Origin of the sequence: Streptomyces sp. NPDC007929 (genome assembly GCF_042959065.1) — a bacterium.
Classification (GTDB): Bacteria; Actinomycetota; Actinomycetes; order Streptomycetales; family Streptomycetaceae; genus Streptomyces.
In genome coordinates this window covers 1-56,104 of record NZ_JBIBKD010000003.1, presented here as the reverse complement: position 1 = coordinate 56,104, position 56,104 = coordinate 1, and the positions used below count along the sequence as shown (strand labels likewise).

At 71.4% G+C, this 56,104-nt stretch carries 55 protein-coding genes, 1 rRNA gene and 1 pseudogene (1 of these 57 cut by a window edge); 30 read left to right on the top strand and 27 right to left on the bottom strand.

The window, feature by feature from the left end; translation table 11 throughout:
* The 5 genes in view from ACFZDE_RS09790 to ACFZDE_RS09770 are tightly spaced (at most 57 nt apart) and all read left to right on the top strand, a layout consistent with a single transcriptional unit that may run on beyond the window.
* Positions 1–519: the 3' end of an ATP-grasp domain-containing protein gene (locus ACFZDE_RS09790; RefSeq protein WP_391199058.1), read on the top strand. The gene continues 765 nt to the left of window position 1, outside the view; the window shows 519 of its 1,284 coding nt (coding positions 766–1,284); its start codon lies beyond the left edge, outside the window; its stop codon occupies positions 517–519.
* A 1-nt stretch (position 520) separates the two neighbouring features.
* Positions 521–1,756 (top strand): MFS transporter, encoded by a 1,236-nt coding sequence (locus ACFZDE_RS09785; protein WP_391199054.1) that lies wholly within the window; start codon positions 521–523, stop codon positions 1,754–1,756.
* Between the two features lie 57 nt (positions 1,757–1,813).
* The gene (locus ACFZDE_RS09780; RefSeq protein WP_390992539.1) at positions 1,814–3,073 is read left to right on the top strand and encodes an ATP-grasp domain-containing protein; all 1,260 of its coding nucleotides are present in this window, start codon (positions 1,814–1,816) and stop codon (positions 3,071–3,073) included.
* Positions 3,074–3,075: 2 nt separating this feature from the next.
* Entirely contained in the window at positions 3,076–4,323 is a 1,248-nt protein-coding gene (locus ACFZDE_RS09775) for an acetyl-CoA carboxylase biotin carboxylase subunit family protein (RefSeq protein WP_391199052.1), read from the top strand.
* Positions 4,324–4,328: 5 nt separating this feature from the next.
* The gene (locus tag ACFZDE_RS09770; RefSeq protein ID WP_390993917.1) at positions 4,329–4,760 is read left to right on the top strand and encodes a TIGR03618 family F420-dependent PPOX class oxidoreductase; all 432 of its coding nucleotides are present in this window, start codon (positions 4,329–4,331) and stop codon (positions 4,758–4,760) included.
* Positions 4,761–4,797: 37 nt separating this feature from the next.
* Here the strand turns inward: ACFZDE_RS09770 and ACFZDE_RS09765 are convergent, their stop codons facing one another.
* From ACFZDE_RS09765 to ACFZDE_RS09750, 4 genes are all read right to left on the bottom strand, one after another.
* Positions 4,798–6,210 carry an ATP-binding protein gene (locus tag ACFZDE_RS09765; protein WP_391199049.1) on the bottom strand — a complete coding sequence of 471 codons (1,413 nt, stop codon included), beginning with the start codon at positions 6,208–6,210 and terminating at the stop codon, positions 4,798–4,800.
* Positions 6,211–6,930, bottom strand: a complete 720-nt coding sequence (locus ACFZDE_RS09760) for a response regulator (RefSeq protein WP_391199046.1) — start codon at positions 6,928–6,930, stop codon at positions 6,211–6,213.
* A 116-nt stretch (positions 6,931–7,046) separates the two neighbouring features.
* On the bottom strand, positions 7,047–8,123 hold the full coding sequence (locus ACFZDE_RS09755) for a CE1758 family FMN-dependent luciferase-like monooxygenase (protein ID WP_390992528.1): 1,077 nt from the start codon (positions 8,121–8,123) through the stop codon (positions 7,047–7,049).
* Between the two features lie 127 nt (positions 8,124–8,250).
* Positions 8,251–8,841 (bottom strand): TIGR03086 family metal-binding protein, encoded by a 591-nt coding sequence (locus tag ACFZDE_RS09750; protein ID WP_391199044.1) that lies wholly within the window; start codon positions 8,839–8,841, stop codon positions 8,251–8,253.
* Between the two features lie 62 nt (positions 8,842–8,903).
* Here ACFZDE_RS09750 and ACFZDE_RS09745 point away from each other — a divergent pair, with 62 nt between their 5' ends.
* Positions 8,904–9,737 carry a DUF6597 domain-containing transcriptional factor gene (locus ACFZDE_RS09745; RefSeq protein ID WP_391199043.1) on the top strand — a complete coding sequence of 278 codons (834 nt, stop codon included), beginning with the start codon at positions 8,904–8,906 and terminating at the stop codon, positions 9,735–9,737.
* Between the two features lie 12 nt (positions 9,738–9,749).
* Here ACFZDE_RS09745 and ACFZDE_RS09740 read toward each other — a convergent pair whose 3' ends face one another.
* Complete coding sequence (locus tag ACFZDE_RS09740) at positions 9,750–10,640, bottom strand: zinc-binding dehydrogenase (protein ID WP_391199041.1); 891 nt, start codon at positions 10,638–10,640, stop codon at positions 9,750–9,752.
* 124 nt (positions 10,641–10,764) lie between these two features.
* Here ACFZDE_RS09740 and ACFZDE_RS09735 point away from each other — a divergent pair, with 124 nt between their 5' ends.
* Together ACFZDE_RS09735 and ACFZDE_RS09730 are read left to right on the top strand one after the other, a co-directional pair.
* The gene (locus ACFZDE_RS09735; protein WP_390992516.1) at positions 10,765–11,172 is read left to right on the top strand and encodes a winged helix-turn-helix transcriptional regulator; all 408 of its coding nucleotides are present in this window, start codon (positions 10,765–10,767) and stop codon (positions 11,170–11,172) included.
* Positions 11,173–11,216: 44 nt separating this feature from the next.
* Positions 11,217–11,552: a YnfA family protein gene (locus tag ACFZDE_RS09730; RefSeq protein ID WP_030840287.1), complete on the top strand. Its 336-nt coding sequence runs from the start codon at positions 11,217–11,219 to the stop codon at positions 11,550–11,552.
* A 22-nt stretch (positions 11,553–11,574) separates the two neighbouring features.
* On the opposite strand, the gene ACFZDE_RS09725 is transcribed toward ACFZDE_RS09730, so the two are convergent.
* Positions 11,575–12,012 carry a nuclear transport factor 2 family protein gene (locus ACFZDE_RS09725; RefSeq protein ID WP_390992510.1) on the bottom strand — a complete coding sequence of 146 codons (438 nt, stop codon included), beginning with the start codon at positions 12,010–12,012 and terminating at the stop codon, positions 11,575–11,577.
* A 140-nt stretch (positions 12,013–12,152) separates the two neighbouring features.
* Between ACFZDE_RS09725 and ACFZDE_RS09720 the strand changes: the two genes are divergently transcribed.
* Positions 12,153–12,929, top strand: a complete 777-nt coding sequence (locus ACFZDE_RS09720; RefSeq protein ID WP_391199038.1) for an SDR family NAD(P)-dependent oxidoreductase — start codon at positions 12,153–12,155, stop codon at positions 12,927–12,929.
* Positions 12,930–12,935: 6 nt separating this feature from the next.
* Here ACFZDE_RS09720 and ACFZDE_RS09715 read toward each other — a convergent pair whose 3' ends face one another.
* Entirely contained in the window at positions 12,936–14,129 is a 1,194-nt protein-coding gene (locus ACFZDE_RS09715) for an RtcB family protein (protein WP_391199036.1), read from the bottom strand.
* 171 nt (positions 14,130–14,300) lie between these two features.
* Between ACFZDE_RS09715 and ACFZDE_RS09710 the strand changes: the two genes are divergently transcribed.
* The 7 genes from ACFZDE_RS09710 (at position 14,301) to ACFZDE_RS09680 (ending at position 22,711) form a co-directional block, all read left to right on the top strand.
* Complete coding sequence (locus ACFZDE_RS09710) at positions 14,301–15,119, top strand: DUF3558 domain-containing protein (protein WP_391199034.1); 819 nt, start codon at positions 14,301–14,303, stop codon at positions 15,117–15,119.
* Between the two features lie 134 nt (positions 15,120–15,253).
* A complete protein-coding gene (locus ACFZDE_RS09705; RefSeq protein ID WP_390992499.1) occupies positions 15,254–16,156 on the top strand; it encodes a DUF3558 family protein in 903 nt (300 codons plus the stop codon).
* Between the two features lie 115 nt (positions 16,157–16,271).
* Complete coding sequence (locus ACFZDE_RS09700) at positions 16,272–17,570, top strand: DUF2637 domain-containing protein (RefSeq protein ID WP_391199031.1); 1,299 nt, start codon at positions 16,272–16,274, stop codon at positions 17,568–17,570.
* Between the two features lie 326 nt (positions 17,571–17,896).
* Positions 17,897–19,159, top strand: coding sequence for an ATP-grasp domain-containing protein (locus ACFZDE_RS09695; protein WP_391199029.1), 1,263 nt, complete (start codon positions 17,897–17,899; stop codon positions 19,157–19,159).
* Entirely contained in the window at positions 19,156–20,307 is a 1,152-nt protein-coding gene (locus tag ACFZDE_RS09690) for an MFS transporter (RefSeq protein ID WP_390992492.1), read from the top strand. The genes ACFZDE_RS09695 and ACFZDE_RS09690 overlap by 4 nt, the downstream gene beginning before the upstream one ends.
* 53 nt (positions 20,308–20,360) lie before the next feature.
* Entirely contained in the window at positions 20,361–21,623 is a 1,263-nt protein-coding gene (locus ACFZDE_RS09685; RefSeq protein WP_391199027.1) for a hypothetical protein, read from the top strand.
* Complete coding sequence (locus tag ACFZDE_RS09680) at positions 21,620–22,711, top strand: methyltransferase domain-containing protein (protein ID WP_391199024.1); 1,092 nt, start codon at positions 21,620–21,622, stop codon at positions 22,709–22,711. The genes ACFZDE_RS09685 and ACFZDE_RS09680 overlap by 4 nt, the downstream gene beginning before the upstream one ends.
* A gap of 76 nt (positions 22,712–22,787) precedes the next feature.
* On the opposite strand, the gene lysS is transcribed toward ACFZDE_RS09680, so the two are convergent.
* Positions 22,788–24,554: a lysine--tRNA ligase gene (gene lysS, locus ACFZDE_RS09675; RefSeq protein ID WP_391199021.1), complete on the bottom strand. Its 1,767-nt coding sequence runs from the start codon at positions 24,552–24,554 to the stop codon at positions 22,788–22,790.
* Between the two features lie 148 nt (positions 24,555–24,702).
* On the opposite strand from lysS, the gene argS reads away from it, so the two are divergent.
* The gene (argS, locus tag ACFZDE_RS09670; protein WP_391199019.1) at positions 24,703–26,466 is read left to right on the top strand and encodes an arginine--tRNA ligase; all 1,764 of its coding nucleotides are present in this window, start codon (positions 24,703–24,705) and stop codon (positions 26,464–26,466) included.
* A 60-nt stretch (positions 26,467–26,526) separates the two neighbouring features.
* On the opposite strand, the gene ACFZDE_RS09665 is transcribed toward argS, so the two are convergent.
* Positions 26,527–27,027 (bottom strand): DUF664 domain-containing protein, encoded by a 501-nt coding sequence (locus tag ACFZDE_RS09665; RefSeq protein ID WP_391199016.1) that lies wholly within the window; start codon positions 27,025–27,027, stop codon positions 26,527–26,529.
* A 95-nt stretch (positions 27,028–27,122) separates the two neighbouring features.
* Between ACFZDE_RS09665 and ACFZDE_RS09660 the strand changes: the two genes are divergently transcribed.
* On the top strand, positions 27,123–27,908 hold the full coding sequence (locus tag ACFZDE_RS09660; protein ID WP_391199014.1) for a DUF4253 domain-containing protein: 786 nt from the start codon (positions 27,123–27,125) through the stop codon (positions 27,906–27,908).
* Here the strand turns inward: ACFZDE_RS09660 and ACFZDE_RS09655 are convergent.
* Together ACFZDE_RS09655 and ACFZDE_RS09650 are read right to left on the bottom strand one after the other, a co-directional pair.
* Positions 27,883–29,106, bottom strand: coding sequence for an aminotransferase class I/II-fold pyridoxal phosphate-dependent enzyme (locus ACFZDE_RS09655; protein WP_391199011.1), 1,224 nt, complete (start codon positions 29,104–29,106; stop codon positions 27,883–27,885). The two genes, ACFZDE_RS09660 and ACFZDE_RS09655, sit on opposite strands and share 26 nt — an antisense overlap.
* A 118-nt stretch (positions 29,107–29,224) precedes the next feature.
* A complete protein-coding gene (locus ACFZDE_RS09650; protein WP_390992470.1) occupies positions 29,225–30,127 on the bottom strand; it encodes an SAM-dependent methyltransferase in 903 nt (300 codons plus the stop codon).
* Between the two features lie 86 nt (positions 30,128–30,213).
* Here ACFZDE_RS09650 and ACFZDE_RS09645 point away from each other — a divergent pair, with 86 nt between their 5' ends.
* Positions 30,214–30,570 carry a hypothetical protein gene (locus tag ACFZDE_RS09645; RefSeq protein ID WP_390992467.1) on the top strand — a complete coding sequence of 119 codons (357 nt, stop codon included), beginning with the start codon at positions 30,214–30,216 and terminating at the stop codon, positions 30,568–30,570.
* A gap of 13 nt (positions 30,571–30,583) precedes the next feature.
* Here the strand turns inward: ACFZDE_RS09645 and ACFZDE_RS09640 are convergent, their stop codons facing one another.
* Positions 30,584–31,987 carry a helix-turn-helix domain-containing protein gene (locus ACFZDE_RS09640; protein ID WP_391199008.1) on the bottom strand — a complete coding sequence of 468 codons (1,404 nt, stop codon included), beginning with the start codon at positions 31,985–31,987 and terminating at the stop codon, positions 30,584–30,586.
* Between the two features lie 229 nt (positions 31,988–32,216).
* Here ACFZDE_RS09640 and ACFZDE_RS09635 point away from each other — a divergent pair, with 229 nt between their 5' ends.
* The gene (locus ACFZDE_RS09635; protein WP_391199005.1) at positions 32,217–32,900 is read left to right on the top strand and encodes a DUF4232 domain-containing protein; all 684 of its coding nucleotides are present in this window, start codon (positions 32,217–32,219) and stop codon (positions 32,898–32,900) included.
* A gap of 8 nt (positions 32,901–32,908) precedes the next feature.
* Here ACFZDE_RS09635 and hemB read toward each other — a convergent pair whose 3' ends face one another.
* Entirely contained in the window at positions 32,909–33,907 is a 999-nt protein-coding gene (hemB, locus tag ACFZDE_RS09630; protein WP_390992458.1) for a porphobilinogen synthase, read from the bottom strand.
* A gap of 410 nt (positions 33,908–34,317) precedes the next feature.
* Here hemB and ACFZDE_RS09625 point away from each other — a divergent pair, with 410 nt between their 5' ends.
* The 7 genes and pseudogenes from ACFZDE_RS09625 to ACFZDE_RS09595 all read left to right on the top strand — a co-directional run bounded on the left by ACFZDE_RS09625 (position 34,318) and on the right by ACFZDE_RS09595 (position 38,700).
* A complete protein-coding gene (locus ACFZDE_RS09625; RefSeq protein ID WP_391199002.1) occupies positions 34,318–35,697 on the top strand; it encodes an FAD-binding protein in 1,380 nt (459 codons plus the stop codon).
* Positions 35,698–36,127: 430 nt separating this feature from the next.
* On the top strand, positions 36,128–36,895 hold the full coding sequence (locus tag ACFZDE_RS09620; RefSeq protein WP_391199000.1) for a hypothetical protein: 768 nt from the start codon (positions 36,128–36,130) through the stop codon (positions 36,893–36,895).
* 10 nt (positions 36,896–36,905) lie between these two features.
* Positions 36,906–37,298, top strand: a complete 393-nt coding sequence (locus ACFZDE_RS09615; RefSeq protein ID WP_390992449.1) for a hypothetical protein — start codon at positions 36,906–36,908, stop codon at positions 37,296–37,298.
* 419 nt (positions 37,299–37,717) lie between these two features.
* A complete protein-coding gene (locus tag ACFZDE_RS09610) occupies positions 37,718–37,951 on the top strand; it encodes a hypothetical protein (RefSeq protein WP_390992447.1) in 234 nt (77 codons plus the stop codon).
* A gap of 225 nt (positions 37,952–38,176) precedes the next feature.
* Positions 38,177–38,344: a hypothetical protein gene (locus ACFZDE_RS09605; protein WP_391198997.1), complete on the top strand. Its 168-nt coding sequence runs from the start codon at positions 38,177–38,179 to the stop codon at positions 38,342–38,344.
* 21 nt (positions 38,345–38,365) lie between these two features.
* A pseudogene (locus tag ACFZDE_RS09600) lies at positions 38,366–38,479 on the top strand (Scr1 family TA system antitoxin-like transcriptional regulator); the annotation flags it as partial.
* 14 nt (positions 38,480–38,493) lie between these two features.
* Entirely contained in the window at positions 38,494–38,700 is a 207-nt protein-coding gene (locus ACFZDE_RS09595; RefSeq protein WP_391198995.1) for a DUF397 domain-containing protein, read from the top strand.
* A gap of 78 nt (positions 38,701–38,778) precedes the next feature.
* On the opposite strand, the gene ACFZDE_RS09590 is transcribed toward ACFZDE_RS09595, so the two are convergent.
* The 5 genes from ACFZDE_RS09590 to ACFZDE_RS09570 all read right to left on the bottom strand — a co-directional run bounded on the left by ACFZDE_RS09590 (position 38,779) and on the right by ACFZDE_RS09570 (position 44,628).
* Entirely contained in the window at positions 38,779–40,485 is a 1,707-nt protein-coding gene (locus tag ACFZDE_RS09590) for a uroporphyrinogen-III synthase (protein ID WP_391198993.1), read from the bottom strand.
* A complete protein-coding gene (gene hemC, locus ACFZDE_RS09585; protein WP_390992438.1) occupies positions 40,482–41,501 on the bottom strand; it encodes a hydroxymethylbilane synthase in 1,020 nt (339 codons plus the stop codon). Before hemC ends, ACFZDE_RS09590 begins: the two co-directional genes overlap by 4 nt.
* On the bottom strand, positions 41,498–43,264 hold the full coding sequence (locus ACFZDE_RS09580) for a glutamyl-tRNA reductase (protein ID WP_391198991.1): 1,767 nt from the start codon (positions 43,262–43,264) through the stop codon (positions 41,498–41,500). Before ACFZDE_RS09580 ends, hemC begins: the two co-directional genes overlap by 4 nt.
* Complete coding sequence (locus tag ACFZDE_RS09575) at positions 43,261–44,025, bottom strand: redox-sensing transcriptional repressor Rex (RefSeq protein WP_390992432.1); 765 nt, start codon at positions 44,023–44,025, stop codon at positions 43,261–43,263. The genes ACFZDE_RS09580 and ACFZDE_RS09575 overlap by 4 nt, the downstream gene beginning before the upstream one ends.
* Positions 44,026–44,349: 324 nt before the next feature.
* Positions 44,350–44,628, bottom strand: coding sequence for a glutaredoxin family protein (locus ACFZDE_RS09570; protein WP_391198989.1), 279 nt, complete (start codon positions 44,626–44,628; stop codon positions 44,350–44,352).
* A gap of 162 nt (positions 44,629–44,790) precedes the next feature.
* Between ACFZDE_RS09570 and ACFZDE_RS09565 the strand changes: the two genes are divergently transcribed.
* From ACFZDE_RS09565 to ACFZDE_RS09555, 3 genes are all read left to right on the top strand, one after another.
* Entirely contained in the window at positions 44,791–45,708 is a 918-nt protein-coding gene (locus ACFZDE_RS09565; RefSeq protein WP_390992426.1) for an HAD-IB family hydrolase, read from the top strand.
* Positions 45,709–46,057: 349 nt separating this feature from the next.
* Complete coding sequence (locus tag ACFZDE_RS09560) at positions 46,058–46,828, top strand: ECF subfamily RNA polymerase sigma factor, BldN family (RefSeq protein ID WP_390992423.1); 771 nt, start codon at positions 46,058–46,060, stop codon at positions 46,826–46,828.
* A 236-nt stretch (positions 46,829–47,064) separates the two neighbouring features.
* A complete protein-coding gene (locus ACFZDE_RS09555) occupies positions 47,065–48,315 on the top strand; it encodes a DUF5667 domain-containing protein (RefSeq protein ID WP_391198987.1) in 1,251 nt (416 codons plus the stop codon).
* Between the two features lie 115 nt (positions 48,316–48,430).
* Here ACFZDE_RS09555 and ACFZDE_RS09550 read toward each other — a convergent pair whose 3' ends face one another.
* The 9 genes from ACFZDE_RS09550 to rrf form a co-directional block, all read right to left on the bottom strand.
* On the bottom strand, positions 48,431–49,486 hold the full coding sequence (locus ACFZDE_RS09550; protein WP_390992417.1) for a 1-acyl-sn-glycerol-3-phosphate acyltransferase: 1,056 nt from the start codon (positions 49,484–49,486) through the stop codon (positions 48,431–48,433).
* Between the two features lie 14 nt (positions 49,487–49,500).
* Entirely contained in the window at positions 49,501–50,562 is a 1,062-nt protein-coding gene (locus tag ACFZDE_RS09545; protein WP_390992414.1) for an NAD-dependent epimerase/dehydratase family protein, read from the bottom strand.
* Positions 50,563–50,773: 211 nt separating this feature from the next.
* Positions 50,774–50,872, bottom strand: a complete 99-nt coding sequence (locus ACFZDE_RS09540; protein ID WP_003948845.1) for a 30S ribosomal protein bS22 — start codon at positions 50,870–50,872, stop codon at positions 50,774–50,776.
* 154 nt (positions 50,873–51,026) lie between these two features.
* Complete coding sequence (locus ACFZDE_RS09535) at positions 51,027–51,239, bottom strand: helix-turn-helix domain-containing protein (protein WP_004984898.1); 213 nt, start codon at positions 51,237–51,239, stop codon at positions 51,027–51,029.
* Positions 51,240–51,368: 129 nt separating this feature from the next.
* Positions 51,369–52,184 (bottom strand): phosphatase, encoded by an 816-nt coding sequence (locus ACFZDE_RS09530; RefSeq protein ID WP_391198985.1) that lies wholly within the window; start codon positions 52,182–52,184, stop codon positions 51,369–51,371.
* 667 nt (positions 52,185–52,851) lie between these two features.
* On the bottom strand, positions 52,852–54,024 hold the full coding sequence (locus ACFZDE_RS09525; protein ID WP_391198982.1) for an acetoin utilization protein AcuC: 1,173 nt from the start codon (positions 54,022–54,024) through the stop codon (positions 52,852–52,854).
* Positions 53,975–55,195, bottom strand: coding sequence for an MFS transporter (locus tag ACFZDE_RS09520; protein ID WP_391198979.1), 1,221 nt, complete (start codon positions 55,193–55,195; stop codon positions 53,975–53,977). Before ACFZDE_RS09520 ends, ACFZDE_RS09525 begins: the two co-directional genes overlap by 50 nt.
* A 111-nt stretch (positions 55,196–55,306) precedes the next feature.
* Positions 55,307–55,951: an HAD-IA family hydrolase gene (locus ACFZDE_RS09515; protein WP_391198976.1), complete on the bottom strand. Its 645-nt coding sequence runs from the start codon at positions 55,949–55,951 to the stop codon at positions 55,307–55,309.
* Positions 55,952–56,013: 62 nt separating this feature from the next.
* Positions 56,014–56,104: ribosomal RNA gene (gene rrf, locus ACFZDE_RS09510) — 5S ribosomal RNA — on the bottom strand; the annotation flags it as partial.

The window sequence follows — 56,104 nt, the reverse complement described above, 5'->3', positions numbered from 1 at the left end:
GCGTTCGCGCCCGTCGCCGACAAGCTCCGGGCGCTGTGCCGCGCGCTGGACCTTCAGGGCGCCATCGGGATCGACATGATCTACCAGGACGGGCGCTACCGGATCCTGGAGATCAACCCCCGGGTCACCGGCACCACCACGCCCTGCGTCGCCGCCTCCGGCTTCAACACCTACGACTGTCTGCTGTCGATCCTGGACGGCGGCTGGCCCGCGCCCGGCGTGCCGACCGTGGCACCCGTGCGGCAGGTGTGCCTGCAGTTCCCGATCCACGACCCCACACCGGAGTTCGTCCGCGACGCCACGCGCGAGCTGGACGTCGTCCGTACCCAGACACTCACCATCGACGGCGTACGGCACCCCAACATCATCCTCACCTGCGCACTCGACGACCGGGCCGAACTGCCCGGCAGGCTCGCCTCGTTGTGGCGGCGGCACCGGTTCACCGACGAGGCGCTGCTCGCGCAGATCGCCCGGGCGGTGGGAGCCGCCGCGCCCGATCCGACGGAACCGGTTCAGTGACATGAACATGAAAACGTATCGCAAGGTGCTGGCCCATCAGGGCATCGGATCGCTGATGCTCCTGGGCCTGTTCTCCAAGATCGCCGTGGTGGCGATCCCCGTCGTCCTGAACCTCGCGGTCGTCCTCGGCCTGGACCGCGGGTTCGGCGCCGCCGGGCTGGTCATCACGGCCTGGACCGTCGGCGTCGGCATCGGCGGCCCGCTCCAGGGCCGGATGATGGACCGGCACGGGGCCCGCCCGGTGCTGCTGGCCTCGGTCGCCGCCCAGGTGCTGTTCTGGGGCCTGGGCCCGCTGCTGCCCTACGAGGGACTGATCGCCGGCGCGCTCGCGGTCGGGCTGCTCAACCTGCCCGGCTTCGCCCTGGTGCGGCTGCGGCTGGCCGTGGCCATCCCCGACGAGGACCGCAACGCGGCCTTCGCCCTGGACGCCATGACCTCCAACATCTCGTACATGGTCGGCCCCGCCCTCGGCGTCACCGTCGCCACCGCCGTCTCCAGCACGGCCTCCATGCGCGGACTCGGCGTCATCATCAGCCTCGCCGGGATCGGACTCGCCCTGCTCGACCCGGCGGTGAAGGCGACCACGTCCCCGTCCGCCACCGGCGCCCAGCCGCCCAAGCCGACGTTCCGGCAGTGGTTCACGCCCGCCCTGGTGCCCGTCCTCATGGCGACCACCGCCACCACCCTGGCCACCGCCGGGTACGAGACGGCCATCGTCGGCGGACTGCGGCACGCGGGCCAGCTGGAGTTCTCCGGCCTGGTCCTGACCGTCTGCGGGTTCTGCTCGCTGATCGGCGCCCTCGTCTACGGCACCATCAAGCGCCCGCCCGGATTCGCCGTCATCGCCGGCCTGGTCGGCCTCACCACCGTCGTCGGCGGCTTCGCGACCGGCGACTGGCGGCTGCTCTGCCTCGCCATGGTGCTCCCGGCGGCCCTGTGCTCGCCCGCGTTCGCCTCCACCGGCAGCGCGGCCAGCGCCCTCGCCCCGGAAGGCTCCCGCGGCGTCGTCATGGGCTGCTACAGCGCCGCCCTCACCGTCGGCAACAGCGCAGGACCCGCCCTGTCCGGCGCGGTCCAGGACTCCGCCGGGCCCCGCTGGGCCTTCGTGGTCATCGGCCTGGCCGGTGCCGCCCTGTCCGCCCTCGCCCTCACCGGGCACCTCTGGCTCGGCCGCCGCCCCACCGCGAGCACCGAGACCGAACCGGACCACGCGGCCCTGGCCGAAGCGAAGGCCTGAGCCGCCGCACGGCCGCCCGCCCCACCTCACAACCCCCTGACGCATCAAGGAGCAGTGATGAGCACCAAGGGTCATGTCGTCCTCGTCGACGCCTTCGGCACGGCGCGGTTCTACCCGCCGGAGTTCCGCGACGCCGGCTACGAGTGCGTGCGCGTGCAGAGCACCCCCGAACCGCCGGCGGCCTTCGCCGCCACGCTCGACCTGTCCCTCTACGCGGACAACATCGTCCACCACGGGGACTTCGAGGACACCCTGCGCCGGGTGAGCGCCTACGAGCCGGTCGCCGTCATGGCCGGGCACGAGTACGGCGTCGAGTTCGCCGACCGGCTCAGTGAGGCGCTGGGCCTGCCCACCGCCAACGGCACCGCCCTCAGCAAGGCCCGCCGCGACAAGTTCACGATGATCGAGACGATCAAGGCGGCCGGGCTGCGCGGCGCCCGCCAGCTGCTGGCCACCAGCGCCGACGAACTGGAGGCCTGGCACCGGGAGCACGGCGGCCGCGTCGTCGTGAAGCCCCTGTCCAGCGCCGGCAACGACGGCATCCGGTTCTGCGACACCCCGCAGGACAGCGCCGCCGCGTTCCTCGAACTCACCGGCGCCGACAACCTGTTCTCGCAGCGCAACGAGGGCGTCGTCGCCCAGGAGTACCTCTACGGCGGCGAGTACATGATCAACACCGTCAGCCGGGACGGCCGCCACCACGTCACCGACATCATCGCCACCACCCGCATCTCGGTGAACGGCGTGCACGACATCTCCAACTCCGTCTACCTGCTGCCCCGTCGCGGCGACGTGCAGGACCGGCTGGTCCCGTACGCGCTGAGCGTCCTGGACGCCCTCGGCGTGCGGCACGGCCCGGCGCACATCGAGCTGAAGCTGACCCCCGAGGGGCCGGTGCTGATCGAGATGGGCGCCCGGATCTGCGGCGGCGACCTGCCGTACTACGTCCGCAAGGCCACCGGCGAGTCCCCCTTCGACTGGGCCGCCGACGCCTACGTCCGCCCCGAGCGCTTCCGGGCCCGGCACGCCCAGGACTACACGATCAAGCAGCACTTCGCCTCCGTCGGCCTGGTCTCCCCGGTCCGCGGCCGCCTCGCCGGACTGCGCCACATCGAGGAGATCAAGAAGCTGGAGAGCTTCTACGACTTCTCGCAGTTCGTCCCCGTCGGCGGCGAGATCGTGCCCACCACCTGCGACTTCACCTACGTCGGCTTCGTCCGGCTCTTCCACGAGATGGAGGAGGTCGTGATGCGCGACATCGGCACCATCCACTACCTCGACGGCGAGGGCATGTACGAGCTGGCCGGACAGGAGTGAGCATGTCCGGCGACCGGAAGCCGCACCTCGTCGTCATCAACCGGTGGCGCGAGAGCTACGCCCGCTACGCGGCGTACGTGGACCACACCACCCATCACGTCTCGTACATCACCACCGAGGTCGGCCTGTCCTCGGTACCCGAGGCCGCCGTCGACACCGTCCTGGTCGAGCGCACCGACGACCTGGACGCCGTACGCGCCGCGACCCGGCTGCTCGCCGCCCGGTACGGGCCGCCGCAGGGCATCGTCACCCTCAAGGAGGACGACCTGCTGGTCGCGGCGGCCCTGCGCGAGGAGTGGGACTGCCCGGGCCCGCGCACGGCGTTCCTGGAGCCGTTCCGCGACAAGTTCCTGATGGCCACCGCGGTCGCCGAAGCCGGTCTCGACGTACCGGACTTCGCCCTCGCGCCCGACGCCCGGAGCGTCCTGGACTTCGGCCGGGAGCACGGCTGGCCGCTCGTGGTGAAGCCCACCCGGGGCAGTTGCAGCGAGGGCGTCGTACGCCTCGACGGGCCCGAGGACGTGCCCCGGCTGGACTTCACCGGCGACCCGCTGCTCGTGCAGCGCTTCCAGGCGGGCCGGATCTACCACGTCGACGGCGTCTTCACCGGCTCCGAGCTGCTGCACTGGACCGCGTCCCGGTACGTCAACACCTGCCTGGGCTTTCGCACCGGCAACTTCCTCGGCTCGGTCGAGGAGGACGACGACACCGTCCTCGCGGCGATCGGCGCCTACGCCGTCGAGGCGCTGAAGGCCCTCACCGGGCAGGCGACCGTCTTCCATCTGGAGGTGTTCGTCGACACCGTCGCGGGCCGGCCGCACGTCAGCTTCCTGGAGGTCGGGGCGCGGGTCGGCGGCGCCGAGATCGCCTTCGTGTGGCGCGAGGTGCACGACTACGACCTGATGCACGCGGCCTTCCGCTTCCAGCTGGGCCGCCCCCTGCCGCCCGGATCGCCCAAGCCGGAGCGCGAGTTCGGCGGCTACCTCCTGATCCCGGCCCCGGCCGCGCGCCCCTGCCGCATCACCGAGGTGACGCCGATGACCGGCCGCACCCCCGGCCCCTACGCCGAGGCCCTGCTCGGCGTGGGCGAGGTGCTGCCGCTCGCGGACGCCTACTACGAGCACGTCGGCGGACGGTTCCGCTTCCGCGGGCGCGCCAGCGGGGAGGTGGAGGCCGCGCTGAAGGAGACGGCCACCGCGTTCCGGGTGTCGGCGGTGGCGATGCCGGCGGCGGAGACGGTCGCCGCGTGAGGCCGATGACCGAGGAGCAGTGGCGGCCGTTCGTCCTCACCGGCACCCGCACGGGCAAGCTGGCGACCCACCGCGAGGACGGGCGCCCCCACGTCACCCCGGTCTGGTTCCTCCTGGACGACACCCCCGAGGCCGGGACACAGCTGCTGTTCACCACCTGGCACGCCTCCCTCAAGGCCAGGGCGCTGCGGCGCTCCCCGCGGTTCGCGCTGTGCGTGGACGACCAGGAGCCGCCGTACGGGTACGTGATGCTCGACTGCACGGCGCGGCTCACCGACGACCCCGGGGAGCTGCGCCACTGGGCCACCCGGATCGGCGCCCGCTACATGGGCGAGGACCTGGCCGAGCGGTACGGGGAGCGCAACTCGGTGCCCGGGGAGTACCTGGTGCGGGCGACGGTGCACGGGGTGGTGGGCTTCAGCGGGATAGCGGAGTAGCGCCGGTGCCTCCAGCGGGATCGCCGGGCGGCGCCGGTCACGCTCCCCCGCCCACCGTGAAGCCGATCACCGTCCCGCCGCCCTCCCGCCGGTGGGCGAACGGCGCTCCCCCGTGCGCGAGGGCCACCTCGCGGACGATGGAGAGGCCGAGGCCGGAGCCCGGCAGGGAGCGGGCGTCGGCGGCGCGGTAGAAGCGGTCGAAGACACGGGCGAGGTCGTGATCGGTGATGCCCGGGCCGCGGTCCAGGACCTCGACCCGGATGGTGCCGGGCCGGGCGGGCCCGGCGACGACGACCTCGACGGGTGACCGGCCGCCCTGGTCGAACTTCACCGCGTTCTCGACGAGGTTGGACAGGGCCCGGGTCAGCATCCCGGGCCGCCCGTCGGTCGTGGTGTCGCCGCTCGCGCGCAGCCGGATCTCCCGGCCGCTGCGGCGCCGCGCCACCCCCACCACCTCCTCGGCGATGTCGGCGAGGTCCACACGGCGCGGCGGTTCGGTGTCGGACTGCCCGGCCGCGAGGTCCACCAGCTCGTTGACCAGGTCGGTCAGCTCGCGCGCCTCCTGGCCCAGATCCGCGACCAGTTCATCGCGGGCCTTCGGCGGGAGTTCGTCGATGCGGCGCAGCAGGGAAATGTTCGTACGCAGCGAGGTCAGCGGGGTGCGCAGTTCGTGGCCCGCGTCCTGGACCAGGCGGCGCTGGTCCTCCTCGGACTGGGCGAGCCGGCCCAGCATGCGGTCGAAGGCCCGGCCGAGCCGTCCCACCTCGTCATGACCGGCCACCGGCACCTGGATGCCCAGCCTGCGGGTGCGGGCGACGTCCTCGGCGGCGTCGGTGAGCACCACCAGGCGGCGGGTGATCCGCCGGGCCAGCCACCAGCCGAACAGCCCGGCGCCGACCACCACGGCCGCCATCAGCAGCAGCGTTCGCTGCTGGAGCGCCCGCAGCAGGTCCTCGACGTCGCTGAACTCCTGCGCGACCTGCACCGCGCCCCGCCCGCCGCCCAGCGAGACGGTGGCGACGCGGTAGACGTCGCTGCCCACGTCGACGTCCTTGTGCACGACCACCTGCCCGGACGGCCGCTCGGCGGCGATCCGCGCGTCGGCGCCGGTGACCGGCAGCCCCGGGCTGCCCGCGTCGACGACGTGCCCGTCCGGGCCGAGCACCTGCACATCGGTGCGGGCGGGGCGGACGAGGTCGTGGCCGGGCGCGGCGGACGAGAAGTCGCCGGGCGTCATGTGATTCTGCCGCACCTCGTCGCGCAGGTCCTGCACGACCTCGTCGAACACCGTCTGCTGGTCCACCCGCACCAGCCGGGCGGCGGCGCTGTAGGACAGGATGCCGACCAGGATCGTCACGGCCGCCGTGACCGCCGCGAACGACACGGCGAACGTGGTGCGCAGGGAGACCAGTCTGGGCCGCCGCCCGGCCGGCAGGCGCAGGCGGGCCACTCAGTCCTCCCGCAGCACGTAACCCACGCCGCGCACCGTGTGGATCAGCTGGGGGGCGCCCGGCTCGTCGAGCTTGCGGCGCAGGTAGCCGACGTAGACGGCGAGGTTCTTCGAGCCGGGCCCGAAGTCGTAGCCCCAGATGCGGTCGTAGATCGTGGAGTGGTCGAGGACGATGCCGGCGTTGCGCACGAGCAGTTCCAGCAGTTCGAACTCGGTGCGGGTCAGTTCCAGTTCGCGTGGGCCGCGCCAGGCCCGGCGTGCCTGCGGGTCCATGCGGATGCCGGCCGCCTCGATGAACCGCTCCGGGAGCGCCCGGGGCGCCTCGGCCACGGGAGGGCCCGCGGCCTCCACGGGGCTGACGCGGCGCAGCAGGGCGCGCAGCCGGGCGAAGACCTCCTCCACGTCGAAGGGCTTGACCACGTAGTCGTCGGCGCCCGCGTCCAGCCCGGCGATCCGGTCGGCGGTCTCGACGAGGGCCGTCAGCATCAGCACCGGTGTGCGGTCGCCCTCGGCGCGCAGCACCCGGCACACCTGGAGCCCGTCGATGCCGGGCATCATCACGTCCAGCAGGAGCACGTCCGGGCGGTTGCGGTGGGCCTGCGCGAGTGCCTCGACACCGTCGGCGACCGCCATGACCTGGTAGCCCTCCAGGGTCAGGGCACGCTCCAGGGCGTTGCGGATGGCGCGGTCGTCTTCGGCGAGCAGCACGGTATGGGGCACGCGTCCAGTGTGCCAAGCCGCCCGGCTCCCCAGGCGGTGTGCGCTGCGCCGGGGCGTCCTTCTTACTCCCCTCTCACCGGGGCGGGGCGGCCCGCCGGGCGGGTCCTACCGTCCGCTCACCGCCGGTCGCGGGCGAGGAGGGAGGCGTGCGTGGGGGCGTCCGGCACGTCCGCCGGGCGGTCGACGGCGAACTCCTTGCGCAGCACCGGTACGACCTCTTCGCCCAGCAGGTCGATCTGCTCCAGCACGGTCTTCAGCGGCAGCCCGGCGTGGTCGATGAGGAACAGCTGGCGCTGGTAGTCGCCGGCGTACTCGCGGAAGGCCAGGGTCTTCTCGACGACCTGCTCGGGGGTGCCGACGGTCAGCGGGGTCTGCGCCGTGAAGTCCTCCAGCGACGGCCCGTTCCCGTACACCGGCGCGACGTCGAAGTAGGGCCGGAACTCGCGCACCGCGTCCTGGGAGTTCTTCCGCATGAACACGTGCCCGCCGAGTCCGACGATCGCCTGCTCGGGGGTGCCGTGCCCGTGGTGGGCGTAGCGCTCGCGGTAGAGCTCGACCATGCGCCTGGTGTGGTCGGCCGGCCAGAAGATGTTGTTGTGGAAGAAGCCGTCGCCGTAGTACGCGGCCTGCTCGGCGATCTCCGGGGAGCGGATCGAGCCGTGCCAGACGAACGGGGGTACGCCGTCGAGCGGGCGGGGTGTGGCCGTGAAGCCTTGCAGGGGCGTGCGGAACGTGCCCTCCCAGTCGACAACGTCCTCGCGCCACAGGCGGCGGAGCAGGGCGTAGTTCTCGAGGGCGAGGTTGATGCCCTGCCGGATGTCCTGGCCGAACCAGGGGTAGACCGGGCCGGTGTTCCCGCGGCCCAGCATCAGGTCGACCCGGCCGTCGGCGAGGTGCTGGAGCATCGCGAAGTCCTCGGCGATCTTCACCGGGTCGTTGGTGGTGATCAGGGTGGTGGCCGTGGAGAGGATCAGCCGCTCGGTGCGGGCCGCGATGTAGCCGAGCATCGTGGTGGGGGACGAGGGCACGAAGGGCGGGTTGTGGTGCTCGCCGGTCGCGAAGACGTCGAGCCCGACCTCCTCGGCCTTCAGCGCGATGGCGACCATGGCCTTGATCCGCTCGCGCTCGGTCGGTGTCCGGCCGGTGGTGGGGTCGGGCGTGACGTCGCCGACGCTGAAGATCCCGAACTGCATGGTCGCTCACCCTCCAGGTAGTTTACGCTTCAACCATACCCGGAGAACGACAGCCGGCCGGTGGCTATTCCCGCGCGGCCCGGCTGATGCACCCCTCCCAGCGGGGTGCGGCCGGTCCGCTGCCCCCCTACCCCCAGCCCGGATCCCGCCCCGTGCGTGCCAGCAGTCGGTCGAACACCGGCGTGTCGGCCCCCTCCGGCAGTGGGTCCCCGAACATGCCCATCTTCCGAGCCGTCGGCGCCAGCTCGGCCACCGCGGCCGTCAGCTCCGCCACGACCGCCTCGTCGGCCCCCGGGAAGTCCTGGCCCGTCGCCCGCGCCAGGTCCCACACGTGGACCGTCAGGTCGAGCAGCGCCATCGAGCCCACCAGCCGCGCAGGCATGTCCATAGCCCCGGTCGTGCCCTCCTCGGCGCCCGGCGCCGACCAGGCCGCCACCAGCCGGTCCGCCTCCCGCGCGAACCGCTCACGCCAGCCGGGGTCCGACGCGACCACACCGGGCGTCTCCCCGAAGTCCGCCGCCTCCTTCTCGGCCAGCCGCTGGAACTGCACGACCACCTGGAAGAGGTGATCGACCAGGGCGCGCACGTCGTACTCGGCGCAGGGCGTGGGAGCGGTCAGCGCCGTATCCGGAATGCCCCGCACCACCGGCACCGCCCGCTCCCTCGCCAGCGCCAGCAGCTCACCGATGCCGTGGGTCCTCACCATGTTCGTGTCCATGCCCCGACCGTAGGCAGGCGGAAGGCTGCCCCTCTTGAACAAACGCGACGTACGATCCGGCCATGGAGGCACCCCGCCACGACACCCGCGGGATCGTCGACCCGTCCGGACTGCTCGACCGCGTCCGATTCCGCCGCCACGAGCCCGCCGAGCCCCTGCGCCGGTACGTCGAGTGGTACTGGCTCATCGACTGGGACCTGCCCGCGCCCTACGCCTCCCACATCGTCCCGCACCCGTCCGTCAACCTCACCTTCCAGTGGGACGAGGCCGACGGACCGCCCTACGCCGAGCTCACCGGCGTCGCCCTCGACCTCTACACGAGGAAGCTGACCGGACGGGGCCGCGTCTGCGGGGTGAAGTTCCGCCCCGGCGGCTTCGGCCCCTGCACCCCCGGCGTGCCCGTCTCCCGGTGGACGGGCCGCGCGCTGCCCGCCCAGGAGGTCTTCCCGCAGATCACCGGCGACACCGCCCGCTCAGTCGTCACCCCCGCCGGCGACCGCGCCCGGGTCACCGCCCTGGACGCCTTCCTGCTCGCCCTCCCCCACGACCCGGACCCGCAGGCCGACCTCGCGGTCGACCTCGTCGGGCGCATCCGCGCCGACCGCACCGTACGCCGCGTCGGCGACTTCGCCCGCGCCGAGGGCCTGTCGGTGCGGGCCCTGCAACGGCTGTTCGCCACCCAGGTCGGCGTGAGCCCCAAGTGGGTCATCCTCCGCTACCGCATCCACGAGGCCCTGGAACAGGCCGGCACCCGCGACGACATCGACTGGGCCGCCCTCGCCGCCGACCTCGGCTACGCCGACCAGGCCCACCTCGTACGGGACTTCACGGCGACGGTGGGCGTACCGCCCACGGCGTACGCGGCGGAGACCCGGGCCGGACGCGCCGAGCCCTAGGAGCTTCAACGCTCAGGGCACGAGCACCAGCCGGCCCCGCACACCGCCCCCGTCCAGCCGGGCGTGTGCCTTCGCCGCGTCCTCCAGGGCGAACGTCTCCGCCACCCGTGTCGTCAGCACCCCCTCGTCCACCAGCCGCACCAGCTCCGCGAGCCGCGCACCGTCGGCGCTCACCTCGACCGCGCCGGTCCGCACCCCCCGCACGGAACCGGGCTCGGCCTGCGGGATGACGCCGATGTACCGGCCCCCGTCCCGCACCGCCGCCAGAGCCGGCGCACCGAGGACGGCGGCGTCCAGCACCGCGTCGAAGCCCCCGTCCGCGACCACGCCACTGACGAAACCCGTCGCCCCCAGCGACCGCACGAACGCCTCGTCGCCCTCGCGCGCCAGCCCGGTCACCGGTATCCCCCGGTGCGCGGCGAGCTGGACCGCGTAGCCGCCGACCGCCCCCGCCGCACCCGTCACCAGCAGCGACTCACCCGGCGCGAGCTCCAGCCGGTCCAGGGCCTGCGCGGCCGTCAGGGCGTTCAGCGGCAGGGTCGCCGCCCGCACGGCGTCCACCGTGGCGGGCGCGAGGGCCGCGGCGCCGGTGTCCACGACGACGTACTCGGCATGTGTGCCCAGCGGCTTGACCATGCCGTAGTCCAGGGCCACCACCTCGTCCCCCACGCTCCACGAACCGGCCACCCCCACCGCGTCCACCGTCCCGGCCACGTCCCAGCCCAGTCCGATCCGCTTGCCCGCGCCCCCGAAGACACCGGCCCGCACCCCCGCGTCCACGGGGTTCAGCGTGGCCGCCGCGACCTTGATCCGCACCTGCCGCGCACCGGGCTCCGGCACCTCGGTCTCCACGACCTCCACGACGTCCGGCCCACCGAACGAATTCACCACTACCGCACGCACAGCGACGCTCCTCGGATTGTCGGTACGGGGACGTTGTCCGTCCCCTGCCCCGCAACCCTAGGAAGAGTTACTATCCATGGGTAAGTAGTTACCTGCGAGTGCGTATGTACCCCGGAGGTGAGCCATGGCCACCACGACGGCCGCCCAGCGGCGCGAACAGGCCCGCGTCGAGTACGACGCGTTCCTCAAGAGCTGCCCCACCAACCAGCTCCTGGACCGCATCAGCGACAAGTGGGTCAGCCTGGTCGTCTCCGCCCTCGCCCCGGGCCCCCTCCGCTACAGCGACCTCGGCCGCAAGATCGCCGGCGTCAGCCCCAAGATGCTCACCCAGACCCTGCGCTCCCTGGAACGCGACGGCCTGCTCACCCGCACGGTCACCCCGTCCGTCCCGGTCCGCGTCGACTACACCCTCACGCCCCTGGGCCAGAATCTCGCCCACCTGCTGACCGCCGTGAAGGACTGGGCCGAGAACCACTTCGACGAGGTCAGAAACGCCCGCGAGCGCTACGACGCCGAGTCCGCCGACGCCTGACACCGGCCCCACGCGGCCCTGCCGCGCATGCGAAGCTGATCGCCATGTCCGTGCTCCGCTCCGCCGCCCTCTTCGTCCTCGCCGCGCTGCTCGAGATCGGCGGCGCCTGGCTCGTCTGGCAGGGCGTACGGGAGAACAAGGGCTGGCTCTGGGCGGCCGGCGGCGTCCTCGCGCTCGGCGCCTACGGCTTCGTCGCGACCTTCCAGCCCGACGCCCACTTCGGCCGCGTCCTCGCCGCGTACGGCGGGATCTTCGTCGCCGGTTCGATCCTGTGGGGCGTGGTCGCGGACGGCTACCGCCCGGACCGCTGGGACATCACGGGCGCGCTGGTCTGCCTGGCCGGCATGGCCGTCATCATGTACGCCCCGCGCGGGAACTGACCCCGCCCCCCGGGCCCGCCGCTCAGAACGGCTCGTCGGGCGGCAGCAGGCCCAACTGCCCCAGGAAGTCCATCTCGTCGAAGTACAGCCGGTAGTCGACGATGCGCCCGTCCCGCACGGTGGCGATGTCCACCCCGCGGATCCGGATCTCCTTCTGCGTCGGCGGCAGCGTCTCCCCGTTGGGCAGCTCCAGCGGCCCGGTGTTGCGGCCGCGGTAGATCCCCTCGTCGATGGCCGTGTCCCCGGCCTCGTAGGAGTGCAGCACCTCGAACGTCGCCCCGGGCACCGCTTCGGTCATCGTCCGCCAGTACGCGACGATCGACTCCCGCCCGCGCAGCTCCCCCTCGTCGGGGGTGAAGGCGACCGCGTCCTCGGCGTAGAGCTCGCCGACGGCCTTCAAGTCGGTGTGTGCGGTGACCGCGTCCGTGAGCCGGTCCATGACCTCACGAGCCTCACCCATGATCCACCTCCGTCGGAACAGGGGATCACCCGACCTCATTCTCCCACCGAAATCGTCCCGCCGAAGGGCCCGCCTATCCTGGCCGCGGGCCCCGCGCGGACGCCGGGCCCGCCCACGCCCGAGGACCCGAGGAGCACCCCATGGCCACCGCCGCCCCGCCCGCAGCCTCCCGCATCGCCGTCGTGACGGGTGCGAGCAGCGGGATCGGCGCCGCCACGGCCCGGCAGCTCGCCGCGGCGGGCTACCGCGTCGTCCTCACCGCGCGCCGCAAGGACCGCATCGAGGCCCTGGCCGAGGAGATCACCGCGGCGGGCCACCAGGCCACGGCGTACGCCCTCGACGTCACCGACCGCGCCGCGGTCGACGAGTTCGCCACGGCGTTCCGGACGATCGGCGTGCTGGTCAACAACGCGGGCGGCGCACTCGGCGCCGACCCCGTCGCCACCGGCGACCCCGCCGACTGGCGGCGGATGTACGAGACGAACGTCATCGGCACCCTCAACCTCACCCAGGCCCTGCTGCCCAAGCTGATCGCGAGCGGCGACGGCACGGTCGTGGTCGTCTCCTCCACCGCGGGCCACGGCACCTACGAGGGCGGCGGAGGCTACGTCGCCGCCAAGCACGGCTCCCACGTCCTCGCCGAGACCCTGCGCCTGGAGATCGTCGGACAGCCGGTCCGGGTCATCGAGATCGCCCCCGGCATGGTCAAGACGGACGAGTTCGCCCTGACCCGCTTCGGCGGCGACGAGGAGAAGGCCGCCAAGGTCTACCAGGGCGTCGCCGAACCCCTCACGGCAGACGACGTGGCCGACACGATCACCTGGGCGATCACCCGCCCCGCCCACGTCAACGTCGACCTCCTGATCCTGCGCCCCCGAGCCCAGGCCTCCAATACGAAGGTGCACCGGGAGCGGTAGAGCCGGTCAGCCCTTCACGCAGACGACCTGCTTGAGCTTCGCGACGACCTCGACCAGGTCGCGCTGCTGGTCGATGACCTGCTCGATCGGCTTGTAGGCGCCGGGGATCTCGTCGACGACCCCGGAGTCCTTGCGGCACTCCACGCCCTGGGTCTGCTGCTCCAGGTCCTTCGTGGTGAACCGGCGCTTGGCCGCGTTACGGCTCATGCGCCGGCCCGCGCCGTGCGAGGCCGAGTTGAAGGACTTGGCGTTGCCGAGGCCCTTCACGATGTACGAACCCGTGCCCATCGAGCCGGGGATGATCCCGTACTCGCCGGAGCCGGCCCGGATCGCGCCCTTGCGGGTCACGAGCAGGTCCATCCCGTCGTAGCGCTCCTCGGCCACATAGTTGTGGTGCGCGCTGATCTCCGGCTCGAAGACCGGCTTGGCCTTCTTGAACTCCTTGCGGATCACGTCCTTCAGGAGCGCCATCATGATCGAGCGGTTGTACTTCGCGTACTCCTGCGCCCAGAACAAATCGTTGCGGTACGCCGCCATCTGCGGGGTGTCCGCGACGAACACCGCGAGGTCGCGGTCGACCAGACCATGGTTGTGCGGGAGCTTCTGCGCCACGCCGATGTGATGCTCGGCCAGCTCCTTGCCGATGTTCCGGGAACCGGAGTGCAACGTGAGCCACACCGAGCCCACGGAATCGAACAACAGTTCGATGTAGTGATTGCCTCCGCCGAGCGTTCCCATCTGCTTGGTGGCGCGCTCCTGGCGGAACCTGACCGCCTCCGCCACCCCGTCGAACCGCGACCAGAAGTCGTTCCACCCGGCCGTCGCCAGCCCGTGGAAGCGCCCCGGGTCGACCGCCTCGCCGTGCATCCCGCGGCCCACCGGGATCACCTGCTCGATCCGCGAGCGCAGCCGGGACAGGTCGCCGGGCAGGTCGTTGGCCGTCAGGGACGTCTTCACCGCCGACATGCCGCAGCCGATGTCGACCCCCACCGCCGCCGGGCACACCGCACCCCGCATCGCGATGACCGAGCCGACCGTCGCGCCCTTGCCGTAGTGCACGTCGGGCATGACCGCGAGGCCCTTGATCCAGGGCAGGGTCGCCACGTTCCGCAGCTGCTGGAGCGCGCCCTCCTCGACCGAGGCCGGGTCGGTCCACATCCGGATCGGCACCTTCGCGCCCGGTATCTCTACATACGACATAACACCCTCGATCCCCCGAAAACGAACAGAAGTCTTCAACAGCAAATACCGGAGCCAAGGTCGACGAAAGGGAAATCGGACCGGCGTTCACGGCAGTGCGTGCGATAGACATTGTGTTCATCGCCCGGCCTGGGGCGGCAAGCCAATATCCGTGTCGAGAGGGGCCACCACGTGCAACGGAAGGCGTACGCACCCGGTATCGCCGTGCTCCTCGCGGCGGTCCTGGCCGGCTGCACCGGCGGCTCGGGCGACGACGGCACGACGGACGGCTCCAACCCGGGCGACACCGGCACGGCCTCCCCCGCCGCCGAGCCCGGCCGCTACCGCACCCTCCCCGAACCCTGCACGGAGGTCAGCGAGAGCACGCTCGACGAACTCCTCCCGGGCATCCGGGGAATCGGCGACGAGGAGCAGCGCGAGAAGGCCTACGAGGGCGAGCCCACGACCACGTTCGACACCGACCGCAAGGTGGGCTGCCGCTGGAAGGTGGACTCCCCGCAGGCCACCGACCATCTGCTGATCGATTTCGAGCGGGTCGTCTCGTACGACAACGCCGTGAGCGACGACGACCAGGCCGAGCAGCTGTTCGCGGAGCGTGAGGCCGCGGCCCACCTGCCGGTGCCGACCGCGACCGATACGGCGTCCGGCGGGGGCACTCCGCCGGACGGTGCGAGCGCGTCCGCGAGCGGCTCGGGGTCCCCGTCCGGCTCCTCCTCGCCCTCGGCGTCCCCGTCCGTCGCTCCGAGCGAGTTGCAGCCCCGGGTGCTGGAGGACCTCGGCGACGAGGCGTTCCTCGACGACGGGCTGAGCAGTTCCGGTTCGACAGCCAAGCAGCGGACGGTGACTGTGGCGTTCCGCACGTCCAATGTGATCGTGACGATCGAGTACGCGGAGCAGCCGGCGACCGTCGGCGTCGTCCCGGACAGCAAGGAAATGCAGGACAGGGCGCAGAAACTGGCCTCCCAGCTGGCTGATTCGCTGAGCGACTGAGCCGCTTTCACGGCCTCTTCACGGGCACCCGCAAAGCACCCGAAGGAAGAACACACCGCTGTCTCACCGCGTACGGTGACCACTCGGACCCGTTCCGACCGCAGGGAACCACGAGCGTCATGAGTGAAGGAACCATGCAGCGACGAGAAGAGCGAGAGCAGCGAGACACGCGAGCGAAGCGCCTGAACCGCGTCCTTGTCTGCGCGGCCGCCGTCCCCGTGATGCTGGTCGCCGCCGGCTGCTCCTCGGACTCCGGCTCCGGCGACAGCAAGGACGGGGCGGCGAAGGCCGCCGCGTCGGCGTCGGCGAGCCCGTCACCGACGGTGGAGGCGGCGGCGTACGGCAAGCTGCCGGAGTCGTGCAAGGTGCTCTCGAAGAAGACGCTGAAGGACCTCGTCCCGAAGAGCAAGTCGGGCAAGGAGGGCAAGTCGGACGATATCTCCACCCGGGCGAGCTGCTCCTGGAACAGCCTCGACAACAACGGCGTGAAGGGCTCGCAGTTCCGCTGGCTGAACGTGTCGATGCTGCGTTTCGAGTCGGACGTCACCCGTGGCCCGGCCGACAAGCAGGCGCAGGAGTACTTCGAGAAGCAGGTGCAGGAGGCCCAGGCCGTCGAGGGCGCGAAGAGCGTCAAGACGGAGGCAGTCACGGGTACGGGTGACCGGGCGACGGCCGTGCACTACGACCTGAAGAAGAAGGAAGGCACCTTCAAGCAGCAGACGGTCGTGGCGCGCGTGGAGAACGTCGTGGTCACGCTCGACTACAACGGCGCGGGTCTGGCCGGTGACAAGACGCCGAGCGGTTCCGACCTCCTGAAGGACGCGAAGAACGCCGTCAAGGAGGCCGTGGACGCGGTGTCCGAGGCGAACGGCGTGGGTGGCGGCAAGGCGGGCGGCACCCCGTCCAAGTCCGCGTCGAAGTCGCCCTCCAAGTCCTCCTCGAAGTCGCCGTCGAAGTCCCCGTCCGAGGAGGCCTCGGACGAGCCCTCGAAGGACTCCTCGGACTCGTCGTCGAAGAAGCCCGCGTCGAAGAGCTGAGCATCTCCGTCGGGAACCGGCCACCCGTTCTCCGGACACATGTGCCACCCTGTTGCGCGCAACAACATGCAAGGGGAGGGGAGTACGGGTGGCCGCGCCACTGCAGCTGACTCGGATGCACCGCGTTCTCATCGGCGTGGTCGTGGCCGGTGCCGTGATCATCGCCGGCATCGGCTTCGCCGGTTCGTACGCGGCGGTCCGCGAGTTGGCCCTCAAGAAGGGCTTCGGGAACTTCTCCTACGTCTTCCCGATCGGCATCGACGCGGGCATCTGCGTCCTGCTGGCCCTGGATCTGCTCCTCACCTGGATCAGGATCCCGTTCCCCCTGCTGCGCCAGACGGCGTGGCTGCTGACGGCGGCGACGATCGCCTTCAACGGCGCGGCCGCGTGGCCGGATCCGCTCGGTGTCGGTATGCACGCGGTGATCCCGATCCTGTTCGTGGTCTCCGTCGAGGCGGCCCGGCACGCGATCGGCCGGATCGCGGACATCACGGCCGACAAGCACATGGAGGGCGTCCGCCTCACCCGCTGGATCCTCTCTCCCGTCCCCACGTTCCTCCTGTGGCGCCGTATGAAGCTCTGGGAGCTCCGCTCCTACGAGCAGGTGATCAAGCTGGAGCAGGAGCGGCTGGTCTATCAGGCGCGGTTGCGGTCGCGGTTCGGGCGGTCGTGGCGCCGGAAGGCTCCCGTGGAGTCGCTGATGCCGCTGCGGCTGGCGCGGTACGGGGTGCCGCTGGCGGAGACGGCTCCGGCGGGTCTCGCCGCGGCGGGTATCGAGCCTGCGCTGATCCCGCCGGCTCCCCAGCAGGCGCTGGACGCGGGGGGTCCGGACGCCCGGTCCGGAGGCGGTCCTGCCGCTTCCGCGCAGCCCGCCGCCCGCGGGGCGACGACGCCGCCCGGTGAGCAGCGCCTGGAGCTCGACGGCGCCCCGGCTCCCGCTCCCGAGTTCCTGGACGCGGAGCCCGAACCCGACCAGAGTCCCTGGTTCAACACCCCTCGTGAGGTCGCGTACCAGGGTGGCTACGACCCCGCCTACGACCCGGAGCAGTACGCCCAGTGGTTCGCGGAGCAGCAGCAGGCCGAGCGGTATCTGGAGGACCAGCCGTTCGAGGCGCCGTCCCCGGAGGACACGGGCAGCTTCCCCATTCCGGTGGGGCCGGGCCGTACGCGCGAGCTGGGTGAGGGCGGCGGCACCCCGCCTCCCGGCTCCGCAGCGGTCCCGGAGCCGGACGAGGAGTCGTTCTACCAGGTGTTCAAGCAGTCGATCAACGGCAGCTACCCGACGCCGCGTGAGCTCATGGACAACGTGGAGGCGGAGTTCGGCATCGGTCTGCCGGCGGAGGACGCCAAGCGCATGGTCAACCGCTTCACGAACCGTCACAACGCGGAACTGGAAGAGGACCACATCGCATAGCGGGGTAATTTCGGAGGCATTTGTTCCGTGTCCGGAACCCCGCCCGGCACACGGCTGCGTTCAGGCCATTTCCGAAAACGATCCCTTGCGCGCTCCCGCGCCGCGTGGCTACGATCCTGCGGCGGAAGCGGGGGATCTATGCAGGCAGTTCACTGATACGCCGATAGAGATGACAAGAGTTCGCCGCACAGCTGACTGCGGCGACCCCTCTCGGCGATGAATTGATTCACTTTTATCACCCAACTCCCGGGCGACGATGTCACGTTGCGGCGTCGCATGGCGGGGGAATTCTGGAAGTTGGGGGCGCAGCCATGCAGCCAAATGGAATGCAGCGAAAAGAATACGTACTCCTGCTCGGAGCCGATCAGTATCTCCGGGAAAGAGCCTTCTCGGGCGCGAAAGAGGCCATCGGCCTTCCGGTCTGGGCGGCGTCGCAGGACGCCGTCCGCAGGCTGAACCGCACGTTCGACACCATGCTCTCCGCCGACCCCAAGGACGCGGATTCCCTGCTGCGGGCCATTCGCCGCCATGCGGCCCGGGGCTGGCACCCCCGGGTCGTGGTGCCGCTCAACGACTGGACGGTGGACTCGGCGAACGTCGTGAACCGCACCCTGGGTCTGGGCGGCCTGGACGCCACGGCGGTCACCAACGCCCGCAACAAGCACGCGATGAAGCAGGCGCTCCTGGCGGCCGGTGTGCGCACGCCCCGTTCGCGGCTGGTGCGATCCGAGGAGGAGTTGCTCGACGCGGTCGCGGACCTCGGTCTGCCCGTCGTCGTCAAGCCGTACGACTTCGGCGGCAGCGGCGGTGTCGTCCTGGCCACCACCCGCGAGGAAGCGCTGGCCGCGCTCGCGGAGTCCAAGGACGTCATCGCCCAGTACGGCGCGGCGTTCAACATCCTCGGGGACAAGTACCTGGTGGAGCAGTTCGTCGACTCCGACGACGAGGTGTCCGTGGAGGTGCTCTGCGGCGTGGGACGCGCGCAGGTCCTCGCCGTGACGGAGAAGTACCTGTCCCCGCGCCCCTGGTTCGCCGAGCTCGCCCACCTGGTGCCCAGTCACCGCACGGGCGACGGGGCGCTGACCGACCTCGCCGTGCGGGCCTGTGTCGCGCTGGGCGTCGACCGGGGGCTGGCCCATGTGGAGATCAAGTTCGGTGCGGACGGGACGCCCTGGGTGATCGAGGTGGCGGCCCGCCCGGGCGGCGACGGCATCATGGACCAGGTCGAGCGGGCCTACGAGCTCAACCCCTACCGGCTGCACGTCGGTTCCTACCTGGGGGACGACCTGCTGGACACCGTGGCCGCGGCGGCACCCGTGCGGACATCGGCGATCGCGTTCCTCAAGGCCGCGCCGGGGCGGATCCTGGAGGTGCTGGACGGCAAGCCACTGCCGCCCGAGGTGCGCAGCGTCAACATCGCCGCCCAGCCCGGCGACATCTCCCACGCGGCCAAGAACTGGAGCACCCGCGAAGGTCTCATCGAGCTCGAATGGGACGAGCTGTTCGATGCGAAGACGCCGCTGCCGGTGACGGTGGCCAAGGACCTGGCCGACCAGATCTTCGTGACGGGTGAGGCGGCCGGGGCGTGACGCGGTACACGCTCTGCTCCGGGCTCTACCGATTCTTCAACGGAGTGGTGCTGCTGCTCCTGAACTGGCACATCGCGTCCGCGCAGGGCGGCGGCTACGACGCGCTGGCCGTGTCCACCACGCTGTCCTTCGTCCCGGCCGTCTTCGTCCCCCCGTTGATCCGCTTCACGCCGGTCACCGGCGGGGCCCGGATGACCGCGGCGGGCCTGGCCGGGATCGCCCTGACGCTGCTCGCGATCGCCGCGTGCTGGTCCCAGGTGCAGGCGGTCGTCGCCCTGAACTTCGTGCTGTGGATCTTCTTCTTCTATCTGGAGTCGACCTGGGAGGTCTGGTTCAACGACGAGGCGTCCGGGGTGAGCGGTGAGGCCTTACGCCGGCACAGTTCGCTCACCATGACCGTCAACCAGGTCGCCCTGATGGTCGGTCCGCTGTTCGCCCCGCTGTTCACGCGTCTGATCCGGGCGGAGTGGGTGCTGGTGGTGTGCGCCGGGCTGTTCGCCGTCGTCGCGGTGCTGAGCCTCGGGTCGCACCGCACGGCCGGCGTCACCGAGGAGGCGCCCGAGACGGCCGGGCCGCGGCGCGCGGACGGCGCGGGCCGGCTCTACCTCCTGGCCTTCCTGCTGGTCTGGCCCATCCTGGGGACGTTCAACCTCATGCTGCCGCTGCAAGCCCTCGCCCACGGCCGGAGCATGCTCACCGTCGGCGTCCTGGACATGCTGCTCGGCATCGGAATGGCCGTTGCCGGAACCTTCCTGCACCGTCTGACGAAGAGCGTGGACCTGCGCTGGGTGCTGACGGGGGCCGCCGCCGCGGTGGCCGCGGCGATGGTGCTCTGGGCCGTGGTCCCGGTGTTCGGGGTGGCGCAGATGGTCGCCGTCTTCGCTCTGGGATGCGCCTTCGGTTCGCTGCGCGTACTGCTGCGCGCGGAAGCCGCCGAGAACTTCTCGCCGCGCCAGGTCGGCGCGATCGTGGCCAACGCCAACGCCTGCTCCCTCCTTCTGCTGTCGGCGGTCCTCGCGGGCGGCCGCTTCTTCTCCGCGCAGATCTGGCTGGCGCCGTTCGCGCTGACCCTGCTGTTCGTTCTCTCGTTCCACGCCATTCGCAAGGCCCAGAACAACCGACTCGTACCGGCGGAGGTGTCCGAATGACCGTGCTCACCGATTCCCGAGGCGTTCCGCAACACGTGGAAAGCCCGCCGGACATGGAGAACGTCGAGCGGGCGATCGTCCAACTCGTCTCCATGAAGCTGGAGCACGACCGATGTCGCCGCTCCGGTGCCGCCCTCCAGCTCATCCTGGCCGTGGACCTGCTGTGCTCCATGGAGCGCCCGGCGGTCGAGGAGGCCGCCGCGATCCTCGCCGCGCTGCCGACCGGAATCGCCGACGCCCGGACCGAGGCGATGCGCTCCGCCCTCGGCTTCTGGACCACCGGGGACCTGGTCGCCGCCCGCAACGGCTTCCAGACCCTCGTCGACACGTACCCCGGCGACGCCGTGTCGATCTACGCCGTGCACATGCTGGACTTCTTCCTCGGCGACGCCCCGCACATGCTCGCCACGACGACCGGCTCCCTGGAGGCCTTCGCCCCCGACGACCCGGTCATCGGCTACCTGCACGGCCTGCACGCCTTCGCGCTGGAGGAGAACGGCCTGATCGAGGCGGCGATCGAACGCTGCCGCCTCGCCCTCACGCTGAACGCCGACGACGTCTACGCGATGCACGCGATGGTGCACTGCCTCTACGAGACCGGCCGGCACGAGGAGGGCGCCCGCTACATCCGCGACTACATGCGCGGCCGGGACGCCTCGACCCCCATGCGCATCCACGTCTGGTGGCACTACGCCCTGTTCGAGCTCTACGCGGACAACATCCAGGAAGTGCTGGCCTGTTACCGCATCGGCATCCGCCGCAAGACGTCCCTGCGCTCGGCCGAGGACCTGGACGCCGTGACCCTGCTGTGGCGCCTCGCCCTGATCAGGCCGCAGCTCGACCTCTCCGCCTACTGGCGCTCCCTCTACCAGGACTGGGAGCCGTACCTGGAGGAGAGCTGGTACCTCTTCAACGACTTCCACGCCTACCTCACCTACTGCCAGGTCGGCGAGTACGGCCGCGCCGACGCCCTCCTGGAGGCCGTCCTGGCCCGCGGCAAGGAGGTGCCCGAGGAGATGGTCGACGTCTTCCTCGGCTTTCGCTCCTTCACCACCGGCGACTACGCCGACGCCGCCGACCGGCTGGCCAGGTCCTACCACCGGGCGTTCGCGATGGGCGGCAGCAACGCCCAGCGCGACGTCGTCGAACTCACCGCGATCGAGGCGGCCCTGCGCTGCCGCGACCACGAACTCGCCGAGCACCTGCGCGAGTCCGGCCGGATCTTCCGTCACCGCAGTCCCGTGCTCGACGAGTACGCGGCCCGGCTGGCGGCGCTGCGCACAACCGAACGCCACACACAGGGGGTACTGAAGTGAGCCTTTACCAAGCGATACTCGACGAGAGCGCGCCCGGCGACCTGCCGCTGAGCACGATCAAACTCGCCGACCGGACCACCGTGTGGCAGCTCGACAGCCCCGCCGGCTTCGCCGCCAAGGTGACCCACGGCCGGGCGGCGGTCTTCGTCTGCGAGAAGGCGGCGGCCCTGACCCTCGACGCCCTGAAGGAGAGCTGCGCGCCCTTCGGGGTCGGCGAGGCGGTGGAGTGCTCTGCGTCGCAGTACCTGCTGGCCATCGGGCTGCTCGACGACACCGCGCTGCTGGTGCTGGGCGCGGACGCCGACGTCGCGGCGGCCCCGGTGGAGTTCTCCCCCACCAGCGACGACGTCCGCAGCATCGTCGGCACCCTCGACGACTACTACTACGGCTACGAGGACCGCTACCGGACCGTGTACGAGCACGGCGCCGAGCTGTGGGAGTCGGCCGAGCCGAACGCCTCCCTGCGACAGCTGATGACCGAGCGCCCGGACGTCTTCGACGGGCGGATCATCGACCTGGGCTGCGGCGAGGGCCGCGACTCCCTCTACCTGCTGTCCCAGGGGCACCACGTCGTCTCCGTCGACGTGTCGCACTCGGCGCTGTCCCGCGCCCGCGAGCGGGCCACCGCCGCCGGCCTGGACGCCTCCGGGTTCATGGAGCGCGACATCATCTACCTGCGCGGCTTCGAGGAGGGCGGCTTCGACCTCGCGATGAACATGGGCTGTCTGCACATGCTGGTCGACGAGGAGCAGCGGGCCCGTCACATCTCCCGCGTCCACGACATCCTGCGCCCGGGCGGGCACTTCGTCGTGGACCACTGCGCGAGCGAGTGGGGGAAGGGCTTCTTCTCCATCCCCGACTACGAGGAGGTCTCCGCCGATCTCGTCCCGGGCCGGGTCATCTCCCGCCGGATCCGCGTCGAGGACGGCGAGAAGGACATCGGCCTGGAGGTGCTCCCCTACTCGGAGCGGTCCGGGGACGCCCTCACCGAGGAGATCAGCGGGCACGGCTTCCGGCTGGTGAGCAGCACCCACACCGACACCGAGGCGTTCGGCTCGTCGACGATGCTGCTGTTCCAGAAGGTCTGAGACCGGACAGGTGTCGCAGAAGGTCTGAGACCTGAAACGGAAGGGGGCCCTCACCCGAGGGCCCCCTTCCATCGGCTCAGTCCCCGAGCAGGGTCCGCACCCGGTCCTGCCCCACCGCCAGCAGCAGCGTGGGCAGCCGCGGCCCGGTGTCCCGGCCCACCAGCAGGTGGTACAGCAGCGCGAAGAACGACCGCTGGGCGGTCTTGATCTCCGCCGGCAGCTCCTTCGGCGTGGCGTCGGCGGAGAACCCGGCCTGCACCTTCGGCACGCCGTACACCAGGTGCGTCAGCCCGTCGAGCGACCAGTGGTCGGCCAGCCCGTCGAGCAGCAGCCGCAGCGACTGCCGGGAGGCCTCGTCGAGCGACTTCAGCAGCTCGGCGTCCGGCTCGCCGCGCACGATCGTCCGCTGGTCGGCGGGGACGTGCGTGTTGATCCAGGCCTCGGCCTTGTCGTAGCGCGGGCGGGCCTCGTCGAGCGAGGTCAGCGGCTGCTCGGGGTCCAGCTCGCTGAGGATGCGCAGCGCCTGGTCCTCGTGCCCGGCGGTGATGTCCGCGACGGACGCCAGCGTCCGGTACGGCAGCGGCCGGGGCGTGCGGGGCAGCTCACCGGCGGCCGTGCCCACGGCACGCGCGTGCGCGGCCACGTCGGCCGGCAGGGCGCTGCCGTCGGCGACCTTGGCGTCCAGCCGGTCCCACTCGTCGTAGAGCCGCTGGATCTCCTGGTCGAAGGCGACCTTGAACGACTGGTTGGGCCTGCGGCGCGCGTACAGCCAGCGCAGCAGCTGCGGCTCCATGATCTGCAGGGCGTCGGCCGGGGTGGGCACCCCGCCCTTGGAGGACGACATCTTCGCCATGCCGGAGATGCCGACGAACGCGTACATAGGCCCGATCGGCTGCTTCCCGCCGAAGATCCCGACGATCTGCCCGCCGACCTGGAACGACGACCCCGGGGAGGAGTGGTCGACGCCGGACGGCTCGAACACGACCCCCTCGTACGCCCAGCGCATCGGCCAGTCGACCTTCCAGACCAGCTTGCCGCGGTTGAACTCCTCCAGCCGGACCGTCTCCGAGAAGCCGCACGCGGTGCAGGCGTAGGTCAGCTCGGTGGAGTCGTCGTCGTAGGAGGTGACGGAGGTGAGGTCCTTCTCGCAGTTGCCGCAGTACGGCTTGTACGGGAAGTACCCGGCGGCGGTGGAGCTGCCGTCGTCCTCACCGGCCGCGCCGGAGCCCTCGGCGGCCTCCAGCTCGGCCTCGTCCACCGGCTTCTGCCCCTGCTTCTTCGCCGGGGCCTTCTTCGTGCGGTACTGGTCGAGGATCGCGTCGATGTCGGCGCGGTGCCTGATGGCGTGCAGGATCTGCTCGCGGTACGCACCGGAGGTGTACTGCTCGGTCTGGCTGATCCCGTCGAACTCCACGCCCAGCTCGGCCAGCGACTCGACCATCGCGGCCTTGAAGTGCTCGGCCCAGTTCGGGTGCGAGGAGCCCTTGGGCGCGGGGACGGAGGTCAGCGGCTTGCCGATGTGCTCGGCCCAGGACTCGTCCACGCCCGCGACCCCGGCAGGCACCTTGCGGTACCGGTCGTAGTCGTCCCAGGAGATCAGGTGCCGCACCTGGTGGCCCCGGCGGCGGATCTCGTCGGCGACGAGGTGCGGGGTCATGACCTCGCGCAGGTTCCCCAGGTGGATGGGGCCGGACGGGGACAGACCGGACGCGACGACGACGACCGGAGCGGTAGCGACTGATGTCACTTTGCCCGGGGCCCGGCGCTCCGACTCCTCGATGACCTCATCCGCGAAACGGGAGACCCAGTCGGTGGTCTCGGTGCTCTGAGCCACGATCGGCACGTCCTTCTTTCTGCATCGGGCAGCCGGTACGGTCGCACGGCTGACCGCACCATTGTCCCAGACCCCCTCGCGCCCGGAAAAACGGCTTTACCCCCATGGGATACTGGGCGGGTCCATCGATTTCCCTAGGAGAACGGCACCCTCGCCCATGGCCTCGGTCACGTCCCTCAGCGACTCCGTCCACCAGCGCCTCGCGGCGGCCCTTTCCGCGGCTCTGCCGCAGGCCGGCTCCGCGGACCCGCTGCTGCGACGAAGCGACCGGGCCGACTTCCAGGCCAACGGGATCCTGGCCCTCGCCAAGAAGGAGAAGGCCAACCCGCGCGAGCTGGCCACGCAGGTCGTCTCCGGGGTCGAGCAGGGTGAGCTGATCAAGGACGTCGAGGTCTCCGGCCCCGGCTTCCTCAACATCACCCTCACCGACAGCGCGATCACCGGGAACCTCGCCGCGCGCTACGCGGACGACACCGGCCGCCTCGGCGTGCCGCACGCCGAGCAGCCGGGCACCACGGTCATCGACTACGCCCAGCCGAACGTGGCGAAGGAGATGCACGTCGGGCACCTGCGCTCCGCGGTGATCGGCGACGCGGTGGTGCAGCTGCTGGAGTTCACCGGCGAGAACGTGGTGCGGCGCCACCACATCGGCGACTGGGGCACCCAGTTCGGCATGCTCATCCAGTATCTGGAGGAGCACCCGCACGAGCTGGACCACAAGGCCGACGAGGCCTCCGGCGAAGAGGCGATGTCGAATCTGGACCGTCTCTACAAGGCCGCTCGGGGGCTCTTCGACTCCGACGAGGAGTTCAAGACCCGTGCCCGGCGCCGGGTGGTGGACCTCCAGGCGGGCGAGCCGCGGACGCTGGCCACATGGCAGAAGTTCGTCGACGAGTCGAAGATCTACTTCTTCTCCGTCTTCGAGAAGCTGGACATGGAGATCCGCGACGCGGACATCGTCGGCGAGTCCGGTTACAACGACATGCTCGCCGAGACCTGCCGCCTGCTGGAGGAGTCGGGCGTCGCGGTCCGCTCCGAGGGCGCCCTGTGCGTCTTCTTCGACGACATCAAGGGCCCGGACGGCAACCCGGTCCCGCTGATCGTGCAGAAGTCGGACGGCGGCTACGGCTACGCGGCCACGGACCTCTCCGCGATCCGCGACCGCGTCTTCAACCTCAAGGCCGACAGCATCATCTACGTGGTCGACGCCCGTCAGTCGCTCCACTTCAAGATGGTCTTCGAGACGGCGCGCAGGGCGGGCTGGCTGGGCGACGATGTGAAGGCCCACCAGCTGGCCTTCGGCACGGTCCTCGGCAAGGACGGCAAGCCCTTCAAGACCCGTGAGGGCGAGACGGTCCGCCTGGTCGACCTCCTCGACGAGGCGATCGACCGTGCCTCGGCGGTCGTCCGCGAGAAGGCCCAGGACCTCTCCGAGGCGGAGATCGCCGAGCGCGGCACCCAGGTGGGCGTCGGCGCGGTGAAGTACGCCGACCTGTCGACGTCGGCCAACCGCGACTACAAGTTCGACCTGGACCAGATGGTCTCGCTCAACGGCGACACCTCCGTCTACCTCCAGTACGCCTACGCCCGTATCCAGTCGATCCTGCGCAAGGCCGGTGAGGCCCGCCCGGTCGCGCACCCCGAGCTGGAGCTGCACGAGGCGGAGCGCGCGCTGGGCCTGCACGCGGACTCGTTCGCGGCGACGGTGGCGGAGGCGGCCACGGAGTACGCCCCGCACAAGCTGGCGGCGTATCTGTACCAGCTGGCGTCGCTGTACACGACGTTCTACGACAAGTGCCCGGTCCTCAAGGCCGAGACGCCCGAGCAGGTCGAGAACCGCCTGTTCCTCTGCGACATCACGGCCCGTACGCTCCACCGGGGCATGGCCCTGCTGGGCATCCGGACGCCCGAGCGGCTCTGAACCCTGCCCCTGACGACAGGCCGAGGGCGGCACTCCCCCAGGGGGTGCCGCCCTCGGGCGTCAGCGCTGTGCCGTGGTGTTCGCGCCGTCCAGGGTCTCCCTGAGGAGGTCCGCGTGCCCGGCGTGCTGGGCGGTCTCCCGGATCAGGTGCAGCAGGACGCGGCGCGCGGACCAGAACTCGGGCTCCGGCGGGGACCAGGGCGTCTTCGGCAGGGGCACGCTGACGTCCAGGTCCGGCAGTGCGGCCACGGCGTCCTCGGTGGCCCGGGCGGCCGACGCGTAGCGCTCCAGCAGCGCGGGGAGCGTGTCGCCCTCGGCCATGCGGTACTGCGCCATGTCGAGCATGCCGTCGGGCAGTTCACCGTCGCGCTCGGACATGATCCGGGCCCACGTCTCCTCGCCGGTGGCGAGGTGCTTGACGATGCCTCCCAGGGTCAGCTCGCTCACCGTCGTGCGTTGCCCGGCCTGTGCGTCGGTGAGTCCGCGCACGGTGATCAGCAGCAGCGCGCGCTGCTCCGCGAACGCGGCGAGCAGGTCGGTCTTCTCGGCGGAAGTGGTCATGTCCCGACCGTAGGGAGGAAATAGGCCAGTTGCTGTCCGCTACGGCGGTCGTCGGCCGAGGCGGATTGTCAGTGCCCGGCTCTACAGTCACCACCATGGCGACTCTTCCCAACCCCCTGCCGAAGCTGGCGGCGGACCCGAGCGGCGGCTCGCTCGGGCTCCGGCTCCCCGCCGGGACGCTCCTCGACACCACCGACGAGGGCCCCTGGCACGAGCCGTTGCTGTGGTACGCCGGTGAGCGGGCCGTCCCGGGCGGCTGGGCGGCGCTGGAGCCGGCTCGTCGTGCGGGGCTGCTGCCGGTCGTCCTGGAGACGGGTGACGGCCATGGCGGCCCGGAGCACTGGGAGTTGATGCCGGGCGAGGTGTCCTACCCGGGGGACCACGACGCCGAGGAGGTCCTGGCGGAGCACTGGGAAGAGCACGCCGCGCAGGGCGAGCCCTGGCCCGGGCCGGCCGGTGCCGTTCCCGTGGCGGAGGACCCGGACACCGTCGCGGCCGACGCCGTGGACGCCCTGCTGGGCGACGGCGGCCCTCTCAAGGACCCCCGCCTCGCCCTCGTCCCGGCCCGCCGCAGCGCGGACGTCCCGACGGCGATCGGCTGGACGGGTCCGGCGAACCACGAGGGCGACACCGCCCGGCTCAGCGCGGTGCTCCGCTCCTGGGAGGACCGCTTCGGCATACGCGTCGTGGCCCTCGGCTTCGACCACCTGCTGCTCTCCGTGGCCGCTCCGCCCACCACGCGGGCCGCCGCGGACGCCGTCGCCGCCGAACACCTCGCGTTCTGCCCGGACAACCTCCACCAGGGCCCGCACCCCACCCTCCCGGCCTACGCCGAGCACCAGGTCCTCAACCGGCCTACGTGGCAGTTCTGGTGGGACTGAGCCCCTCCCCCAGCCGGTGCAGCCCCTCGGTGATCTCCTCGGGCGTCTGCGTCACGAAGCACAGCCGCAGGGTGGCCCGGTCGGGCGTGCCCGCGTAGAAGGGGGCGCCCGGGACGTAGGCCACGTTCCGCCGGACCACCTGCGGCAGCAGGGCCGTGGTGTCGTACGGCTCCGGCAGGCGCGCCCAGAGGAACATGCCGCCCTCGGGGCGCTGCCAGACCGACCCCTCGGGCAGCGCCTCGGCCAGTCCGGAGAGCATCGCGTCGCGGCGTTCGCGGTACACGCCGGCGACGCGGGCGACATGGGCGTCCAGGTCGTTGTCGGTGAGGTAGCGGGCCGCGGCGAGCTGGTTGACGGTCGGGGTGTGCAGGTCGGCGGCCTGCTTGGCGACGGCGCAGGCCCGCCGCAGCTCCCCGGGCGCCCGCAGCCAGCCCAGCCGCAGCCCGGGCGCCATGACCTTGGAGAAGCTGCCGAGCAGCACCGTCCGGTCCTCGGCGCCCGGGTGGGCGGCGATCCACGGCACGCGCTCGCCGTCGTAGCGCAACTCCCCGTACGGGTCGTCCTCGACGATCCACAGACCGCGTCGGGCGGCGAGGGCGGCCACGGCGGCGCGCCGTTCGGCGGGCAGGGTTCGCCCGGTGGGGTTCTGGAAGGTCGGCACGGTGTAGAGCAGCTTGGGCCGCTCCCGCACGACGAGTTCTTCCAGTGCCCTGGGGTCGACGCCGTGTTCGTCGCCGGGCACCGCCACGATCCGGGCCCCGGCGAAGCCGAAGGCCTGGAGCGCGGCCAGATAGCAGGGGTTCTCGACGAGGACGGTGTCCCCGGGTTCGAGGAGCGCGGTGGCCAGGAGCGAAAGGGCCTGCTGGGAGCCGGTGGTGACGAGCAGGTCGTCGGGGCCGGTCGGCAGTCCGCGCGCGGTGGTCCGGGCGGCGAGCGCGTCCCGCAGGGCGGGTTCGCCCTCGGTGGTGGAGTACTGCAACGCCCGCGCGGGCGCCTCGGCGAGCACGGCCTCGTACGCGGCGGCGATGCCCTGGGCGTCGAACAGCTCCGGTGCCGGGAGCCCGCCCGCGAAGTTGATCACCTCGGGGCGGGCGGTGACGGCGAGGATGTCCCGTACGGGGGAGCCGCCGACGGCCCGCGCCCGCGCGGCCAGCGGCGGCACGGGCGCGTGGGTGGGCAGGGGCTCGGCGACGGTCATGACGGGGCTCCTTCGGCTGCGGTGACGCCTGGTGCCCCGCAGCCTAAGGAAGTACGTGCCGCCTACAAGCAGGTTTCCGGGATCCGGACGCCGGGCCGGTCGCCCGCGCTGCCGTGGCTCACGCCTTGACGCCGATCGCCGCGTACACGTTGATGTCCGCGTCCGTCACGTCGTTGATGTCGTGGTAGCGCACCTTCTCGATCTCCTCCAGACCGGCGAGGTAGGACGCCTCCGGCCGCTCGGGGACGGGGGCGGCGTGGTCGGGCCGCCAGCGGTGCGCCGGGACGACCCCCGGGTCGGCGATCCCCAGCCCGTTGTCCGTGAAGAACCGCTCGACCTCGGCCCGGGACCGCAGCACGAAGGTGAACCCGCGCTCGGTGTAGGTCCGCTGGACCGCGCGGATGTTCTCGGGGTTGAGGTCCTCGGTGAGGTGGCTCAGCACCAGCCTGCTGCCGGCGGGCAGCGCGTCGAGCAGCCCGCTCACCAGGGGGTAGGCCTCCTCGTCCGCGACGAAGTGCAGGACCGCGACCAGGCAGAGCGCGACCGGCTGGTCGAAGTCCAGGGTCTTGGCGGCCTGTTCGAGGATGCGGGCCGGGTCGCGCAGGTCGGCGTCGATGTAGTCCGTACGCCCCTCGGGGCCGCTCGTGAGCAGGGCGCGCGCGTGCGCGAGCACCACCGGGTCGTTGTCGACGTACACCACCCGCGACTCCGGCGTGATCCGCTGCGCGATCTGGTGCACGTTCTCGGCGGTGGGCAGCCCGGTCCCGATGTCCAGGAACTGCCGGATGCCGTCCTGCTCGACGAGCGTGGTCACCGCACGCCGGAGGAAGTCACGGTTGTGCCGGACGTCGAGGTACCCGCGCGGATTGGCGGCCAGCGCGGCGGCTGCCGCGTCCAGGTCGGCGGGGTAGTGGTCCTTGCCCCCGAGGAAGACGTCGTAGACCCGGGCCGGGTGCGCCTTGCTGCTGTCGATCCTCCCCTGCACCTCGGCGGGATCCTGGCTGAGGGCGTCACCGGACATGGACGTCTCCCTGAAGAGTATGTAGTTCAATCAAAAACCACTACGACGGTCAACAACCTAACGGTTCAACTGATTTGATGGTGCCCGTGCAGAACGACAGCCGAGCCACGACGACCCTCTGGCGCCCCACCGGCCCCAAGGAGCTGGACCTGGTCCGGGACCTCGACTGGCGCGCCTGGCCGCCCCGGCTCCCCGAGCAGCCGATCTTCTACCCGGTCCTCGACGAGGACTACGCCGTCAAGATCGCCCGCGACTGGAACGTCAAGCACGACGGCGCCGGTTTCGTCACCCGCTTCGAGGTCGACACCGAGTTCCTGACCCGCTACCCGGTCCAGCAGGCCGGCGGCCGCACCATCCTGGAGCTGTGGGTCCCGGCCGAGGAACTCGACGAGTTCAACGCCCACATCGTCGGAAGGATCGAGCTGGTCCACGAGTTCCACTGAGCCGCCCGGGCGACTACCGCGTGGTCCCCTCCTTGACCCACTTCTCGCCGCCCAGCGGGAACTCGTACGCCGGGCGCCCGTTGTTGCCGCTCGTACGGAAGGGCCGGCCGTGGTCGTCCACGGTCAGCGTGCCCTTCCGATCGCCGCTGGACCAGGTCAGCTCCAGGTACCAACTGACGTCGTACGCGGAGGCGTCGGCCCGGATGTAGTAGACCTCCGGGTCGCTCTCACTCACCTTGAAGGGGAAGTCCGCGTGCCCCGCCTCGGGCACGACACCCGGGCGCGCGGCGTCGAGGGCGACGGTGAAGAAGCGGGTCGGCACGCCACCACCGCAGCCGACACCGGGATACCCCATGGCGTAGTCGTTCCAGGCGAGCGGCGACCGCTTGCCGGCCATACGGACGGTCAGCCCCTCGACGACCACGGTCTCCCGGCCCGTTCCCTGCACCGTCAGCTTCAGGAACTGCTCCCCCGACGGCACCGCCCCGTTCGCCGCCACCCAGCCAGGCGCGTCCTGCTCCAGCGGCGGCGGCCCGACCCGCCCCGGCGGCAGATCGATCAAGTAGCGCTGGGAGCAGGGATCTTCCCAGGCGTGCGGCTGGGTGCTCACGGTGAGGGGGGCGGAGGCGGGGGCGGTGTCCTGCCCGGTTCCGCCGGTTCCGGTTCCGGTGCCGGTGCCGGGTGAGGCCGGGGCGGAGGGCGAGGAAGCGGGCCCCTTCCCGTCCTCGCCCTTGCCGTCCTTGCCCTTCCCGTCCTTGGGTCTGTCCTTGTCCTCGCCGCCCGGTGACGACGAACCGGCCGAGGGCGACACGGACGCCGCCGAGCCCTTTCCGTCCTGCCCGCCGATACCGCCGGAGGCCGCCACACCGCGCCGCCCCTCGTCGTCCGACCCACCGGAGGGAACGGCCACGGCGAGACCGACCGCGCCCAGCACCACCGCCGCGGCGACCCCGACGAGCAGGGCCCGCCGGGGGCGGGGGCGGGGGTGCGTCGCGGGCTCCGGGGGTGCGGGGACGCCGGCCTCCGATGAGGCCGCCTCAGCATCTGCCGCTGGCGCTGCCTCTGCGTCTGGCGCTGCCTCCGCGTCTGGCTCTGTCTCTGCGTCTGGCGCTGCCTCCGCCTCCGTCGAGGAAGGTGCGCTCCCCGCTCCCCCACTGCCCTTACGCACCCGCCCCGCGTCCGCCAGCACCCACCGCCGGTGCAGTTCGACGAGCTCCTGCGGCGACGCCTTGCACAGCCGGGCGAGCCGCTCCACGGGCGCGTAATCGGTCGGCACGGCATCGCCGTTGCAGTACCTGTGCAGCGTCGACGTACTCATGTGCAGCCGCTTGGCGAGCACCCCGTAGCTCAGCCCCGAGCGCTCCTTCAACTCCCCCAGCAGGGCGGCGAATGCCCCCGCCGTCGTGCCCTCCGACACCGCTCCTCCATGCCCCGTGTCCCGTTCCCCCGTTCCAGGGAATGACTGTTCTCCCTGGTCACAGCGCGTGCGGGCGTTCCAACGTCCCTGATCCCCCGCCGGGTCTGGCGGCCGGGACGGACCCCCGCACAAGCTCTGGTCATCCAAGCACGCCGTTCCCGGCCCGCCGGAGGCGCGACCCGCCCGGCCCCGCTTCCGCACCGCCTTTGTCCGAAAGGAACCGCACGACATGCGCAAGTACCACGCCCTCCCCGCAGTTCTCCTGGCCGCCCTGACCCTGACGGCCTGCCAGGACGGCACGGGCACGAAGGACGAAGGCGCGGCGCGGTCCGACCCCGCCTCGGCGACCGTCACGGCGACGCCCACCGAGGGAGCCGCGGCCACCGGGGGCACCAAGGACGACAAGGGAAGCAAGGACGACAAGGGAAGCAAGAACGAAGCGGCAACCAAGACCGAGGAGTCCGCGAAGGGAGGCGCCACGGCGGCCCGTGTCTCCTGCAACGGCTCCAACACCACCGTCACCGCCCAGCCGGTCCGCCGCCCCCTCAACCACATGCTGCTCACGGTGAAGAACACCGGCTCGAAGATGTGCGACCTGACCTACTACCCGGTGCTGCGCTTCGACGAGATGCAGTGGGTGCCGCGGCCGGTCGAGGACTCCAAGCCGCAGGCGGTGGTGACCCTGGCCCCCGGCGAGTCCGGCTACGCGGGTATCGCGCTGTCGGCGGCCGACGGCAGCGGCGAGGCGGGCACGACCGGCCGCAAGCTCACGGTCGCCTTCCAGGGCCGCACGCCCCACAGCGACGGCGGCCCCTCGGCGCTCCCGGCTCTGCCGGCCAAGGGCGTGTACTACGACAGCACGCTCAAGGTCACGTACTGGCTGCGCGACATGGACGACGCGCTGTCCTACTGATCCTCGACCTACTGATTCTTGAGCTTCTGGGCCACTTCGGTGGCCCAGTAGGTGAGGATGCTGCGCGCACCGGCCCGCCGGATGCCGGTCAGGGCCTCCATGATCGCGCGGTCCCGGTCGATCCAGCCCTTCTCGGCGGCGGCCTCGATCATCGAGTACTCGCCGGAGATCTGGTAGGCGGCGACCGGCACGTCGACGGCGTCCGCGACCCGGGCGAGGATGTCCAGGTAGGGCCCGGCCGGCTTGACCATCACCATGTCGGCGCCCTCCTCCAGGTCGAGGGCGAGCTCGCGCAGCGACTCACGCACGTTGGCCGGGTCCTGCTGGTAGGTCTTCCGGTCCCCGCGCAGGGAGGAGCCGACGGCTTCCCGGAAGGGGCCGTAGAAGGCGGAGGCGTACTTCACGGTGTAGGCGAGGATGGCGACGTCCTCCCGGCCGATCTGATCGAGGGCGTCGCGGATGACCCCGACCTGCCCGTCCATCATCCCGCTGGGCCCGACGACATGGGCACCGGCGTCGGCCTGCACCTGGGCCATCTCGGCGTACCGCTCCAGGGTCGCGTCGTTGTCGACCCGGCCCTGCTCGTCGAGGACGCCGCAGTGCCCGTGGTCGGTGGTCTCGTCGAGGCACAGGTCGGACATGACGAGCAGGTCGTCGCCGACCTCGGCCCGCACGTCCCGCAGGGCGACCTGGAGGATCCCGTCCGGGTCGGTGCCGGGCGTCCCGAGCGCGTCCTTCTTCGACTCCTCCGGCACGCCGAACAGCATGATCCCGGAGATCCCCGCCGCGACCGCCTCCGCGGCGGCCTTCTTCAGACTGTCCCGGGTGTGCTGCACGACCCCCGGCATGGCGGTGATCGGCACGGGCTCGCTGACGCCCTCCCGCACGAAGGCCGGGAGAATGAGATCGGCGGGGTGCAACCGGGTCTCGGCGACCATCCGACGCATCACGGGATTGGTCCGCAACCGCCGCGGCCGAGTACCGGGAAATGATCCATACGACGTCATGCCCCCACGCTACGCCCACCCCAAACCCCCCGATACCAACACCCTGTCGGCCCGCCGCCCCACCCCGCTGCGGGCATGCGTGCCGCTAAGGACGGCACGGGCAGGCGCAGCGACACCCCACCCACCCAGCTGCGGGCATGCGTGCCGCTAAGGGCGGCACGGGTGGGCGCAGCGGCACCCCGTTCCGCCGGGCTGCGAAACCCCCCGCCCCCAGCACCAACGCCCCGACACCCCGCTCCCCCAGCCGCGAACCCACCCACCCCCAGCCCCACCCCGAGCACCCGCAAACCCACCGCCCCGCAATGCGCCCGACACCCCCCAGGTCCATCCTGAAACAGCACGACAACAAACCCCGACGGCAGCCAAACCCCCGCCGCCGTCCCTCCGTACCCACCCCCACGGAGGACGCGATGACCGCCCCCCACCACACCCCCGACCTCTTCGCCCTCTCAGAGATCACCGGCCCCGTCCTACGCCCCGGCGACCCCGCCTACGCCGACGAAGTCACCGGCTTCAACCTGGCCTCCCTGCACACCCCCGAGATCGCCATAGGCGCCACCGGCCCCGACGACATCGTCACCGCCCTGCGCTGGGCCCACGCCACCCACACCCCCGTCGCCGTCCAGGCCACCGGCCACGGCGCCAACTTCCCCATCGAACAGGGCCTGCTGATCAACACGTCCCGCATGACGGACGTCCACGTCGACCCCACCACCCGCACCGCCACCGTCGCCGCCGGCGCGAAGTGGAGCCACGTCCTGGCCGCGACCACCCCGCACGGCCTGGCAGGACTCTGCGGCACCTCCACCGACGCGGGCGTCACCGGCTACATCCTCGGCGGCGGACTCCCCGTCCTCGGCCGGGCCTACGGCTACGCCGCCGACCTGGTCCGTTCCTTCCAGGTCGTCACCCCCGACGGCCACCTGCGCGAGACGGACCCCCAGCACGAACCGGAACTGTTCTGGGCGCTGCGCGGCGGCAAGGGCAACGTGGGCGTCGTCACCTCGCTGGTCACCGAACTGCTGCCCCTGCCCCGGCTCTACGGCGGCGCCATCCACTGCCACGCCGAGCACACCGAGACCCTGCTGCGGACCTGGACGGACTGGACCCGCACGGTCCCGGACGAGATGTGCAGCATGTTCTCGGTGCTGCGGCTGCCGCCGATCCCGCAGATCCCGGAGCCCCTGCGCGGCGGCTTCTGGGCCCGGGTCGCGATCGCGTGGCCGGGCGACCCGGCCGAGGGCGAGGCCCTGATCGCACCGCTGAGGGCAGCCGCCCCCGTGGCCGTCGACCTGGTCGGCGAGCTGCCGTACGCGGACCTGGACAGCATCCACATGGAGCCCCAGGACCCGCTCCCGGCACGCGAGTGCTGCATGCTGCTGCGCGACCTGGACGCCGACGCCCTGGACACGTTCCTGGAGCAGGTCGGCCCCGGAGCAGGCGCCGACCACCCGCTCCTGGTGGCCTCCCTGCGGCACATGGGCGGCGCGCTGTCCCGCCCGTCCGCCGTCGAGGACGCCGTCTGCTCCCGGGACGCCGGCTACTTCATGGAGTCGGTCGGCATCATGCCCGCCCCACCCGTGGCCGAGGCCGTCGAGCAGGCGACGCGCCGCCTCTACGGGGCCATGGCCCCGTACGGAACGGGCCGCACCATGGTCAACATCCACGGCACCCCGGGCGACGAGCAGGACCGCGCCCGCGCCTGGACCCCGGAGGTCTACGCCCGCCTGCGCCACGACAAGTCCGTCTACGACCCGGACAACCTCCTGCGCTTCGGCCACACGGTCTGAGCACCCTCCTCCCCCGGAGCGATCACGCCACCGGGGGAGTCACACCGTGCACCGCGCCGCCGTGACGGCCGGGGGCGACCACATCCGCTGGGCCGAGCGGGCGGTCCGGGGTCCGGTACGTGTGCATGTCGACGGCCTGGGCGCCATTTGACCCGCCTGCCCCCGCGGACCGCCGTCCGCCCGCCTCACGCGGACCGCCGTCCGCCCTCTCCTCACGGACCGCCGCCGGCTGCTCGTCGACTTGCCCGGTCTCGGCCACAGCGACCGCGCCGTCTCCTTCGCCTGCGCCCTCGCAGCGGCACCGCCGCGCCCTGAAGAAGGCTCTGATTTTGCTCAAGATCCTTTACGTGGCTACCGGCCGGTAGCTACGTTCGTACCGACCACGGAGGTGGATATCACCTCTCAACTGAATAAGCAGGGGGAATCTGGCATGACTGCCGGAATCAGCAAGTACACCGCGCGACACGGTGCCACCCGGCGCACCAGCGCCATGATCGTCGCCGCCGTCACCGCAGGCGCCCTCTTCGCCACTGCCACCGGCGCCCAAGCCGCGGACCCCGCGCCACAGCCGACCGCGACGGCGAGCAGTACCTCGGCCGTCGACGTCCCGGAGTTCACCGTGGCGGAGCAGGCACAGGGTGCGGCGCTCGCCGAGGGGATAGCCGAACTCGGCGTGACTGAGGACCAGTTCGCCGCCGCCCTGGAGGTGGCCCTGACCAGGCCTGCTCCGGATGCCGAGGCCCTGCGCACGCGCCTCGCCGCGCTCCCGGCGCAGCCGACCGCCGAACAGCTCGCGCAGGCCGCCTATCCCGGGGACGGCGAGGCCCAGGCCGCACTGCTGCCCGTCTTCGCCAAGGAGGAGGTACGCACCGCCGCGCTGGCCCAGCTCGCCCCCACGTCCGCCGCTCCCACCCCCGGCGGAAAGAAGCCGATGATGGCGGCGATGGGGTGGTGGGACCAGACGAAGTTCGTCGTCAAGTGCAGTGCCGCCGTCGCCGCCGTCCTGATCAGCTTCGCGCCGGCCGGTTCCAGTATCAAGGTCGCCCGTGCGGTGGCGCTGTTCAAGAGGTACGGCGCGAAGAAGACGGCGAACATCATCTGGCGCTTCGTCAACGGCAAGCGTGTCGGTTCGAAGGAGCGCGAGGCCGTGAAGGCGTTCATCGGCATCTCCGCCATCTCCTCCGCCTGCAGCAAGTGAGGTGAGTGCATTGACGATCGAGCATATCGCCGTGATCGCCCTGGCGGTCGAGGTGATGATCATGGTGCTGGCGCGGGTCGGCACCGAGCGGCGCCACTGGAACCACGCCAAGGGGCACGGTCCCGCTCCGCTGAAGAGGGACGACATCACGCTGGCCTCGGGGACGCTGTACGCGATCGCCGCGGCCGCGATGGTCGCGGGTGCGTTCGCCGCGCCGGTCGAGCTGACCCTCAAGGCGGTCGGTACGTTCGCACTGTTCGGCGTCCTGCTCCCGGCGTTCGCCGCGAACGCCGTGCTCGTGCTGATGACCCGGGGCAACCCCGGAGCGGTCACCGCGGGCCGACGCGGACTCGCCTTCGCGGTCGCCGCGGGCGGCGGCTTCCTGTCGGCGGGCCTGGTCTGACGATCCGGCCCTCAGGAACGGGTCCCGGTGGCTGCCACCGGGACCCGTTCCCGTCACACCGGGCCGTCGAGGACATGGAGAGGGCGTCTTCAGGTCAACGGGGGGCTGAGTAGCGGCGGCCGGGGCGCCTGGTCTCAGTGGCTCCGGCCGGGTCGCCGGGAAATGGAGTACGCGGCCCTGGACCGCATCCACATGGAACCCCAGGACCCGCGCCCGGCCCGCGAGTCCTGCATGCTCCTGCACGTCCTGCCCCCCGAGGCCGTCGACACCTTCCTTGCGCGGGTCGGCCCCGCGGCCGGCGCCGAGCACCCCCTCCTCGTGGCCTCCCTGCGGCACACGGGCGGCGCACTGTCCCGCCCGCCGTCGAGGACGCCGTCTGCTCCCGCGACGCCCGCTATTTCATGGAGTCGGTCGGCATCATGCCCGCCCCACCCGTGGCCGAGGCCGTCGAGCAGGCGACCCGCCGCCTCCACACGGCCATGGCCCCGTACGGAACGGGCCGCACCATGGTCAACATCCACGGCACCCCGGGCGACGAGCAGGACCGCGCCCGCGCCTGGACCCCGGAGGTCTACGCCCGCCTCCGCCACGACAACCCCACCTACGACCCGGACAACCTCTCGCGCTACGGCCACACGGTGACTCCCGCGTAGCCGCAGCCGGTTTCAGGCAGCGCGAGGTACGCCGACCGCTGTCGGCGGCTCCGATCCGGATCCGGACCGGCAGTCACGGCATCGACCGGCGTGTGGGGCACGGAAGGCGCGTTCGCAGCCGTCGCACGTCTGGAAGGGGTGGAGGCGACTGCGGGCTGTACCGGCGTGCGTGGACGCGGCCGGAGGGCTCGCGGGCAGAGCCGGTGGCAGCAGGTGCTCAAGGCGGTGGGCGAGCACACCGGCGGGGTGCCGCATGTCATCGGGGAGGTCGGCGGTCAGGACGCGGTGGACGACAGCCGCCGTGGCACCGCCCTCGAACCAGGCCGCGACGGCGGGAGCGAGCCGCTCCACCTGCCGCCGGGAGAGGGTGAGGCGGTCGTCGGTGCGGCGTAGCCCGGCGAGCAGGGTGACAGCCTTGAACGGCTGTCGGAAGTCGCCCGGTTGCGGAACGTCGACCTTCAGGTGTTACCGCTGAGCCGGGAGGAGAACTCAGGCCTCGGCGGCCCCTTCCGACTCCTCAAGCTCAAGGTGCTGGGAGAGTCATGACCTTCAAGCCCTCTGACGGAGCCGACGGCAAGCTGGAGTGGATGAAGAGCAGCTACAGCTCCGACGACGGTCCTTCCTGCGTCGAGGTCGCCACCACCTTGGCAACCGTGCACGTGCGCGACTCCAAGGTCCCGGACGGTTCCCGCCTCGCCCTCACTCCCACCGCCTGGGCGACCTTCCTGCCGTATGCCTATGGACGCTGACGGAGTGAACGGAAGCGGCCCGCACCCGAACCCAAGGGCGCGGGCCACATCCGCACGTCAGTCGGCCACTCGTCCAGCTCAGGTCGTCGAACGCCGCCGCCGCGCCCCCGGCCGCCGCTCACTCGGCCGCGTCACGGGATCCCCCGCCTCCACGGCGGAAGCTCTCCGCTTCGCGCCGAAGCCGGCCAGGGCCTCCGCCAGCTTGTGGACGGACGGCTCGGGAGCCATGACGTCCACCCGCAGCCCGTGCTCCTCGGCGGTCTTCGCCGTGGCCGGGCCGATGCACGCGATCACGGTGACGTTGTGCGGCTTGCCGGCGATACCGACCAGGTTCCGCACGGTCGAGGACGAGGTGAAGAGAACGGCGTCGAAACCGCCGCCCTTGATCGCCTCGCGGGTCTCCGCCGGGGGCGGCGAGGCCCGCACGGTCCGGTAGGCCGTGACGTCGTCGACCTCCCAGCCCAGCTCGATCAGCCCGGCGACCAGCGTCTCCGTGGCGATGTCGGCCCGCGGCAGGAACACCCTGTCGATCGGGTCGAAGACCGGGTCGTAGGGCGGCCAGTCCTCCAGCAGACCTGCGGCCGACTGCTCACCGCTGGGCACCAGGTCCGGCTTCACACCGAACGCGATCAGCGCGTTCGCCGTCTGCTCGCCGACGGCCGCGACCTTGATGCCCGCGAAGGCACGCGCGTCGAGCCCGTACTCCTCGAACTTCTCCCGCACGGCCTTGACCGCGTTGACCGAGGTGAAGGCGATCCACTCGTAGCGGCCCGTCACCAGGCCCTTGACCGCGCGCTCCATCTGCTGGGGCGTGCGCGGCGGCTCGACGGCGATGGTCGGCACCTCGTGCGGCACGGCCCCGTACGACCGCAGCTGGTCGGAGAGCGACGCCGCCTGCTCCTTGGTCCGCGGCACGAGCACCTTCCAGCCGAACAGCGGCTTGGACTCGAACCACGCGAGCTGGTCGCGCTGGGCGGCGGCGGAACGCTCACCGACCACGGCTATCACCGGCCGGCCGCCCTCGGGCGAGGGCAGCACCTTGAGCTGCTTCAGCGTCTGCGCGATCGTGCCGAGCGTGGCGCTCCAGGTGCGCTGCCGGGTGGTGGTGCCGGCGACGGTGACCGTCATCGGGGTGTCCGGCTTGCGCCCGGCGGAGACGAGCTCGCCGGCCGCCGCGGCGACGGAGTCCAGCGTCGTGGACACGACGACCGTGCCGTCCGACGCCCCGACCTCCGTCCAGCACCGGTCCGACGCCGTGCGCGCGTCCACGAACCGCACGTCCGCGCCCTGCGCGTCGCGCAGCGGCACACCGGCGTACGCGGGCACGCCGACGGCGCTCGCGATGCCGGGGACGACCTCGAAGGGCACCCCGGCGGCGGCGCACGCCAGCATCTCCTCGGCGGCGTACGTGTCGAGGCCCGGGTCCCCGGACACCGCACGCACGACCCGCCTGCCGCCCCGTGCGGCCTCCATGACAAGATGTGCGGCATCCCGCACCGCGGGGGCGGCGACGGTGGTTGACGTGCCGTCAACTACCGTCAGCTGGGGCGTTCCTGTGCCCGGCGCGGGATCCTGGGAAGGATCCTGGTCCGTGTGCACTTCGGCGACGCCCTGCCTGGCGTGCTGACGTACGACGTCGAGCACCTCGTGCTCGGCGACGAGGACGTCGGCACTCGCCAGCGCCTCCACGGCGCGCAGAGTCAGCAGTCCCGGATCTCCGGGTCCGGCACCCAGGAAGGTGACGTGCCCGTGTTCAGGACCGGCGGAAAGGGTGGTGGGGCTCAATGTGCTCGCTCCCCCATCAGACCGGCCGCGCCCTGGGCGAGCATCTCGGCCGCGAGTTCGCGACCGAGCGCCATTGCCCCGTCGTGCGTCTCGGGCACGGGACCGGTGGTGGACAGCTGCACCATGCGCGTGCCGTCGGTGGTCCCGACGACGGCGCGCAGGCGCATTTCCTTGACAATCTGCCCGTCGGGAAGAAGGTCGGCCAGCGCGCCCACAGGGGCGCTGCAGCCTGCCTCCAGGGCGGCGAGCAGTGATCGCTCGGCCGTTACGGCGATCCGCGTGAACGGGTCGTCGAGTTCGGCGAGCGCGGCGACGAGGTCCGCGTTGCCCGCGGTGCACTCGATCGCCAGGGCCCCCTGGCCGGGGGCGGGCAAAACCGTGTCGACCGACAGGAAGTCGGTCACCTCGTCACCGCGGCCGATCCGGTTGAGTCCGGCGGCGGCCAGCACGACGGCGTCGAGCTCTCCGCTGCGCACGAACCCGATGCGGGTGTCGACGTTGCCGCGGATCGGGACCGTCGCTATGTCCAGGCCGTGGCTGCGGGCGTACGCGTTGAGCTGCGCCATGCGGCGCGGCGAACCCGTACCGATGCGGGCCCCGGAGGGCAGGTCGGTGAACTTCAGCGCGTCCCGGGCGACGATCACGTCCCGCGGGTCCTCGCGCACCGGCACGGCCGCGACGACCAGGTCGTCGGGCTGCGTGGTCGGCAGGTCCTTCAGCGAGTGCACCGCGAAGTCGACCTCGCCCTTGAGGAGCGCGTCGCGCAGGGCGGTCACGAACACACCGGTGCCGCCGATCTGGGCGAGCGCCTCACGCGAGACATCGCCGTACGTGGTGATCTCGACGAGCTCCACGGGCCGCCCGGTCACCCGGCTCACGGCTTCCGCCACCTGCCCGGACTGGGCCATGGCGAGCCTGCTGCGCCGGGTACCGAGCCTCAGCGCCCCTTGTGTGGCTGTTCCCTGCGGGGGCGTCTCAGCCGGTGCGCGCCCCCGGGGCTCACGCGTGTCAGTCATGCCGGCCCTCGGTCTTTCTCGGTGGTGCTGTCCTCGGCCCGGGAGACGGCGGCCACCGTCTCGGGGTCGAGGTCGAACAGGGTCCGCAGTGCGTCCGCGTACCCGGCGCCGCCGGGTTCGGCCGCGAGTTGCTTGACCCGCACGGTCGGCGCGTGGAGCAGTTTGTCGACCACACGCCGCACGGTCTGGGTGATCTCCGCCCGGTGCTTGTCGTCGAGGCCGGGCAGCCGTCCGTCCAGCCGGGCGATCTCGCCCGCCACGACATCGGCGGCCATGGTGCGCAGGGCCACCACGGTCGGTGTGATGTGCGCGGCCCTGAGCGCCGCCCCGAAGGCCGCGACCTCGTCGGAGACGATACGCCGTACCTGGTCCACATCGGCAGCCATCGGAGCGCCCGCGGAGGCCTCCGCCAGCGACTCGATGTCCACCAGCCGCACCCCGGCCAGCCGGTGCACGGCGGCGTCGATGTCGCGCGGCATCGCCAGGTCCAGCAGGAAGAGCACGGGCTCGGGCCGCTGCGGTTCCTCGACCGGCTCGGGCCGGCGCCGCTCGGGGATCCGCCCGACGGCGGCGGCGGTCGCGGCGAGCGCGGCGATGGCGTCGGTATCCGCGGCCGGGTCGAGCGTGCCGGTCTGTCCCGGCCGGGCGGCAGCGCCCGCGGGACGCCGGTCGCCGCCCACCGAGCCGTTGTCCACCCACGCCGCGTGCTGTTCGAGGTCGGCGGCGGCCATCCCGGCCACGGCCGCCTCGCCCAGCACGGAGAACCCGGCGGTGCCCTGCACCGCGGAGAGGTCGAGGGGGCAGCCGTCCTCGCTGCCGAGGCTGGTGCCCGAGGCGCCGCGCTGGGCCCCGGCGACGGGTCCGGGCTCGCCGCCCGGCGCTCCCGGTCCGTTCTGGCCGGGCCCGGCGGCCGGCGCGGGCGTCCGGCCCTCGACGGCCCCGGCGACCGAGTCGGCCGTCAGGACCAGGCCCGTCGCACCGGTGCAGGAGACGGTGACGTCGGCACGTGTCAGCTCGGCCGGCACCGATTCCATCGGTACCGCGCGGGCCGCCACGTCCGTGTCGTCGCCGTCCATCAGGATCTGGGCGAGCCGCTCGGCGCGGTCGAAGGTGCGGTTGGCGACGACGATCTCGGCGACCCCGGCCCGCGCGAGCGTGGCAGCGGCCAGGGACGACATCGACCCGGCCCCGATGACCAGGGCCTTCTTGCCCCGCGCCCACTGCTGTACGTCCCCGCCCCGGGCCAGCTGCTCCAGGCCGAAGGTGACCAGGGACTGGCCGGCGCGGTCGATGCCGGTCTCGGAGTGGGCGCGCTTGCCGACCCGCAGGGCCTGCTGGAACAGGTCGTTCAGCAGGCGCCCGGCGGAGTGCAGCTCCTGCGCCCGGGCCAGGGAGTCCTTGATCTGGCCGAGGATCTGCCCCTCGCCGACGACCATCGAGTCGAGACCGCAGGCCACCGAGAACAGGTGGTGGACGGCCCGGTCCTCGTAGTGCACGTAGAGATAAGGAGTGAGCTCCTCCAGACCCACGCCGCTGTGCTGGGCGAGCAGCGTGGACAGCTCGGCGACACCGGCGTGGAACTTGTCCACGTCGGCGTAGAGCTCGATGCGGTTGCAGGTGGCGAGCACCGCGGCCTCGGTGGCCGGTTCGGCGGCGACCGTGTCCTGGAGCAGCTTGACCTGCGCGTCCGCGGTCAGCGCGGCCCGCTCCAGCACGCTGACCGGGGCGCTGCGGTGGCTGAGTCCGACGACGAGGAGGCTCATGCCGGCATCACGGCGGGCATGTCCCCGTCGGGCCCCTGGTCGGTGGCGTCGCTGCGGGCGGCGGCGGTGGGGACGCCACCGTCGGACGCGGCGGCCTCCTCCCCGGCCTTGCGCTGCTCGTGGAAGGCGAGGATCTGCAGCTCGATGGAGAGGTCGACCTTGCGCACGTCGACGCCCTCGGGGACGGACAGCACGGTCGGCGCGAAGTTCAGGATGGAGGTGACACCGGCGGCCACGAGCCGGTCGCAGACCGCCTGGGCGGCACCGGCGGGGGTGGCGATGACACCAATGGACACGCCGTTGTCCTGGATGATCTTCTCCAGGTCGTCGGAGTGCTGCACCGGGATCCCGGCGACGGGCTTTCCGGCCATCGCGGGGTCGGCGTCGATCAGCGCGGCGACCCGGAAACCACGGGAGGCGAACCCGCCGTAGTTGGCCAGGGCGGCGCCGAGGTTACCGATACCGACGATCACAACCGGCCAGTCCTGGGTGAGCCCCAGTTCGCGGGAGATCTGGTACACGAGATACTCGACGTCGTAGCCGACACCCCTGGTCCCGTAGGAGCCGAGGTAGGAGAAGTCCTTGCGCAGCTTCGCGGAGTTGACCCCCGCCGCGGCCGCGAGCTCCTCGGAGGAGACCGTGGGGACGGAGCGCTCCGACAGCGCGGTCAGAGCGCGGAGGTACAGCGGAAGCCGGGCGACGGTGGCCTCGGGAATCCCTCGGCTGCGGGTCGCCGGTCGGTGAGTTCGGCCAGTTGCCACGGTGCTCCTGCGGGTAGAGCGGGGCTGTAGGCGGTCATACGTCCCTACATGACCGCCCCGTCGAATGCAGGCTATGTCTTTGTGAACGCGTGCACAAAGATGGTGTCCGATTTGCCCGGCCAACGTGACCGGGGTCACGCGCCCCCGGCGCACGCGCAGGGAACCGGCGCATACGCACCACCGTTCCTTGTCTTTCGGGGGCAAAACCGCACACTCTCCTCAGTGAATCCCGCCCCCGAGACCAAGTCACCATCGATCCTAAGCGACTCGACGGCCACTTTGGACTGATCAGTCAGTCGCTCACCGGGCGGGATCATGGCGGGATCAGTCGGTCAGCGCCTTGCGCAGGCGGCCCTCGTCCACGCGCCAGAACGTGTGCTGCCTGCCGTCCACCAGCACGACCGGGATCTGTTCCCAGTACTGGTCGTGCAGTTCCCGATCCTCGGTGATGTCCTTCTGCTCCCAGGGGACTCCCAGATCACCGCACACCTTCTCCACAACGACCTGTGCGTCATCACACAGATGACAGCCGGGCTTGCGGATCAGCGTGACGAGCCGGTCCCGAGGGGGCCTGCGACGGAAGAGGGGACTCATGTCGGCCATTGTCGCGCGGCCGCGCCCGGGCGGAACCCTCCCGAAAGCACCAGGGGACGCGCCGACCGCGCCCGTAGAGCCCGGCCTCTTTAACGACACGCTTGCCGAGAGTTCACAGGCTCCTGACCTTCCGGCTCCGGAACCCCCGAACAAACTGGCTATGCTCACGCCATGGCCGCTCTAGGATGGCTCACACCCCGTAGGCGCTCCGCCACGGCGCGGAGCGTTTTGGCAGGCGAGGCCTCGGCGGAGGCAGCCCGCAAATCCACGCAGGAAGCCGCCGGCACGACCGAGGAACCGCAGTTCCCGGTGCACGGCGACGACCGGGCCGCCGCCTTCTTCGACCTGGACAACACCGTCATGCAGGGCGCGGCCATCTTCCACTTCGGGCGCGGCCTGTACAAACGGAAGTTCTTCGAGACCCGCGACCTCGCGAAGTTCGCCTGGCAGCAGGCGTGGTTCCGCCTCGCCGGCATCGAGGACCCCGAACACATGCAGGAGGCCCGCGACTCGGCCCTCTCCATCGTCCAGGGCCACCGCGTCGCCGAACTCCAGTCGATCGGCGAGGAGATCTACGACGAGTACATGGCCGAGCGCATCTGGCCCGGCACCCGCGCCCTCGCCCAGGCCCACCTGGACGCCGGCCAGAAGGTGTGGCTGGTCACGGCCGCCCCCGTCGAGATCGCCACGGTCATCGCCCGCCGCCTGGGCCTGACCGGCGCCCTGGGCACGGTCGCGGAGTCCGTCGACGGCGTCTACACCGGCAAGCTCGTCGGCGAACCGCTGCACGGCCCCGCCAAGGCCGAGGCCGTCCGCGCCCTGGCCGCCGCCGAGGGCCTGGACCTCGGCCGCTGCGCCGCCTACAGCGACTCGCACAACGACATCCCGATGCTCTCGCTGGTCGGCCATCCCTACGCCATCAACCCGGACAGCAAGCTGCGCAAGCACGCCCGCCGTCTCGACTGGCGCCTGCGCGACTACCGCACCGGCCGCAAGGCCGCCAAGGTCGGCATCCCGGCCGCGGCGGGCGTCGGCGCGGTGGCCGGCGGCACCGCGGCCGCCATCGCCCTGCACCGCCGCCGCCGCTGACCAATCGATCAAACCGGGACACCATCGTTTACGGCCTGACAATCGCCGTAAATCCAACTGGCGTACCCCCACAACCGCATATCCAGTCCTCTTGGCTGCACACGGCCACAACACGCCCTGGACTCCGCCGCAATCCGAAGCTTTCCGATCAACAACCGTGCACTTCTTGGCACTTGATCAGGCGTCAATCGGTTACGGAAGCGACGTAATCGATGATTTGAGCAACTCGGTGTAGCAGTGCCTGCACGAAGCGTTATTCTCCTCAGACGCAAACCGGTACCCCTCCGTCGCTACGACGGGTGAAAGGTCCCGCACTGCACGTGATGGAAGCTCTGCCTCTGGGAGTCCCGTGTACCCACACGTCGGGGTTGACGCCTCGGGCCTGGCTACGCTGCGCGCAACGGTCCAAGACCTGTTGCGCGGCTTCGTCCCCACCGCGTACGCCGTCCCCGCATTCGCCACCGCCGCGCCCCTCGGCCCGTGCTACGCACTGGCCGAGGGCAGCGCCGCGGTCGGCAGACGAGGCCGCCCGTCCGGGGCGGCCACCGCCCGCCGCCCGGCGGCGGACAGCGACAGCGCCCGGATGATGGACCTCGTGGAGCGCGCCCAGGCCGGCGAGTCCGACGCCTTCGGCCGCCTCTACGACCAGTACAGCGACACCGTCTACCGGTACATCTACTACCGGGTCGGAGGAAAGGCGACCGCCGAGGACCTCACCAGCGAGACCTTTTTGCGCGCCCTGCGCCGCATCGGCACGTTCACCTGGCAGGGCCGTGACTTCGGCGCCTGGCTCGTGACCATCGCCCGCAACCTCGTCGCGGACCACTTCAAGTCCAGCCGGTTCCGCCTCGAGGTCACCACCGGCGAGATGCTCGACGCCAACGAGGTCGAGCGCTCCCCCGAGGACTCCGTCCTGGAGTCCCTCTCCAACGCCGCCCTGCTCGACGCCGTACGGCGGCTCAACCCCCAGCAGCAGGAGTGCGTGACGCTCCGCTTCCTCCAAGGCCTCTCCGTGGCCGAGACCGCCCGGGTGATGGGCAAGAACGAGGGCGCCATCAAGACCCTCCAGTACCGGGCCGTCCGCACCCTCGCCCGGCTCCTCCCGGAAGACGCCCGCTGACCGGCCCCCACCCTCGGCGACTTTCAACTCACGTTCCGTGACGGTTCGTTGACTTCGGCATCCGATCAGCCGGCGTCCGTAACCCAAGTGCCGCGCCGCTCGTTGTGCGGGATGCAGGCTCCCTGTGGTCACCCCCTGACCGGCTCCGATCACTCGATCGTGTGGTCGTGGTCAGGGTGTGCAACCCTCAGGACCCCCTGGGGAGTCGACCGTCATGACGAGAGGAGGTGCCGCCAGTGATCGCGAACGTATCGGCGCACCGGCGGGCGAACGCCTTCGCCCAGGCCCTGGAGGAGCAGCCCGAGCAGGGCACGGCGGCCGAGCAGCCCGAAGGAGCGGCACCGCCCCCGGCGGCCGCGGAACCGAGCGAGCAGGACCGCCATCTGGCGCTCGCCTCGGAGCTCGGCGCGCTGCCCAAGCCGGAGCTCGACCCGGAGGTCAAGGTCGTCCAGCGGGCCCAGCTGGTGGCCGCTTTCGAGGCCATGCTCCAGGAGGGCACCGCGGGCGGCGGGGCGACGGACAGCGCGGTCCCCGGGCAGCGTTCCCGGGCTCGTGGGGCGCACCGCGCGAGTTCGCTGAAGAAGTTCCGGCCGCGTTCCCGGCTCGCCAAGGGCCTCACCGCGGGCGGACTCAGCGTCGGAGTGGCCGCGAGCGCCTTCGGCGGAGTCTCCGCCGCGAGCTCCGACGCCCTGCCCGGCGACTCGCTCTACGGCCTCAAGCGCGGCATCGAGGACGTCACACTCGGCCTCGCCGACGGCTCGGACGAGCGCGGCCGGGTCTACCTCGACCACGCCTCCACCCGGCTCAGCGAGGCACGCCGCCTGATGGAGCGCGGCCGCAGCGGCCCCCTGGACCACGAGTCCCTCGGCGAGATCCGCCGCGCCCTGTCCGGCATGCGGCACGACGCGTCGGAGGGCCACCGGCTGCTGAGCGAGGCGTACCAGCGCGACCCGGACTCGCTGGGCCCGATCCAGGCCCTGTCCGCGTTCTCCAGCTCCCACCGCGAGGCCTGGGGCGAACTGCGCGAGCGACTGCCCGTCCAGCTCGGGGACGTCAGCGAGCAGGTGTCGTCCGTGTTCGACGCCATAGACGAGGACGTCGCCCCGCTGCAGTCCCTGCTGCCCGAGCCCCCGGCCACGAGCGGCGGCGACGGCAAGCGGCGCGGCGCCACCGAGTCGGCCCCCGGCGGCTCCTCCGGCACCGACCGCTCGACCCGCCCCAGCGACAGCGGCGGCAGGCACAGCGACGAGGGCCGGACCGGCACCGGCAGCCCCAGCCGCTCGGCCGGCTCCGGCAGCGAGGGCGACGGCCTGCTCGGCGGCAACACCGGCGGCCTCCTCGACCCACCGAAGGACAAGGGCGGCGAGGCCAGCACCTCCCCGTCGGCAGAGGGCAACACACCCGTCCCCGAGCCGGATGTGACCCTCCCACCGCTCCTGCCGGGCCTGCTGCCCGGCTTGGGCATCGACAGCGAGGACGCGAACTAGACGGCAGCGGTGGGGTGCCCCTTGAACGAGGGGCACCCCACCGTCGTAGTACGCGGCCGCAGTCGCACTACGCGACCTCAGTCGTACTAGGCGGCCTCAGTCGCATGAGGCGACCTCAGAAGAACACCGACCTCCGCTGCACCAGCAACTTGTACAGCGTGTGCTGGATCTGTTCCCTGACCTGGTCCGTCAGGTTGAACATCAGCATCGGGTCCTCGGCCGCCTCCGGCGGATAGCCGTCCGTGGGGATCGGCTCGCCGAACTGGATCGTCCACTTGGTCGGCAGCGGAATCGCCCCGAGCGGCCCGAGCCACGGGAACGTCGGCGTGATCGGGAAGTACGGAAATCCCAGTAGCCGCGCGACCGTCTTGGCGTTGCCGATCATCGGGTAGATCTCCTCCGCCCCGACGATCGAGCAGGGCACGATCGGCGTCCCCGCGCGCAGCGCCGTCGAGACGAAACCGCCCCGGCCGAAGCGCTGGAGCTTGTAGCGGTCCGCGAAGGGCTTGCCGAGGCCCTTGAAGCCCTCCGGCATCACCCCGACCAGCTCGCCCTGCTCCAGCAGCCGGGAGGCGTCCTCGGCGCAGGCCAGGGTGTGGCCCAGCTTGCGGGCCAGCTCGTTGACCACCGGCAGCATGAACACCAGGTCGGCGGCCAGCAGCCGCAGATGCCGGCCCGCAGGGTGGTTGTCGTGCACGGCGACCTGCATCATCAGCCCGTCCATCGGCAGGGTGCCGGAGTGGTTGGCGACGATCAGGGCGCCACCCTCGGACGGGATGTTCTCGATGCCCTTCACCTCGACCCGGAAGTACGTGTCGTACAGCGGGCGAAGCAGCGACATCAGGACCTGGTCGGTGAGCTCCTCGTCGTAGCCGAAGTCGTCGACCTCGTAGTCACCGGTGAGGCGGCGGCGCAGGAAGGCCAGCCCGCCCGCGATCCGCCGTTCCAGCCCGCCCTCGCCGTCCCGGGAAGGCTCCGGCGGCCGTTCATCGGAAGTCACGGGAACATCATCCTGCCCAGCGGCCCCGGTGGGCAGGGGCCGCACCTCACGTACCGGCACCGAGTCCGCGCCCGAGCGGCGGTTCCCGGCGCTCCGGCGCCGCTGCGGGCGCTGCACGGCGCTCCCACGGGACCGGTCGTCGTCGAACGGAATGACCTTGGCGTCCGCCATCGTTGATGCGCTCCTCAGTTGGCGCTCTGCGTCGGGGAGTGTCCGCCACCCGCGAGGGGCGAGTCGGCGATCCGGTCGACGGCCCCCGCGAGGGCCTCCGGCGGAAGAAGTCCGGGGCCCTGGCTGCGGGCGAAGTCCGCGAACGTCTCCGCGGTCGTGTACTTGGGCTGGAATCCCAGCGTTTCGCGCATCTGGCCCGTGGCCACCACCCGGCCGTGGGTGAGCAGCCGGATCTGCTCGGGCGAGAAGTCCGTCATGCCCAGCGTACGCACCAGCGAGCCCGCCCAGGTGACCGCTGGGAGCAGCAGGGGCACGGTGGGTCGCCCGAGGCGCCGGGAGCACTGGGAGAGCAGCAGCACACCGTCGCCGGCGATGTTGAAGGTGCCGCTGTTGAGGGTGCCGCGCCGGGGTTCGTGCGAGCCGATCCGCAGCACCTCGATCACGTCGTCCTCGTGCACGAACTGCAGCCGCGGGTCGTAGCCGAACACCGTCGGCAGGACCGGCAGCGCGAAGTACGAGGCGAGCGGGGTGTCCGCGGTCGGACCGAGGATGTTGGCGAACCGCAGCACGCACACGGCCACGTCGGGCCGGCGGCGCGCGAAGCCGCGGACATAGCCCTCGACCTCGACGGTGTCCTTGGCGAAGCCACCGCTGGGCAGGGACTTGGGCGGGGTCGTCTCGGTGAAGACGGCCGGGTCGCGGGGCGCGGAGCCGTAGACGTTCGTGCTGGACTTCACGACCAGGCGTTGCACGGCCGGGGACTTCTGGCAGGCACCGAGCAACTGCATGGTGCCGATGACGTTGGTCTCCTTCAGGGAGGCCCGGTTGCCGCTGCCCAGCGGCGTGCCCGTGACGTCCAGGTGGACGATCGTGTCGGCGCCGGTCTCGGCGAGCACCCGCGCGATCCCGGGCTGCCGGATGTCGGCCTGGATGAAGTCCGCGCCGCCCAGGTGGTGCTCGGGCGGCACCGCGTCCACGGCGACGACCCGGTCCACCTCGGGGTCCCGCTGGATCCGCCTGACGAACCGGCCCCCCAGCTGGCGGGCCACTCCGGTCACGAGCACGATCTTGCCCAAGATCAGCGCCTTCCTTCCAGAACGTCTTGCCCCCCGCCGCGTTCCCCCGTGGGGCCAACTTAGCGGGTTGTTGTTGCGCTGTGATGACCGCCCGATGCGCGAAGTGACCGGCTGCGGACATGGCTTCGGACGTGGCTTCGGACATGCGTGTGGCCCCCCACCCGTGGGTGGGGGGCCACAGCAACGCTCTCGCGGCTCGCGCGTCGCGAACTTACTTCTTGTTGCGACGCTGAACGCGCGTGCGCTTGAGCAGCTTGCGGTGCTTCTTCTTCGCCATCCGCTTGCGCCGCTTCTTGATAACAGAGCCCACGACTACCCTCGCTCACTTCTCATCACTCGGTGTTTGGGCGCCATGGGCCCATACGACCTACGAGGGGCCAGCCTACCCGTCCGAGCGCTGAGGTCGTAATCGAGGAGGCCGGGGGGATCCCGAGTGCCCTGTGGGGATCACCCCGGCCCTGCCGTCAGGCGGTTTCCACCCCCACGTAACTCTCGCGGAGGTACTCGTGAACCGCTTGCTCCGGGACGCGGAAGGACCGCCCCACACGGATCGCGGGCAGATGACCGCTGTGCACCAAGCGGTACACGGTCATCTTCGACACTCGCATCACCGAGGCGACTTCCGCCACGGTAAGGAACTGAACCTCGTTCAGAGGCCTCTCGCCAGCTGCAGCCATGACACACCTGAACCTTCCGCACTCGACGGCCACCGGCTTCCCCTTCCGGTGACTCTTCGTCGCTGCGTGCTCACTCCCCAATGTAGGTGCCAGTGATGCGAGTGGGGAAGAGGTGCACCCATCGGCGGCCTACTGTGACAGACACGCCCGATTGAGTACGTAGCGGGTAAGCGGCAGGTAGTAATCGGACCGCACGCCGTCATCAAGTGGAACGGCCACGGCCACGGACCCCTCGGCCTCCCCCACGAACAGCGCCGGGTCGTCCGTATCGGCCGGCCCGATGGCCTCGAACCCCAGCTGACCTGCCCCGCAGACCCACCCGTGGTCCCCGATCACCAGCTCGGGAAGGGGCCCGCCGACCTCCGCACAAGCGGCCAGCACGGTACGAACCGGGAGTGGTGAGTGCGTATGTGCGCCGGGCTCACAACCGGGGCGTTCCTCACCGGGGGTCCGCACCAGCGCGACTCCTCGTACGTAGTCGAGGTTGTACGTACGTAGACCGAACCGGGTCGTTATGTCGACACGACGACCCTGCGCCGGGGTGAGAACGGCACATCCGGCCGCCGACAGCGCGTCTGCCAGAGCGCCGTAGAAGCCGAGCAGCCGGTGCGGGTGCCCGGTGCCGAGGAGCACGGGAGCACCCCGCCCGGCGGCCTCCGCGAGACGCTCCGCGAAGGCGTCCAGCGCCGCCAGGGTCCGCTCCGGATCGATCACGTCCTGACCGGAAACCAGCCGGGAATCGGCCGAAACACCACACCGGTCCGCCATCAGCTCGATCAACTCCCGCTGCCCCCAGACCCCTTCGGGATCGATACCGAGCAGCACCCGAGGGTCCCGGGCCGCGAAGAGCCGGTAACTGCGCAGGCTCTCCTCCCGCGAGGTCGCCACGGTCCCCGCGAGCCGGGCACCCACCAGATGCGCACGCAGGGCTTCGCTGGTCAGCACAAGAAGATCGTGCGTGACCGGAACTCCCCCTGTCCCGAGAACCCACGAACACCGCACGGTCGGCCTAGGCGGTGTCCGCGGAGCCCGTCGGCCCCGCGGAGGGCTCCACGGACGACCTCGCCGACGGGCGGACGGGCGGGGCTCCGCGGACGGACGGGCGGACGGGGCTCCGCGGACGGACGGGCTGACGGGCTGGGCGGGCTGGGCGGGCTGCGCGGGCTGGTACTAGGACGGCGGGCCCTTGCGGACACGGCCTGGGTCCGCCGGACCCGCCGGTCCCGCCATGCCCCGCCGGACCCGCCATGCCCCGCCCGACCCGCCACATCCCGGCCGACCTGCCAGGTCCCGCCGGTCGCGCCATGCCTCGCCCGACCCGCCATGTCCCGTTGGACCCGCCAGGTGCCGCCGGTCCTCTCCCGACCCGCCACATCTCGGCCGACCTGCCAGGTCCCGCCAGGTCCCGGCCACCCGCCATGCCTCGCCGGACCCTCCAAGTCCCGCCGGTCCCGGCATGCCCTGCCGGACCCGCCAGATCCCGCCGGACCCACCAGATCCCGCCGGACCCGCCATGCCTCGCCCGACCCGCCAGATCCCGCCGTCCCGCCGGACCGCCGTCCCGCCGGACCGCTAGACATCAGCGGTCGGCACGACGTCACGCGGCACTCCCTCAGGCCAGCAGCCCCCGCAGCGGGAACGCCGCCCGTCGGGTGGCCAGCACCGCCTGGTCCAGCCGGTCCGCCGGGTCGTAGCCCTCGTCCCAGCCCGACCAGGCCACGGGCCAGCGCCCGTCCGTCATCCGCGCCGGAGCCAACTGCCGCGTCCTCGCGAACACTTCCTGCCGCCAGCCCTCGGGGATCATCGCCTCGGGCTCCACGGCCCGCCCGGCCGCGATCGCGACCAGGTGCGTCCACGAGCGCGGCACCACGTCGACCACGGCGTAACCGCCCCCGCCCAGCGCCACCCACCGACCCTCGGCGTACTCGTGCGCCAGGTCGTGACAGGCCAGCTGCACCGCCCGCTGGGCGTCCAGCGACACCGCCAGATGCGCCAACGGGTCCTCGAAGTGCGTGTCGGCCCCGTGCTGCGTCACCAGCACCTGCGGCCGGAAGCCGGCGATCAGCTCCGGCACGACCGCGTGGAACGCCCGCAGCCATCCCGCGTCCCCCGTCCCGGCCGGCAGCGCCACGTTCACCGACGAGCCCTCCGCGGAGTCCGCCCCGGTCTCCTCCGGCCACCCGGTCTGCGGGAACAGCGTCTGCGGATGCTCGTGCAGCGAGATCGTCAGCACCCGCGGGTCCTCCCAGAACGCCGCCTGCACCCCGTCCCCGTGATGCACGTCGACGTCGATGTACGCGACCCGCTCCGCCCCGAGCTCCAGCAGCCGCGCGATCGCCAGCGAGGCGTCGTTGTAGATGCAGAACCCGGACGCACCCCCCGGCATCGCGTGGTGCAGCCCGCCCGCGAAGTTCACCGCGTGCAGCGCCTCGCCCCGCCACACGGCCTCTGCCGCCCCCACCGACTGCCCGGCGATCAGCGACGACACCTCGTGCATCCCGGCGAACGCCGGATCGTCCATGGTCCCCAGCCCGTACGACTGGTCCGCCGCCCCCGGATCAGCCGACGCGGCTTTCACCGCCTCGATGTAGTCCTGACGGTGGACGAGCCGCAGCGTCGACTCCCCGGCCGCCTTCGCGGCGACCACCTCCACCTCACGGTCCAGCCCGAAGGCGCCGACCAGTCTCCGGGTCAGGGCGAGCCGGACCGGGTCCATCGGGTGCCCGGAACCGAAGTCATAGCCCGTTACTGCCTCGTCCCACATCAGCTGTGCGCGGCCGCTCATGCCCGCCACCGTATCGGTCCGGTTGAGGCGCGAACGAACGGGCGTACACCAGCGTCACCAGCACCAACACCATCGGCACCAGCATGGCCCCGCGGTAACTCCACAGATCCCCGAGCGCCCCGACCAACGGCGAACCGATCAGGAACCCCACATAGTTGAAGACGTTCAACCGCGCGACTGCCGCGTCCGACGCCCCCGGGAACAGCCTCCCGGCCGCCGCGAAGGTCTGCGGCACCAGCACGCACAACCCCAGCCCCAGCAGCGTGAACCCCAGCATCCCGACCCACGCCCCCGGCGCCGCGGCCACCACGGCGAACCCGCCCGCCGCCACCAGCGCCCCGCCCCGCACCACCGCGACCGCCCCGAACCGCCGCACCCCGAGGTCCCCGATCGCCCGCCCCAGCAGCGTGGTCACCATGTACACGTTGTACGGCACCGTCGCCATCTGCTCCGAACTCCCGAGCACGTCCTGAAGGTACTTGGCACTCCAGTTGGAAACCGTCGAGTCCCCGATGTACGCGACCGTCATCACCAGGCACAGCGGCAACAGCCACTTGAAGACGAGGACCTGGCCCTCCCCGGCCTCCTTCTCCGCCTGGGCAGCCGCCCCGCCCCGGTCGTCGACGTACCAGCGGCTTCCCACCAGCACGGCCGGCAGCAGCACCAGCACGACCGGCAGGTACGACACCCACAAGGCCAGATGCCAGTGCGCCCCCACCCACGCCAGCGACGCACCGACGATCCCGCCCAGGCTGTACGCCGCGTGGAAGCTGAGCATGATGCTGCGCCCGTACGCCCGCTGAAGGCTCACCCCGAGCATGTTCATCGTCGCGTCCAGCACCCCGACGGCAAGACCGAAAGCGGCGAGCGCGATCCCCAGCTCGATCATCCGCTCCCCGGCCCCGACGCCGAGCAGCGCCAGCAGCACCACGGGCTGGGACCACCGCAGCAGCATGCTGGGCCGCACGCGCTTCACCAGACGCTCGGTGGTCACGCTCCCGATCCCGGCGAGGATCGGCACGGCGGCCAGGAACGCGGGCAGCATCGCGTCGGACACCCCGTACCGGTCCTGGATGGCCGGGATTCTCGTCACGAGCAGCGCGAAGGCGACGCCCTGCACCAGGAAGCCGAACGCCAACGAGCCCCTGCCGCGCCGCAGCACATCAGTCATGGCGGCGAGCGTAGGGCCCCGGCCTACCCGTGGGTAGATCCAGCCAAAGATGAATTTCCCTCAACTTCAATGGGTCCGGGTTTACGGGGTCGGCTCACACCAACAGGCGGCTCACAGCAGCACGTCGACGAGCTCCCCCATGTCGGAGAAGAGCCCGGTGGCCCCAGCCAGCTTCTCCGCGGGCGTCATCGCGGTGAACCCGTACACGTCCATCCCGGCCGCGACCGCCGCCCGCACGCCCAGCGGACTGTCCTCGACGACGACACACCGCTCCGGCGCAACCCCCATCCGCTCGGCCGCGTGCAGGAAGAGATCCGGGGCCGGCTTGCCCCGCCCGACGTCCTGCGAGCTGAAGATCCGCCCCTCTTCGAACCACCGGTCGAGTCCGGTCGTCCGATGCCCCACACGAATCCGCTCATGGCTTCCGGAGGACGCTACGCAGTACGGCACTCCGTCGGCGGCCAGCTTCTCCAGAACCTCACCGGCCCCGGCCACGGCGACGAGTTCCTGCTCGAAGGCCGCGAACACCCGCGTGTGGAAGACGTCGTCGAAGTCCTCCGGCAGCCGCTGCCCGGTCCGTTCGAGCACCAGCTCGTGAATGCGATGCATCGCCGACCCCATGTAGTCCCGAACGGACTCCTCGTAGGAGGTGGGATGTCCCAGCTCGGTGAGGTACGCCGCGAGCAACCGATTGGAAATGGGCTCACTGTCGACGAGCACACCGTCGTTGTCGAAAATCACGAGGTCATAGCGCATGGATTCGAGCTTAAACGCAGAAAACCCCCGCATCCGAAGATGCGGGGGTTTTCCCAAAAATTGTTCGGCGGCGTCCTACTCTCCCACAGGGTCCCCCCTGCAGTACCATCGGCGCTGTAAGGCTTAGCTTCCGGGTTCGGAATGTAACCGGGC

Bases quoted from the DNA above. Each gene is read 5' to 3' on its own strand.
- ACFZDE_RS09660 (WP_391199014.1), top strand. From the start codon at position 27,123: ATGGCGACTCTTCCCAACCCCCTGCCGAAGCTGGCGGCGGACCCGAGC.
- ACFZDE_RS09730 (WP_030840287.1), top strand. From the start codon at position 11,217: ATGTCCGTGCTCCGCTCCGCCGCCCTCTTCGTCCTCGCCGCGCTGCTC.
- ACFZDE_RS09635 (WP_391199005.1), top strand. From the start codon at position 32,217: ATGCGCAAGTACCACGCCCTCCCCGCAGTTCTCCTGGCCGCCCTGACC.
- ACFZDE_RS09565 (WP_390992426.1), top strand. From the start codon at position 44,791: ATGGCCGCTCTAGGATGGCTCACACCCCGTAGGCGCTCCGCCACGGCG.
- ACFZDE_RS09520 (WP_391198979.1), bottom strand. From the start codon at position 55,195: ATGACTGATGTGCTGCGGCGCGGCAGGGGCTCGTTGGCGTTCGGCTTC.
- ACFZDE_RS09775 (WP_391199052.1), top strand. From the start codon at position 3,076: ATGTCCGGCGACCGGAAGCCGCACCTCGTCGTCATCAACCGGTGGCGC.
- ACFZDE_RS09625 (WP_391199002.1), top strand. From the start codon at position 34,318: ATGACCGCCCCCCACCACACCCCCGACCTCTTCGCCCTCTCAGAGATC.
- ACFZDE_RS09595 (WP_391198995.1), top strand. From the start codon at position 38,494: ATGACCTTCAAGCCCTCTGACGGAGCCGACGGCAAGCTGGAGTGGATG.
- ACFZDE_RS09620 (WP_391199000.1), top strand. From the start codon at position 36,128: ATGACTGCCGGAATCAGCAAGTACACCGCGCGACACGGTGCCACCCGG.
- ACFZDE_RS09770 (WP_390993917.1), top strand. From the start codon at position 4,329: ATGACCGAGGAGCAGTGGCGGCCGTTCGTCCTCACCGGCACCCGCACG.
- ACFZDE_RS09650 (WP_390992470.1), bottom strand. From the start codon at position 30,127: ATGTCCGGTGACGCCCTCAGCCAGGATCCCGCCGAGGTGCAGGGGAGG.
- ACFZDE_RS09705 (WP_390992499.1), top strand. From the start codon at position 15,254: ATGCAGCGACGAGAAGAGCGAGAGCAGCGAGACACGCGAGCGAAGCGC.
- ACFZDE_RS09535 (WP_004984898.1), bottom strand. From the start codon at position 51,239: ATGGCTGCAGCTGGCGAGAGGCCTCTGAACGAGGTTCAGTTCCTTACC.
- ACFZDE_RS09750 (WP_391199044.1), bottom strand. From the start codon at position 8,841: ATGGACACGAACATGGTGAGGACCCACGGCATCGGTGAGCTGCTGGCG.
- ACFZDE_RS09755 (WP_390992528.1), bottom strand. From the start codon at position 8,123: ATGCAGTTCGGGATCTTCAGCGTCGGCGACGTCACGCCCGACCCCACC.
- hemC (WP_390992438.1), bottom strand. From the start codon at position 41,501: ATGACTGACACGCGTGAGCCCCGGGGGCGCGCACCGGCTGAGACGCCC.
- ACFZDE_RS09610 (WP_390992447.1), top strand. From the start codon at position 37,718: ATGCCCGCCCCACCCGTGGCCGAGGCCGTCGAGCAGGCGACCCGCCGC.
- ACFZDE_RS09695 (WP_391199029.1), top strand. From the start codon at position 17,897: ATGCAGCGAAAAGAATACGTACTCCTGCTCGGAGCCGATCAGTATCTC.
- ACFZDE_RS09735 (WP_390992516.1), top strand. From the start codon at position 10,765: ATGGCCACCACGACGGCCGCCCAGCGGCGCGAACAGGCCCGCGTCGAG.
- hemB (WP_390992458.1), bottom strand. From the start codon at position 33,907: ATGACGTCGTATGGATCATTTCCCGGTACTCGGCCGCGGCGGTTGCGG.
- ACFZDE_RS09550 (WP_390992417.1), bottom strand. From the start codon at position 49,486: ATGGCGGACGCCAAGGTCATTCCGTTCGACGACGACCGGTCCCGTGGG.
- ACFZDE_RS09785 (WP_391199054.1), top strand. From the start codon at position 521: ATGAACATGAAAACGTATCGCAAGGTGCTGGCCCATCAGGGCATCGGA.
- argS (WP_391199019.1), top strand. From the start codon at position 24,703: ATGGCCTCGGTCACGTCCCTCAGCGACTCCGTCCACCAGCGCCTCGCG.
- ACFZDE_RS09580 (WP_391198991.1), bottom strand. From the start codon at position 43,264: ATGAGCCTCCTCGTCGTCGGACTCAGCCACCGCAGCGCCCCGGTCAGC.
- ACFZDE_RS09700 (WP_391199031.1), top strand. From the start codon at position 16,272: ATGCACCGCGTTCTCATCGGCGTGGTCGTGGCCGGTGCCGTGATCATC.
- ACFZDE_RS09725 (WP_390992510.1), bottom strand. From the start codon at position 12,012: ATGGGTGAGGCTCGTGAGGTCATGGACCGGCTCACGGACGCGGTCACC.
- ACFZDE_RS09685 (WP_391199027.1), top strand. From the start codon at position 20,361: ATGGAGAACGTCGAGCGGGCGATCGTCCAACTCGTCTCCATGAAGCTG.
- ACFZDE_RS09745 (WP_391199043.1), top strand. From the start codon at position 8,904: ATGGAGGCACCCCGCCACGACACCCGCGGGATCGTCGACCCGTCCGGA.
- ACFZDE_RS09720 (WP_391199038.1), top strand. From the start codon at position 12,153: ATGGCCACCGCCGCCCCGCCCGCAGCCTCCCGCATCGCCGTCGTGACG.
- ACFZDE_RS09665 (WP_391199016.1), bottom strand. From the start codon at position 27,027: ATGACCACTTCCGCCGAGAAGACCGACCTGCTCGCCGCGTTCGCGGAG.
- ACFZDE_RS09780 (WP_390992539.1), top strand. From the start codon at position 1,814: ATGAGCACCAAGGGTCATGTCGTCCTCGTCGACGCCTTCGGCACGGCG.
- ACFZDE_RS09525 (WP_391198982.1), bottom strand. From the start codon at position 54,024: ATGAGCGGCCGCGCACAGCTGATGTGGGACGAGGCAGTAACGGGCTAT.
- ACFZDE_RS09515 (WP_391198976.1), bottom strand. From the start codon at position 55,951: ATGCGCTATGACCTCGTGATTTTCGACAACGACGGTGTGCTCGTCGAC.
- ACFZDE_RS09655 (WP_391199011.1), bottom strand. From the start codon at position 29,106: ATGACCGTCGCCGAGCCCCTGCCCACCCACGCGCCCGTGCCGCCGCTG.
- ACFZDE_RS09715 (WP_391199036.1), bottom strand. From the start codon at position 14,129: ATGTCGTATGTAGAGATACCGGGCGCGAAGGTGCCGATCCGGATGTGG.
- ACFZDE_RS09570 (WP_391198989.1), bottom strand. From the start codon at position 44,628: ATGGCCGACATGAGTCCCCTCTTCCGTCGCAGGCCCCCTCGGGACCGG.